48 protein-coding genes and 1 pseudogene (1 of these 49 running past the window's edge) are annotated in these 57,671 nt (G+C 36.3%); 36 read left to right on the top strand and 13 right to left on the bottom strand.

Annotated features, from left to right (window positions below; genetic code table 11):
- Positions 1–156: 156 nt before the first annotated feature.
- The 11 genes from ptsG to A9178_RS11500 all read left to right on the top strand — a co-directional run bounded on the left by ptsG (position 157) and on the right by A9178_RS11500 (position 16,755).
- Positions 157–2,208 (top strand): glucose-specific PTS transporter subunit IIBC, encoded by a 2,052-nt coding sequence (gene ptsG / locus A9178_RS11450; RefSeq protein WP_068675415.1) that lies wholly within the window; start codon positions 157–159, stop codon positions 2,206–2,208.
- Between the two features lie 255 nt (positions 2,209–2,463).
- Positions 2,464–3,903, top strand: coding sequence for a PTS mannitol transporter subunit IIBC (locus A9178_RS11455; protein WP_068675417.1), 1,440 nt, complete (start codon positions 2,464–2,466; stop codon positions 3,901–3,903).
- A 48-nt stretch (positions 3,904–3,951) separates the two neighbouring features.
- Complete coding sequence (locus A9178_RS11460) at positions 3,952–6,000, top strand: BglG family transcription antiterminator (protein WP_231889840.1); 2,049 nt, start codon at positions 3,952–3,954, stop codon at positions 5,998–6,000.
- A 19-nt stretch (positions 6,001–6,019) separates the two neighbouring features.
- Positions 6,020–6,457, top strand: coding sequence for a PTS mannitol transporter subunit IIA (locus A9178_RS11465; RefSeq protein WP_068675420.1), 438 nt, complete (start codon positions 6,020–6,022; stop codon positions 6,455–6,457).
- The gene (locus A9178_RS11470) at positions 6,458–7,618 is read left to right on the top strand and encodes a mannitol-1-phosphate 5-dehydrogenase (RefSeq protein WP_068675422.1); all 1,161 of its coding nucleotides are present in this window, start codon (positions 6,458–6,460) and stop codon (positions 7,616–7,618) included. It abuts the gene before it with no gap.
- Between the two features lie 223 nt (positions 7,619–7,841).
- Entirely contained in the window at positions 7,842–8,843 is a 1,002-nt protein-coding gene (locus A9178_RS11475) for a formylglycine-generating enzyme family protein (protein ID WP_068675424.1), read from the top strand.
- Between the two features lie 45 nt (positions 8,844–8,888).
- Positions 8,889–11,201 carry an arylsulfatase gene (locus A9178_RS11480; protein WP_231889842.1) on the top strand — a complete coding sequence of 771 codons (2,313 nt, stop codon included), beginning with the start codon at positions 8,889–8,891 and terminating at the stop codon, positions 11,199–11,201.
- A gap of 208 nt (positions 11,202–11,409) precedes the next feature.
- The gene (locus A9178_RS11485) at positions 11,410–13,299 is read left to right on the top strand and encodes a XylR N-terminal domain-containing protein (protein ID WP_068675751.1); all 1,890 of its coding nucleotides are present in this window, start codon (positions 11,410–11,412) and stop codon (positions 13,297–13,299) included.
- A gap of 203 nt (positions 13,300–13,502) precedes the next feature.
- The gene (locus A9178_RS11490; protein WP_068675426.1) at positions 13,503–15,017 is read left to right on the top strand and encodes a 4-hydroxyphenylacetate 3-hydroxylase family protein; all 1,515 of its coding nucleotides are present in this window, start codon (positions 13,503–13,505) and stop codon (positions 15,015–15,017) included.
- Positions 15,018–15,048: 31 nt separating this feature from the next.
- Positions 15,049–15,531: a flavin reductase family protein gene (locus A9178_RS11495; RefSeq protein WP_068675428.1), complete on the top strand. Its 483-nt coding sequence runs from the start codon at positions 15,049–15,051 to the stop codon at positions 15,529–15,531.
- Positions 15,532–15,771: 240 nt separating this feature from the next.
- Positions 15,772–16,755 (top strand): catechol 2,3-dioxygenase, encoded by a 984-nt coding sequence (locus tag A9178_RS11500; RefSeq protein ID WP_068675430.1) that lies wholly within the window; start codon positions 15,772–15,774, stop codon positions 16,753–16,755.
- A gap of 59 nt (positions 16,756–16,814) precedes the next feature.
- Here A9178_RS11500 and A9178_RS11505 read toward each other — a convergent pair whose 3' ends face one another.
- Positions 16,815–17,591 carry an IclR family transcriptional regulator gene (locus A9178_RS11505; protein ID WP_068675432.1) on the bottom strand — a complete coding sequence of 259 codons (777 nt, stop codon included), beginning with the start codon at positions 17,589–17,591 and terminating at the stop codon, positions 16,815–16,817.
- A 233-nt stretch (positions 17,592–17,824) separates the two neighbouring features.
- Between A9178_RS11505 and A9178_RS11510 the strand changes: the two genes are divergently transcribed.
- The 6 genes and pseudogenes from A9178_RS11510 to A9178_RS11535 all read left to right on the top strand — a co-directional run bounded on the left by A9178_RS11510 (position 17,825) and on the right by A9178_RS11535 (position 23,181).
- Positions 17,825–18,733, top strand: coding sequence for an acetaldehyde dehydrogenase (acetylating) (locus A9178_RS11510; RefSeq protein WP_068675434.1), 909 nt, complete (start codon positions 17,825–17,827; stop codon positions 18,731–18,733).
- 121 nt (positions 18,734–18,854) lie between these two features.
- The gene (dmpG, locus tag A9178_RS11515) at positions 18,855–19,868 is read left to right on the top strand and encodes a 4-hydroxy-2-oxovalerate aldolase (protein ID WP_068675436.1); all 1,014 of its coding nucleotides are present in this window, start codon (positions 18,855–18,857) and stop codon (positions 19,866–19,868) included.
- A gap of 32 nt (positions 19,869–19,900) precedes the next feature.
- The gene (locus tag A9178_RS11520; RefSeq protein WP_068675438.1) at positions 19,901–20,677 is read left to right on the top strand and encodes a 2-keto-4-pentenoate hydratase; all 777 of its coding nucleotides are present in this window, start codon (positions 19,901–19,903) and stop codon (positions 20,675–20,677) included.
- A gap of 18 nt (positions 20,678–20,695) precedes the next feature.
- Positions 20,696–21,487: pseudogene (locus A9178_RS11525) on the top strand (2-keto-4-pentenoate hydratase).
- A 25-nt stretch (positions 21,488–21,512) separates the two neighbouring features.
- Entirely contained in the window at positions 21,513–21,707 is a 195-nt protein-coding gene (locus tag A9178_RS11530) for a 2-hydroxymuconate tautomerase (RefSeq protein ID WP_068675439.1), read from the top strand.
- Position 21,708: 1 nt separating this feature from the next.
- Entirely contained in the window at positions 21,709–23,181 is a 1,473-nt protein-coding gene (locus A9178_RS11535) for an aldehyde dehydrogenase (protein WP_068675441.1), read from the top strand.
- A gap of 76 nt (positions 23,182–23,257) precedes the next feature.
- Here A9178_RS11535 and A9178_RS11540 read toward each other — a convergent pair whose 3' ends face one another.
- The 7 genes from A9178_RS11540 to A9178_RS11570 form a co-directional block, all read right to left on the bottom strand.
- Positions 23,258–24,454: an MFS transporter gene (locus A9178_RS11540; RefSeq protein ID WP_068675443.1), complete on the bottom strand. Its 1,197-nt coding sequence runs from the start codon at positions 24,452–24,454 to the stop codon at positions 23,258–23,260.
- Positions 24,455–24,468: 14 nt separating this feature from the next.
- Entirely contained in the window at positions 24,469–24,897 is a 429-nt protein-coding gene (locus tag A9178_RS11545) for a MarR family winged helix-turn-helix transcriptional regulator (protein ID WP_369801977.1), read from the bottom strand.
- A 130-nt stretch (positions 24,898–25,027) separates the two neighbouring features.
- Positions 25,028–25,783, bottom strand: coding sequence for an amino acid ABC transporter ATP-binding protein (locus A9178_RS11550; RefSeq protein WP_068675445.1), 756 nt, complete (start codon positions 25,781–25,783; stop codon positions 25,028–25,030).
- 70 nt (positions 25,784–25,853) lie between these two features.
- Entirely contained in the window at positions 25,854–26,570 is a 717-nt protein-coding gene (locus tag A9178_RS11555; RefSeq protein ID WP_231889844.1) for an amino acid ABC transporter permease, read from the bottom strand.
- Between the two features lie 12 nt (positions 26,571–26,582).
- Positions 26,583–27,290 carry an amino acid ABC transporter permease gene (locus tag A9178_RS11560; RefSeq protein ID WP_068675447.1) on the bottom strand — a complete coding sequence of 236 codons (708 nt, stop codon included), beginning with the start codon at positions 27,288–27,290 and terminating at the stop codon, positions 26,583–26,585.
- Between the two features lie 15 nt (positions 27,291–27,305).
- Entirely contained in the window at positions 27,306–28,178 is an 873-nt protein-coding gene (locus A9178_RS11565; RefSeq protein ID WP_068675449.1) for a transporter substrate-binding domain-containing protein, read from the bottom strand.
- A gap of 157 nt (positions 28,179–28,335) precedes the next feature.
- Positions 28,336–29,487 carry an acyl-CoA dehydrogenase family protein gene (locus A9178_RS11570; protein ID WP_068675451.1) on the bottom strand — a complete coding sequence of 384 codons (1,152 nt, stop codon included), beginning with the start codon at positions 29,485–29,487 and terminating at the stop codon, positions 28,336–28,338.
- A gap of 234 nt (positions 29,488–29,721) precedes the next feature.
- On the opposite strand from A9178_RS11570, the gene A9178_RS11575 reads away from it, so the two are divergent.
- Positions 29,722–30,186, top strand: coding sequence for a flavin reductase family protein (locus A9178_RS11575; protein ID WP_068675453.1), 465 nt, complete (start codon positions 29,722–29,724; stop codon positions 30,184–30,186).
- 109 nt (positions 30,187–30,295) lie between these two features.
- Positions 30,296–30,838, top strand: coding sequence for an NADPH-dependent FMN reductase (locus A9178_RS11580; RefSeq protein WP_068675455.1), 543 nt, complete (start codon positions 30,296–30,298; stop codon positions 30,836–30,838).
- Between the two features lie 140 nt (positions 30,839–30,978).
- Here A9178_RS11580 and A9178_RS11585 read toward each other — a convergent pair whose 3' ends face one another.
- Positions 30,979–31,305, bottom strand: coding sequence for a hypothetical protein (locus tag A9178_RS11585; RefSeq protein ID WP_068675457.1), 327 nt, complete (start codon positions 31,303–31,305; stop codon positions 30,979–30,981).
- Between the two features lie 135 nt (positions 31,306–31,440).
- Here A9178_RS11585 and A9178_RS11590 point away from each other — a divergent pair, with 135 nt between their 5' ends.
- The 16 genes from A9178_RS11590 to A9178_RS11665 all read left to right on the top strand — a co-directional run bounded on the left by A9178_RS11590 (position 31,441) and on the right by A9178_RS11665 (position 51,826).
- Positions 31,441–33,144, top strand: coding sequence for a sulfate adenylyltransferase (locus A9178_RS11590; RefSeq protein WP_068675459.1), 1,704 nt, complete (start codon positions 31,441–31,443; stop codon positions 33,142–33,144).
- Between the two features lie 219 nt (positions 33,145–33,363).
- Positions 33,364–34,833: a response regulator transcription factor gene (locus A9178_RS11595; protein WP_068675461.1), complete on the top strand. Its 1,470-nt coding sequence runs from the start codon at positions 33,364–33,366 to the stop codon at positions 34,831–34,833.
- A gap of 210 nt (positions 34,834–35,043) precedes the next feature.
- Positions 35,044–36,339, top strand: coding sequence for an imidazolonepropionase (gene hutI, locus A9178_RS11600; RefSeq protein ID WP_068675463.1), 1,296 nt, complete (start codon positions 35,044–35,046; stop codon positions 36,337–36,339).
- Positions 36,314–37,303 carry an agmatinase family protein gene (locus tag A9178_RS11605; RefSeq protein ID WP_068675466.1) on the top strand — a complete coding sequence of 330 codons (990 nt, stop codon included), beginning with the start codon at positions 36,314–36,316 and terminating at the stop codon, positions 37,301–37,303. Before hutI ends, A9178_RS11605 begins: the two co-directional genes overlap by 26 nt.
- A gap of 133 nt (positions 37,304–37,436) precedes the next feature.
- On the top strand, positions 37,437–37,874 hold the full coding sequence (gene hutP / locus A9178_RS11610) for a histidine utilization transcription antiterminator HutP (RefSeq protein WP_068675468.1): 438 nt from the start codon (positions 37,437–37,439) through the stop codon (positions 37,872–37,874).
- A gap of 127 nt (positions 37,875–38,001) precedes the next feature.
- Complete coding sequence (hutH, locus tag A9178_RS11615) at positions 38,002–39,513, top strand: histidine ammonia-lyase (RefSeq protein ID WP_068675470.1); 1,512 nt, start codon at positions 38,002–38,004, stop codon at positions 39,511–39,513.
- Between the two features lie 165 nt (positions 39,514–39,678).
- Entirely contained in the window at positions 39,679–40,824 is a 1,146-nt protein-coding gene (locus tag A9178_RS11620; RefSeq protein ID WP_068675472.1) for a CaiB/BaiF CoA transferase family protein, read from the top strand.
- Positions 40,825–40,839: 15 nt separating this feature from the next.
- Positions 40,840–41,979 carry an acyl-CoA dehydrogenase family protein gene (locus A9178_RS11625; RefSeq protein WP_068675473.1) on the top strand — a complete coding sequence of 380 codons (1,140 nt, stop codon included), beginning with the start codon at positions 40,840–40,842 and terminating at the stop codon, positions 41,977–41,979.
- Between the two features lie 36 nt (positions 41,980–42,015).
- On the top strand, positions 42,016–43,686 hold the full coding sequence (hutU, locus tag A9178_RS11630; RefSeq protein ID WP_068675476.1) for a urocanate hydratase: 1,671 nt from the start codon (positions 42,016–42,018) through the stop codon (positions 43,684–43,686).
- A 47-nt stretch (positions 43,687–43,733) separates the two neighbouring features.
- A complete protein-coding gene (gene hutU, locus A9178_RS11635) occupies positions 43,734–45,395 on the top strand; it encodes a urocanate hydratase (RefSeq protein ID WP_068675478.1) in 1,662 nt (553 codons plus the stop codon).
- Positions 45,396–45,432: 37 nt separating this feature from the next.
- Complete coding sequence (locus tag A9178_RS11640) at positions 45,433–47,052, top strand: helix-turn-helix domain-containing protein (protein WP_068675480.1); 1,620 nt, start codon at positions 45,433–45,435, stop codon at positions 47,050–47,052.
- Between the two features lie 150 nt (positions 47,053–47,202).
- Positions 47,203–48,312: a histidinol-phosphate transaminase gene (hisC, locus tag A9178_RS11645; protein WP_068675482.1), complete on the top strand. Its 1,110-nt coding sequence runs from the start codon at positions 47,203–47,205 to the stop codon at positions 48,310–48,312.
- A gap of 41 nt (positions 48,313–48,353) precedes the next feature.
- Positions 48,354–49,355: a C-terminal binding protein gene (locus A9178_RS11650; protein ID WP_068675484.1), complete on the top strand. Its 1,002-nt coding sequence runs from the start codon at positions 48,354–48,356 to the stop codon at positions 49,353–49,355.
- A 13-nt stretch (positions 49,356–49,368) separates the two neighbouring features.
- Positions 49,369–50,805: a sodium:solute symporter family protein gene (locus tag A9178_RS11655; protein WP_068675486.1), complete on the top strand. Its 1,437-nt coding sequence runs from the start codon at positions 49,369–49,371 to the stop codon at positions 50,803–50,805.
- A 302-nt stretch (positions 50,806–51,107) separates the two neighbouring features.
- A complete protein-coding gene (locus A9178_RS11660; protein ID WP_068675488.1) occupies positions 51,108–51,383 on the top strand; it encodes a hypothetical protein in 276 nt (91 codons plus the stop codon).
- Positions 51,384–51,424: 41 nt separating this feature from the next.
- The gene (locus A9178_RS11665; RefSeq protein ID WP_068675489.1) at positions 51,425–51,826 is read left to right on the top strand and encodes a hypothetical protein; all 402 of its coding nucleotides are present in this window, start codon (positions 51,425–51,427) and stop codon (positions 51,824–51,826) included.
- A gap of 32 nt (positions 51,827–51,858) precedes the next feature.
- Here A9178_RS11665 and A9178_RS11670 read toward each other — a convergent pair whose 3' ends face one another.
- Entirely contained in the window at positions 51,859–52,422 is a 564-nt protein-coding gene (locus A9178_RS11670) for a CBO0543 family protein (protein ID WP_068675492.1), read from the bottom strand.
- 364 nt (positions 52,423–52,786) lie between these two features.
- On the opposite strand from A9178_RS11670, the gene A9178_RS11675 reads away from it, so the two are divergent.
- Positions 52,787–54,007, top strand: a complete 1,221-nt coding sequence (locus A9178_RS11675; protein ID WP_068675493.1) for a dicarboxylate/amino acid:cation symporter — start codon at positions 52,787–52,789, stop codon at positions 54,005–54,007.
- Positions 54,008–54,048: 41 nt separating this feature from the next.
- On the opposite strand, the gene A9178_RS11680 is transcribed toward A9178_RS11675, so the two are convergent.
- From A9178_RS11680 to A9178_RS11690, 3 genes are all read right to left on the bottom strand, one after another.
- Positions 54,049–54,468: a VWA-like domain-containing protein gene (locus tag A9178_RS11680; RefSeq protein ID WP_231889845.1), complete on the bottom strand. Its 420-nt coding sequence runs from the start codon at positions 54,466–54,468 to the stop codon at positions 54,049–54,051.
- Between the two features lie 548 nt (positions 54,469–55,016).
- Positions 55,017–56,831 carry a coiled-coil domain-containing protein gene (locus tag A9178_RS11685; protein WP_068675497.1) on the bottom strand — a complete coding sequence of 605 codons (1,815 nt, stop codon included), beginning with the start codon at positions 56,829–56,831 and terminating at the stop codon, positions 55,017–55,019.
- 2 nt (positions 56,832–56,833) lie between these two features.
- Positions 56,834–57,671 carry the 3' portion of an efflux RND transporter permease subunit gene (locus A9178_RS11690; protein ID WP_082918193.1) on the bottom strand. The gene runs 1,211 nt beyond the window's last position, so the window shows 838 of its 2,049 coding nt (coding positions 1,212–2,049); its start codon lies off the right edge, out of view; the stop codon is at positions 56,834–56,836.

Below are 57,671 nucleotides of genomic sequence, written 5' to 3' on the forward strand. Positions count from 1 at the left end.
AAAACCGCCGCTTTGCGCGGCAACATCGGACCACCTGGCATGGCCAGGCGCAGTCTATACGTCACTAAACGGGCGCTTGCGCCTTTGTTCTTTTATTTAAACAATTCGGTTGCTGCTATAGATAGTAAGTTCAAACGAAAAAGAGGAGGATTTTATATGTTTAAAAAGGCTTTTGGTGTCTTGCAACAGATTGGTAAGGCACTTATGCTTCCAGTTGCGTTACTGCCAGCTGCAGGTCTATTGCTTGGTTTAGGTAATGCAGCGCAACAAGAAACAATGCTTGAATTATTGCCGTTCTTACATGCAGATTGGCTTCAACTGATTGCATCGGTTATGGAGGATGCAGGTAATATTATCTTTAGTAACCTTGCCTTGATTTTTGCGGTAGGGGTAGCGATTGGTCTTGCAAGCGATGGTGCTGCTGGGCTTGCTGCTTTAGTTGGGTACTTAGTATTAAACCAGGTAATGGGATCTTGGATGGGTGTAACACCCGAGATGATTGAAGCAGATCCTAGTTTTGCTAGTGTTTTAGGTATATCGACATTGCAAACCGGGGTATTCGGCGGTATTATTGTTGGTTTAATTGCAGCATTTTCTTATAACAAGTACCACGATATTGAAATGCCGTCGTTCTTAGGATTTTTTGCAGGAAAACGATTTGTACCAATTGCAACTGCTGTATTTTCATTTATTGCAGGTTTAATTCTTCTATTTGTATGGCCTACCGTGCAAGGTGCTATGAATAGTGCATCATACTGGCTAATTGAGGAAGGAACCTATTTTGCTGTCTTTTTATTTGGTTTTATTAAACGTTTACTCATTCCATTTGGTTTACACCATATTTTCCACGCGCCATTCTGGTATGAATTTGGTTCCTATACAACGGCTATGGGCGATATTGTACGTGGAGATATGACGATTTTCTTCGCACAATTACGTGATAACGTTGAAATAACAGCGGGTAATTTCATGGCTGGGGAATATCCAATCATGATGTTTGGTCTTCCAGCTGCAGCATTGGCGATGTACCATGCAGCAAGACCAGAACGTAAAAAATTAGTTGCGGGATTACTTGCATCTGGTGCGTTAACATCATTTTTAACTGGTATTACAGAGCCGCTTGAATTTTCATTTATGTTTGTATCACCATTATTATTCTTACTTCATGCTTTCTTAGATGGACTTTCATTCATGATTATGACGTTTTTAAGTGTTAACATTGGTTACACCTTCTCTGGTGGATTTATTGATTTTGCTTTATTTGGAATTTTACCAGGAAAAGAGCCATGGTGGCTAGCGATTATTGTAGGTATCGGATTTGCAGTCATTTATTACTTCTTATTCCGATTCTTTATTAAGAAATTCAACCTTATGACACCTGGTCGCGAAGCAGTTGAAGAAGAGAATGCAGAATCAAAAGGAAAAGCTGGAGACTTAGCTTATAATGTCTTAGAAGCGATGGGTGGACAAGAAAATATAGCTCATTTAGATGCGTGTATCACAAGGCTCCGTGTATCTGTTAACGATATACAAGCTGTAGACAAGGATGAATTGAAAAAATTAGGAGCTGCCGGTGTCCTTGAAGTTGGGAATAATATTCAAGCTATCTATGGTCCGCGCTCCGAAATCATTAAAGGACAGATGCAAGATATTATGTCCGGGAAAAAACCTCGTCCTGCCAAAGAAGTGGATCAAGAGTCTGAAATAAAACAGCAGATCGAGGAAGTTAACCCAGAAGCATTACAGAATGAAGTAGTAAATGAAGAAATAGTAGCGCCGATTAAAGGGGAAATTGTCCCAATTACGGAAGTGCCAGATCAAGTATTTGCCGAGAAAATGATGGGGGATGGGTTTGCGATTAAGCCAGAAGAAGGATTAATTGTATCACCAGTTAATGGAACTATTATTAATGCATTCCCTACAAAACATGCACTTGGAATTAAATCTGAGGGTGGAAGAGAAATTCTCATTCATGTCGGACTAGATACCGTGAATCTTAAAGGGGAAGGATTTGAACTGTTGGTAAGTGAAGGAGATACCGTTAAAGCTGGACAACCTCTATTAAAAGCGGACTTAGAGTATATTGGCAAAAACGCTAAATCAACCATTACACCAATTGTATTCACAAACCTTAAAGCCGGCGAAAAAGTTATTATTGAAAAACAAGGAACAGTAGAAAGAGAAGAAAAAAATATAATAAAAATTTGAGACGAAGGGACAGGTCCATCGTCCCGATAAATAGGTAAAACAAATAATTCAAGCTGATAGATTTGGAAATTTTCATCATTCCAAATTTATCAGCTTTTTAATTTGGAAATTGGGACAAGGAACCTGTCCCCATGTCCCAAATTCAATGTTGTCAACATGAGGTTTGTCAAAATTATATTTAGATGTTGTTGAATACGAAAATGAAGCGGAGTTACAATAATATATATGTTTTGATTATGAAAGGAGAGCTATTTTATGGCTGAAAATAAAGGAGCACGCGCCAAGATTCAACGCTTTGGAAGCTATTTAAGCGGTATGATTATGCCGAATATTGGTGCGTTTATTGCTTGGGGGATTATCACTGCCCTCTTTATACCAGATGGTTGGTTCCCAAATGAATCGATCGCAACTTTAGTTGATCCGATGATTAAATATTTACTACCACTGTTAATTGGTTTTACTGGTGGAAGAATGATTTATGATTTACGTGGTGGTGTAGTTGGTGCTACAGCAACTATGGGTGTCATTGTTGGTGCAGATATACCGATGTTCCTAGGAGCCATGGTTATGGGTCCACTAGCGGGATATCTAATGAAGAAAATTGATGAAGTGTTTCAGGGGAAAGTTAGACAAGGTTTTGAAATGCTTTATAATAACTTCTCTTCTGGTATTTTAGGAGCATTGCTTGCTATCGCTGCAGTACTTGGTATTGGGCCATTAGTGGAAGGTCTAAACCACGCTTTAGCTTCTGGTGTTGAAGTGATTGTCGGTGCCGGTTTATTGCCGCTTGCCAATATTATTATTGAACCAGCGAAAATTCTATTCTTAAACAATGCGATCAACCATGGAATATTGAGTCCTATTGGGGTTGAACAGGCAGCGGATGTAGGTAAATCTATTCTGTTCCTATTGGAATCTAACCCAGGACCTGGTTTAGGTATTTTGCTTGCATTTGCAATTTTTGGAAAAGGCGCATCAAAGAGTTCCGCACCTGGCGCAGCAATCATTCATTTTTTAGGTGGAATTCATGAAATCTATTTCCCTTATGTCATGATGAAGCCAATGTTATTCCTTGCCGTGATTGCTGGTGGGGTAAGTGGTGTATTTACGTTCCAATTATTTGATGCTGGGCTTGTTGCAGCTGCATCACCGGGTAGTATCTTTGCATTACTCGCTATGGCTGAAAAACATAGTTATTTAGGTATTATTTTAGGTGTTCTAGTTGCAGCCGCGGTAACCTTTATTGTTGCAGCAATTATTCTTAAATCAGGTAAACAAGGGGAAGAAGATTTAAGTGCAGCAGCTGACAAGATGGAAGCAATGAAAGGGAAGAAGAGTACAGTTACCAATGTCTTAAATCAAGACCAAGTAGAGGCTAATCGACCACAAGAAGAAGTAGAAAAAGAAAAACAAGCTGAAGAAGTCAACAAAATTATCTTTGCATGTGACGCTGGAATGGGTTCAAGTGCGATGGGGGCTTCCCTACTTAAAAATAAATTTAAAAAGAATGAGATTAACATCGATGTAACAAATAAGGCAATCAATGACATTCCAAATGATGCAGATATTGTTATCACTCAGAAGGAATTAACTGATCGTGCCAAAGCGAAACTTCCGGATGCTGAACATATTTCTGTGGATAATTTCTTAAATAGTCCAAGATATGATGAGTTAATAGAACGACTTAAAAAATAATAAATTTTTGAGGTGAGTGGTTTGTATATATCTGGTCGAGAGCGGAAAATGCTTTTACATTTGTTAACTGCCGTAGAGGAAGTAAAGGTAAAGGATTTAGCCGAAATTCTTGAAGTTAGTGAAAGAACCATTCACCGTGATTTAAAAAAGATTGAGCATACTTTGGCTGACTATCATTTAAAGTTAGAAAAGAAAATGGGACTAGGTTTGCGAATTGAAGGAAAAAGTAAAGATAAAGAGCAGCTTCACTCTCTCATTATAGGTGAAGCTGCTACAGATTTTACCCCAGAAGAACGAAAAGCAATCATATTGACGATGCTCCTCGAAAAAAAAGAACCAATTAAGTTATTTACACTTGCTCATGAACTTGGGGTAACAAGTGCAACAATCAGCAGTGATTTAAATCAATTAGAAGATGAAGTTGAATCTTTTGATCTTTCTATTGTCCGACAAAAAGGATTAGGGATTAGGATTGAAGGAAATGAAGCAAAAAAGCGTTCTGCGCTTAGTCACTTGATTTCACAAAATATTCACCCGATAGGACTTGCTAATCAGTTAAAAAAACAAATCCAACAAAACTCAAAACGACGAAACCATATTACAAATCGATTAATGGATTATGTGAATCCAAAAGATTTGGAAATAATCGAAAAGCGAGTAGAACAAGCTTGTAAGAATCTACCTTATGAACTTGCTGAAAGTGGCTATGTTGGATTGGTTGTTCATCTTACATTGGCAATCCAAAGGTTACAAAATGGGGATGTCATTCATTTTGATGAGGATTATTTACAAAAAATAGAAGGAACGGAAGAATATAAGACTGCCAAGAAAATTATTCAAGAGCTAGAGTTCGATCTTTCCCTTAACATTCCAGTTGATGAGATTGGTTATATTACGATGCATTTACTTGGTGCAAAATTGCGGACAGACCGCAATAACTTGATGGAAGATAACAGTTTAGACATTGCCCTAAAGGCGAATGAACTTATCCGCAATGTAAGTAAACTGCTGAAGAAGGATCTTGCGGATAATAATAAACTTTTAAATGATCTAACCATTCATTTAAAGCCAGCAGTTTTTCGTTTGAAGCAAGGAATGACCATTAAAAATCCGATGCTAAAGGAAATTAAAAGGGATTATTTTGATTTTTTTCAAATAGTTCAAAAGGGTGTTGTAGAGACATTTCCAGATATTAATTTTCCGGAAGACGAGATTGGGTATCTTGTGCTTCATTTTGCTGCAACTTTACTTCAAGTAGAAGGGAAATCCAATTTAAAAGCACTTGTCATTTGTTCAAGTGGAATTGGTACATCTAAAATCTTGGCTACGAAGCTAATGCAAAAAATTCCGGAAATCCGTGAAGTTGAAAATAAATCTTTATTTGATCTTGAAGACGATGTAATGAGGGAATATGATCTTATCGTTTCAACTATCCCATTAGAAAAGGTTGAAGGTAATTATATTTTAACATCACCAATGCTTACAGAAGCAGAAATTCATAGGATTAAGAAAGAAATTAGAAAAAAGTCTCTTATACCAAAGAGAAAAAGAAGCAAGGAAGAAAAAAACTATCAGTCACTAAATAAATTGGAGACCATTGAAAATTATTCTAGGGCCATTATGAGTTTATTGAGGCATTTTTCAGTCCAATCTATTCCTGAAAATCAGTCAGTAGAAACTATTTTAAAATCTATTTGTATGGAACTAGAGGAATGTAAAATAATAAATAATAAAGAGTCAGTTTTATTAAAATTACTCAGTAGAGAAAAATTAGGTGGTCTTGGTATACCAAATACATACCTATCCCTTTACCATACGCGATCAGTGAATGTAATGATTCCGAGTTTTAGCATCTACTCCTTAAGAAATCCTTTAATTGTTCGAGGAATGGATGGAGAAGAAATGGAGATTCATCGAGTTTTATTGATGCTTGCACCGGATGTCACGAGTAATGAAGTGTTGGAAATATTTAGTTATTTAAGTAGTCTAATCATACAAGAGCAAGAAACCGTACGTTTGTTTACTAACGAAAACGAACAACAATTGAAACAGTTTCTTGCTAATAAACTGTATGATTTTATAAAAGAAAAAATTTAACATAGGAGTGTATGACAACATGGCAAAAGAAATTTTAAGCAAAGACAATATTCATCTTCAAGTGAAACTAAATTCAAAAGAGGAAGCAATTCGCTATACAGGTAAGATCTTAGTGGATGGGGGATATGTTGAAGAATCCTATATTGAAAAAATGTTGGAAAGAGAAGATGTAGCATCAACTTTTATGGGAAATGGACTTGCTATTCCTCATGGTACGGAAGATGCTAAGAAAAATGTATTAGAAACAGGTTTGTCTGTTGTTACCGTACCAGATGGAGTTGACTTTGGTGGAGGAAACATCGTTAAAGTATTGATCGGAATTGCTGGAAAAGGAGACGAGCATTTAGAAATTCTATCTAAAATTGCTATTATCTGTTCTGAAGTTGAGAATATCGATAAAATCGTAAATGCTTCATCTCAACAAGAAATTCTTGACCTATTAGAAGAGGTGAACTAAATGCTAGCCGTACATTTTGGTGCTGGGAATATCGGCCGTGGTTTTATTGGTGCATTACTTTACCAAGCAAATTATCATACCACTTTTGTCGATGTGAATGAAACCATTATTAACGAAATAAATCAAAAACAACAGTACAATGTTGTTTTAGCTTCGGAAAATAGTGAAACATTAACTGTCAAAAATGTTTCTGGTATAAACAGTGTGACAAATCCGGATCAAGTTGTTGATGCAATTACAAAAGCAGATATTATCACAACAGCAGTAGGACCGAATATTCTAGCGATTATCTCTGAATTAATTGCTAAAGGGTTAAAAGAACGAGCGAAAACCAATCCAAAAGAATTAAATTTGATTGCCTGTGAGAATATGATTGGCGGTAGTTCTTTATTAAAGGAAAAAGTCTTTGATCATATTTCAGAAGATGATAAGGCTACATTTAATGAACTTTATGCTTTTCCAAATGCGGCAGTAGATCGGATTGTACCAAATCAGAAGAATGATGATCTTCTTCAAGTTTCCGTAGAGCCTTATTATGAATGGGTAGTAGAAGAAACAGCTATAAAAGGTGAAAAACCGGAAATTAATGGAGTTACCTTTGTGAAAGACTTAAAACCATATATTGAGCGGAAATTATTTACCGTAAATACGGGACATTCCGTACCAGCGTATTTAGGTCGTTATATGGGATATGCAACTATTAATGAAGCAATGAAGGATAAAAACATTCAGGAGATTATTGAAGGGGCATTAAATGAATCTGGTGAAGCATTGATACAAACCTATCAATTTGATCGTACACAGCATCAAGAGTATATTCATAAAATTATTGACCGTTTCAAAAATCCATATATATCTGATGAAGTAACAAGAGTTGCTAGAGGACCAATCCGTAAACTTGGCCCACAAGATCGCTTAGTTAAACCAGCAACCATGTACCTCAATGTAACTGGAAAAGAGCCAATTTACCTTGCTAAAGTTATCGCAACAGTCCTTGAATATAAAAATGAACAAGATGATGAAGCTCAAAAACTTCAACAAATGATTTCCGAAAATGGGCATGAAAAAACGTTTCAAACGATAGCTGAACTAGAACCTGACCATCCATTGGTTAAGTTAGTATTAAAGGAATTAGAGGAAATTGAGGTATTAAGAAAATAATTAAGGAAAAGAGGCGATCAACATTGATCGCCTCTTTTCCTTATATCTATAACTAATTAGTATGAAGTAAGTTTTATCTAATCCGCTAAGAATTCAATATGTTTCTTATATCGGGACAAAGCTCTTCCAAAGAATATTAAATTTTTGTAATATTTGATAAAGAAACAGATTAGGAGGTGCTAAATGAAAGTGTTTTATTAAATGCAAATAGTGAAAAAAAGTAATGCATGAAAAACAAGGGGGGATTCTGTTGAACCAGACTAAGACATCGCATTGCTGTAGCATGAGTCGGAATGACATTATTGAGGTGAAAAATGATTCAGAATTAATAAAAGAAGACTTAAACGAAAGTTCGGTTCCAAACATAAAAGAAGGTTTCCTAGGTAAAAAGGTTTATATTCCAGGTGGTAGCTTCTTTATGGGAACAAAAGATAAAGAAGGTTATCCAGAAGATGGGGAAGGCCCTGTTAGAAAGGTTACGGTAGATTCATTCCATATGGATGCGCATACTGTTACTAATGCGGAATTTAAAGAGTTTGTTCAAAGCACTGGTTATATTACAGATGCCGAGCGATTTGGATGGTCATTTGTTTTCTATCAATTAGTTAGTGAGAAAACGAAACGAAAAGTAAAACAAGTTGCTCAGCAAACACCATGGTGGCTTGTGGTGCAGGGCGCATCTTGGAAACATCCAGAGGGACTGGATTCTAACATAGAAAATAGATTAGAACACCCCGTTGTCCATGTGTCATGGAATGATTGCCAAGCTTATTGTGAATGGGCGGGTAAAAGACTACCAACAGAAGCGGAATGGGAATTTGCAGCTCGTGGTGGTTTAGAACATAAGAAATTTCCATGGGGCGATGAATTGAATGAACATCTTTGCAATGTTTGGCAGGGGGAGTTTCCAAAGACAAATACAGAGGAAGATGGATACATAGGTACTGCGCCTGTTTCTTCTTTTCCGGCAAATGGATACGGCCTATACAATATGGTCGGAAACGTTTGGGAATGGTGTTTAGATTGGTTTGCTAAGAGTGTACGAGACCGGGGTGGAAGAACAAATCCACAAGGTCCAAAAACAGGCGAGTCTCGAGTAATGCGTGGTGGTTCATACCTATGCCATGCCTCATATTGTAATCGATATCGGGTAGCAGCTCGGTCGAGGAATACCCCTAATAGTTCGTCAGGGAACATCGGTTTTCGTTGTGTGACAGACGTTTAAATTAATCACGTTATGAATCTATCATTAAAAAGGAGGAAATTGATCTTGGAATATAAAAAAAGAGATGAAAAGCCTTGGTCGAAGTACGTCAGGAAGGTGTCTATGTTCGGCACGGCGGCTTTGGCAGCGACTATTTTCTTAGGGGGGTGTCAAACGCAGACGGAGGAGGCGGATGCTGATGTGGCTCCTCAAGAAGACGCAGAAAATCAAGCAAAAGTAGAAGAAAAAACAAATGTCATGTATATCGTATTAGATGATATGGGCTTCTCTGATTTCGGTAGCTTTGGATCTGAAATCAGTACACCAAACATAGATGAGCTAGCCGAAAATGGTTTAAAGTATAATAATTTTCATGCAGCGCCAGTTTGTTCTCCATCACGAGCTTCCTTATTAACAGGAAGAAATAATCATGCCGTTGGAATGGGAAATGTAGCAAACTTTGATTTTGGAGAAGACAATCCAAGCCGTAGAGCCGAAATTACCGAAGAAGCCGGTTTTGTAACAGAGGTATTAGGCGAAAATGGGTATACAAATTATGGACTTGGAAAATGGCATATTACGCCAACAGTAGAGCTTTCTCCTGCTGGTCCATATGATAGATGGCCGCTTGGAAGAGGGTTTGATAGGTACTATGGAAACTTAGAAGATTCTTCTGATCAGTTCCGACCAGAATTATTTAGGGATAATAGTCCAGTACCTTTACCTGATACAGAAAGTTATCATTACTCTGAAGATATTGTTGCAAATGCTATACAATATGTTACAGATCAAGTATCGGTTCGTCCGGATGATCCATTCTTTATGTATCTTGGATTTGGTGCACAACATATGCCACATCAGGTGCCAGAGGAATATATTAAAATGTATGAAGGCAAGTATGATGACGGCTGGGATGTTATACGGGAGCAGCGATTTAAGAAACAGAAAGAACTTGGGATTATCCCTGAAGATGCAGAAGTTGCTCCACGTGAGGAAGGCGTACAAGAGTGGGATAGTTTAAGTGATGAGCAAAAGAAAGTGTATGCAAGATTTATGGAGACATATGCAGGATTTTTAACACATACGGATGAACAAGTTGGTAAGTTGATGGATACGCTTGAGGAAACGGGAGAACTAGATAATACAATGATTGTGTTAATTTCTGATAATGGTGCTAGCTTTTCCGGTGGACCTAATGGAGCAACGAACCAAGCTGTTGCTTATAATAAGATAGTTGCAGATTTCGATTCTGTAAAGGAAGAATACGATGAAATTGGCGGAGAATCGACAAATAGTGATTACCCTGCTGGTTGGTCCCAAGTAAGTAATACACCTTTTCCAAAATTTAAAGGTACAACACATGCTGGTGGAATACGTACACCTATGATTGTACATTGGCCGAACGGGATAGAGGCGAAAGGTGAAGTTAGAACACAATTTACGCATGTTAGTGATATCACGGCAACTGTATATGATGTACTAGGTATTGAGCCGCCACAAGAATTAAACGGCGTGGACCAAATGGAAGTCACAGGAGTTAGTTTTGCTGAAACGTTTGACAATTCAGATGCCGAAACAGGGAAGGACACACAGTACTTCGAACATAGTGGAAAACGTACGATTTATCATGATGGATGGAAGGCGATTTCCGTTCATGAACCTGGTACTGATTTTGATGGTGATACATGGGAACTTTACAATGTAACAGAAGATTTCTCGGAATTAAATAATATAGCGGACGAAAACCCGGAAAAAGTAGAAGAACTTGTTAAGATTTGGAATGAAGAAGCAGAAAAAAATAATGTCTTACCGTTGTCAGAGAATTTCTTGGAAGGTCTAGCTAATTTACCGGCGGATAACATACGGGCAAAAAAATCGTTTACGTATTATCCTGCAATGTCTCATTTAAGTGAATCTGCTACACCACTGACATTGGATCGTAACCATGAGATTACCATTCCAATACATTTTGAAAAAGGTGACGAAGGAGTCCTCTTAGCCTTAGGTAATGATAAGAGTGGATATACGTTCTATGTAAAAGATAACATTCTTCATTATGAGTATCATAATGGGGCGGAAAGATTTACCATGACCTCAGAAGAGAATTTAAGTGATGGAGAAAATATCGTAACATTTAGATTTGAAAACACAGGTGAGAACCAAGGTACAGGCACACTAAAGATTAATGATGAGCGTGTTGCTGAAACTGAAATAAAAACACTCCCACTAAAAACGGCTTTCGAAGGGTTGGATATTGGAAAAGATTTACTATATCCTGTAAGCCCAGAATATGCGGAAGAGGGAAGCTTCCCATTCACTGGTGAAATTGAAAAGGTTCAATATGATTTTGAAGAGGCCGAACGAGTACTATTTGAATAAAAATAATGGAGGAGCGGTTATTGATCTGCTCCTTCTTACATTCCAACAAAAACCTTCAGTTTCTATGTGAAAATTAGTGTTTCCATGTCAATTGATTAATTATGTAATATTCTTTATAATTTAAATATTACTGCACTTGAATTATGTAAACGTTTACAAAAGTCGTAGTCTAAAGTTACTACTAATAAGGAGTGAAGAATGTTTGGAAGTGAAAAAATACCTGCAGCTTGAGCGTGATATAAGTTTTAAAGACGATGGTTTAATTTATACAGAAGGTAGCAGAGCGATTTTAGTCCCAACATCTTCATTTGGTATTTTAAGAAAAGATTTATACTTGAACATAGGAAAGGAAAGGGTAAAAGGTTTCTTGATTCGTTATGGGGCTGACCTTGGACGGAAAGATGCCAAGACCATACTAAAAAAGTTTAAAAGTGAACCAATCGAAACAATTATCCAAAAAGGTCCTGTTTATCATCAGTTACAAGGACATGTTATTCCAACCATAACAAATTTGAGGGCAGAAAAGCACGGGAATAAAATCTCTACTTATTTGGAAGGTACATGGGAACATTCATATGAAGTAGAGGAGCATATTGATCAATTTGGAATAGCTGACGAGCCGGTTTGCCATACATTGGCTGGATATGCTAGTGGATTTCTTACTGAGGTTTGTAATCAAACTGTGTTATTTAAGGAAGTATCATGTGTTGGAAAAGGGGATAAAATCTGTAAATATGTTGGTAGAACGATTGATTACTGGACAGAGGATATGAATGAAGAACTGAAATATTACAATGAGGAACCTATTGTAAAAGAACTGGAACTAACGTTTGAAAAGTTGTTAGAAGAACGGAATCATTTACAAAAAGTTTCTTCTATATATAATAAATTAACGGAAGAAATCTTAAAAGGAAAAGATTTGGATTCTATCACGGATTTCGTATTTAATTTAACACAAACTCCGATTTTAATCGAAAATTCAGATTTACATCCCATTGCATCAGGGGGAATTTCAGCTGAACAATTGAATGGACTAAATGAATCATTTAAAGAGTATGTTCAGTGTAAAGAAACAATGAAAAAATCATTTCAACGAACGAAAATAATAAAAATGGAAGATTATTTTAGAATAACTACTCCAATTGTTTTACAAGGGAAAACAATTGGATATTGTTCTTTCGTGTATGAAGGATCTGAGGAAGAGAATTCAACATTTCTTCAAATGATTATTGAACGAATTTCCTCAATTTGTGCTTTATATATATTAAATAAGAGAACGGAAACGGAAGCAGAAAATCGAATGAAAGGTCGATTTTTAGAACAAATTGTTAACAATGAATATACAAAAGAAGAGATTTTAAGAAGAAGTACCTTTGTAGGATTAGATTTATTACAACCATATTACATCATGGTCATCCGCTTTGATTTATTTAAAAAGAATTATAAGGAAGAATTAACCTTTCTTGAAGAAATGATAAAAGGTACATCAACTTATTTTCAAAAACTGGATATTCATATTTTGATGGGGCAACAAGCAAATGATTTAGTACTATTAGTTCTAAAAAGTGAAATAAAGGATAAAGGAATTAAATATCTATGTTCAAGTTATTTAGAAAACCTATCAAATATGTATCCGTCTGTAACGTTTCGAGCGGGAATTAGTATGGAGTCTGAAGAAATTGAAAAAGCCTCTGCCAGTTATAATGAAGCTCTTACTTCTATGAGAATGACTACAGAAGAAAATAACATAATGGAATTTGAATCTTTAGGAATTATTGGATCTTTAATCAGTACGAATAACCAAATAGAAGTTGAAAGAACTGCAATAAACACTCTAAAACCTCTTTGTGATGATTTGGAAGACCACAAAAAAATGGAATTAATTAAAACATTATACGTCTATTTACAAAATGGTGGAAATTTAGAACAAACCGCTTCTGATTTAGCGTTATCATTAAGTGGACTCAGGTATCGAGTTGGAAAAATTGAAAAATTATTAGAACAAGACTTAAGAAACCCAGAAGTATCGTACAAATTATTGTTATCCATACAAACATTAATATCAATTGGAAAAATTAATCATCTTGAAAAATATTAATACCAAAGTCTCCAAAGATGGGGGCTTTTTAATTTTGTATATTTTAAGTTTAGAATGGTAATTTGCATATACTAACATTTTATGTTTAAAAATTATGTATATTCAAACATCTGGTGTTGTTGTTTATGTAAGCGCTTTTAAATAAAATAAACATAAGAACTGTAGCAATAGTAAAAACATAAAAAGCATTGGAGGATGAATGAATGTTAACAGGTAAAGAGTATTTGGAAAGTTTAAGAGACGGTAGAGAAGTTTATTTAAACGGTGAAAAAGTAGAGGATGTAACAACTCATCCAGCATTTCGAAATGCGGCACGTTCCTATGCAAGAATGTATGATGCGCTACATGATCCCGAAACAAGCAAAAAGTTAGTTACCGAAAATGAATATGGAGATAAAACACATTGGTTCTTTAAAACACCAAGAAGTTCTGAGGATTTACTTAAAACTAGGGATGCGATTGCTGAATGGGCTAAGTTGAGTTATGGATTTATGGGGCGTACTCCTGATTATAAAGCTTCTTTTCTTGGTCATTTAAATGGATTTGCAGACTATTATGTAGGTTTTGAGGATAATGCAAAGGCATGGTACAGAAAAGCATCCAAAGATGTACCATTCGTTAACCATACCATCATTAATCCACAAGTTGATCGTTCCAAACCACTTCATGAAAACAAAGATGTATTTGTACGTGCGCTTGAAGAGAGAGATGATGGGATTATTGTAAGCGGTGCTAAAATGGTAGGTACCTCTGCGCCATTAACGAACTATAATTTCGTAGCGAACTACGGGCCGAGAGATTTAGGAGGAGGGGACCAAAGTCATGCACTTATCTTTATAGTGCCAATGAATGCACCTGGTTTGAAGATGATTAGTCGCACATCCTTTGAGTTAAATGCTGCAACAAATGGAACACCATTTGATTATCCACTTTCAAGCCGCTTTGATGAAAATGATTCAGTTATCGTATTGGATAATGTATTCATTCCATGGGAAGATGTTTTGGCTTATAAAAATGTGGATGTATCAAATAATTTTGTACCTGAGACGGGTTTTGTAAATAGATTCAGTTTCCACGGTGCGTCTCGGTTAGCTGTAAAACTAGATTTCATGGCAGGATTACTGCTAAAAGCTACAGAGGGAGCAGGTACAAAGCAATTTAGAGGAGTGCAGGTCAATATTGGGGAAGTATTAGCGCTTCGTAATATGATATGGAGTCTAACAACAGCCATGGCTAGTGATCCAGATGAAGGAATGAATGGTGTAGCAGTTCCGAATGGGTTCGCTGCAAATGCTTATCGTGTACTTGCGCCAAATACTTGGGTGAGGGTTAAAAATATTTTTGAACAAGTGGTTGCCGGTGGCCTGATTCAATTACCTTCCAGTTCAAAAGATTTTTTAAATCCAGATACAAGACCATTTATTGACAAATATTACCGTGGTACTGGAATTTCTGCAGAAGAACGAGTTAAATTACTAAAAATGATTTGGGATGCTATTGGTTCTGAATTTGGAGGACGTCATGAGCTTTATGAAGTAAACTATGCAGGTAATACAGAAAATATTCGTTTAGAGGCATTGAAACATGCGGAAGCAGTAGGTGCAGCAGAATCGTATAAAGCATTTGCGGATTTAGCAATGAGTGATTATGACTTAAATGGATGGACGAATAAAACATGGATTAATCCATCTGAAGTTGATAATTTGGTAAAACAATAAATTGATAAATTTCTAAAGGGGAGGATTTAGTATGGATGATCGTCAATTTAGAAATGCTATGGGGAAATTCGCTACTGGAGTAAATGTGATTACAACAGAATTTAATGGGGATGTTCATGGAATGACAGCTAATGCATTTATGTCTGTTTCTTTGGATCCAAAACTGGTTGTTATTTCTATTGGAGAAAATGCAAGCATGCTAGAAAAAATCCGTAAAAGTAAAAAGTATGCTGTAAACATTCTGTCTAATAATCAAAAGGACTTATCGATGATATTTGCAGGTCAAATCAAAGAGGAAAGACATGTTGATTTTGAATGGTTAGCGGATCTACCGGTTATCAAAGGAGCTTCAACACAAATTTCGTGTGAAGTTGTAAATGAGCATGTAGAAGGGGACCATACGCTTTTTATTGGAAAAGTAGTTGATCTGAAGCTTCAGGAATGTTCGGATCCGTTACTTTTTTATAAAGGTCAATATTCTTCTTTAGAAAAAACAAGTAATCTAGTTATGTAATCTTGCAGCTAACAATTTGTTTGTACAATTCAAACAAATTGTTAGCTCACGTTAAATATTAAATCTATTTAAAAAATTTAGTAAAATAATATAATTTGTCCGTTATAGAGGGACAAAGGGATTTGAAAACGCTTTAAAACTGATTATTATATAGTTAATAGCAAAGACATCTAGGTTGAAGCTGGAAATGAAAGCGTTTCCTAAAAAATAAAACTATTTAATTACAGGGAGGAATTTGTAATGAGTCAGTTTAAAGAACCAATTTTTGATGTAGCACAATTAGCACATGTTGAGCTTTTATCTCCAAAGCCACAAGAGTCTGTAGAATTTTTTACTAGATTTTTGGGGATGGATGTAACGGCTCGTGAAGGTCAATCTGTATATTTAAAAGCTTATGAGGATACGTATCAAAACACGCTGAAAATTACTGAATCTAATGATGCTGGTTTGGGTCACATAGGATGGCGAACACAATCACCACAAGCACTAGAACGTCGTGTGGAAGCGGTTAAGGCAACTGGATTAGGTCAAGGTTGGATTAATGGAGATATCGGACATGGCCCAGCATATCAGTTTGCAACACCTGATGGTCACAATATGGAGTTGCTATTTGACGTTGAATACTATCAACCAAAAGAAGAAGAAAAAACAAGACTTTTAAACCGTAATGTAAAGCGTCCTGATCGCGGTGTACCTGTGCGTCGCTTGGATCATATTAATCTTATGACTGCAAATCCAGCTAAAAATACAGATTTTTTAGTGGATGCACTTGGATTTAGAGTCAGAGAGCAAATCCAGGATAATGGTAATGTTCTTGCTAGTTGGATGAGTGTTTCTAACTTGGTGCATGAAATTGCATTTATGCCAGAACCAAATCAAATTCCGGGTAAACTGCATCACCTATGCTACTGGTATGGAATTCCACAAAACCTATATGATGTTGCAGATCTGTTAAAAGATAATGATATCTTTATTGAAGTACCGCCAAACAAACATGGTATTAGTCAAGCGTTCTGTATGTATGTATACGAGCCAGGTGGAAACCGTATTGAGCTATTTGGTGACGCAGGATATTTAATAACTGACCCAACTTGGGAACCTGTCATTTGGGAAATGAAAGATACACCTGGATATGGGGATACTTGGATTGGTACTGCTTTTCCTGATTCATGGTGGAACCAAGGTACTCCTGTAACGTTACAAGAAGCTGTAAAGTCTAAATAATGGGAAAAAGGTTTCTTTAAATAGTATTTAAAGAAACCTTCCCATTTTACATATTAAATTTATCTGCTCCAGTAACCAAGTCTTTCAGATATCAATTCCCCAGCACGGATTAGTTCACGTGCAAAGAATTGTATTCTTGGTAAAGTAAAGCGGTTACTTGGGCCAACTAGATTGATAGCGGAAATAACTTTACCTGAATGGTCACGAATTGGTGCGGAAACGGAGGTAACATCACGTCTAAATTCCCCCCTACTTACAGAATATCCTTGTTTACGAATTTTGTTTAGTTCGTTATGAAACTCATTTCTATCTGTAATAGTGGTGGTCGTGAATTTTATAAGACCATTACGTAAAAAAGAGTCGACAAGATATGATTCACTATGTGCAAGTAAAAGCTTTCCTGAGCTTGTACAATGTGTATGATTATGCAATCCAGAATGGGATCGTAATTCAATGGAGTTGTCACTCTCAACTTTGCATAAGTAAACAACCTCGAGTTTATCCAAGATTGCCAGATGAGATGTTTCTTTATGGGTATGTGCGAGTTTCGCTACAATGGGAAATGCTTCATGATGAAGGTCAATATTTCCTAAGAAGATAGAACTTAACTCTAGTACGGATAGACCAAGTTCATATTTATTCGTTTCCTCATTCTTACGTACAAAACCTTGCGATGCGAGTGTGACTAGAATTCGTTGTACACTGCTTTTTCCTATTCCGAGTTCAGATGCAAGTTCACGAACTCCTTTTTGTGGTTGTTCCATAGTAAAGGCGTGTAATATCCGAAGGGCATTGTTCACTGATGATAGTAGATTTTTAGATTCGGTTTGTTTCATAGCGATTGTCCTCCTTTTAGGCAGGTAGGAAAGTATAAAATCTTTCCCGTCTGCATAAGTGCAACTAAGGCATCCACCCAAAGGCTTGGTGGATGCCAAGTTTTCTAAGGATAATTATAATTAAAAATTCAGAAAACGTCTACTATAAAGGGACATTGGCATTGTTATGGGATGTATAGATTACTATACTTAGATTAAATATTGATTGCTTATTGAGGAAGGTGGAAGGTCAAATGTCAAAAGTAAAAGTAGCGATATTAGGTTCTGGAAATATTGGTACAGATCTCATGTACAAAATTTTAAAGAATGATGGAGCTATGGAAGTATCATTAGTGGCTGGTATTGACCCAGAATCTGAAGGGTTACGAAGGGCGAGGGAAGCTGGGATTGGATCCAGTCATGAAGGAATTAATGATATTTTAGCTGATCCAGAAATCAAGATTGTTTTTGATGCAACTAGTGCAAAAGCTCACATTCAAGCTGCTGAGCAGTTAAGAGCAGCGGGTAAAATGGCAATTGATTTAACCCCTGCAGCAGTAGGACCTTATTTGGTACCACCTGTAAATTTAAATGAACATATCGAAGCGAGAAATGTAAACATGGTATCCTGTGCAGGGCAAGCAACTACACCACTTGTTCATGCCGTCTCTAGAGTTGTTCCTGTTCACTATGCCGAAATGATTGCAACAGTTGCAAGTAAAGCGATTGGTCCTGGAACAAGACAAAATGTCGATGAATTTACTAGAACAACTGCAAACTCTCTAGTGAAAGTGGGTGGTGCTAAAACGGCTAGAGCGATACCTGTATTTAATCCAGCTGAACCTCCAATTACCATGACGAATACGGTTTATGCTGCGATTAAAGAGAAAGATTTTGACACAGATGAAATTAAGAAGTCTATTTATGGAATGATTGAAGACGTTTCAGAATATGTACCAGGTTACCGTTTAAAAGGAGAACCAATTATTGACTATCGTGATACTCCATGGGGGCGTTTACCTGTTGTAGTCATGATGAATGAAGTGGAAGGTGCTGGAGACTTTTTCCCTAAATATGCTGGAAATTTAGATATTATGACTGCATCGGCAAGAAAAGTCGGTGAATTGTATGCTAGTCATTTCTTAGCAAATATGAAAGTATAAACATTCTTATCTGGGGCTCCGATTACTCACCCCACCATAAAGATTTGTATAAGTGCAACTAAGATATTCGTCAAAGGGCATGCGAATACCAAGTTTTCTAACAAAAAGAGGAGGTACGAAAGTGAAGATTCCTAGACTTACGGATACAACATTAAGAGACGGTTCACATGCGATTAGTTATAGCTTTACGGAAGATCAAGTAAGAGATATTGTACGTGGCTTAGATGAGGCTGGAGTTCCGGTGATAGAAGTAAGTCATGGCGCTGGACTAAATGGTTCTACGATTCAACAAGGATTTTCTAAAACACCTGAATTTGATCTTATCAAAGTCGCTGTTGAAACAGCAAAACAAGCAAAAATTGCTTCCCTATTTGTTCCTGGAATTGGTACGAGTGAAGAATTAAAAGAAGCGGTGAAGATTGGAATCAAGGCGGTACGAGTTGCTGTTCATTGTACGGAAGCGGATGTAACAGAACAATATATTCGTTTGGCAAAAGAGTTAGGTATTGAAGCTGTAGGATTTTTAATGATGTCTCACACTCAACCAGCTGAAGTGCTTGTCCGTCAAGCGGAATTAATGGAATCTTATGGGGCGGATTGTGTGTATGTAGTGGACTCTGCAGGGGCGCTTGTTCCTCAAGGTGTGAGGGATAGGGTTTCCGCGCTGAAAGACGCATTGTCTATTGAAGTTGGATTTCATGCTCATAATAACTTAGGTTTGGCCATTGGTAATACAGTTGCTGCACTTGAAGCTGGGGCAGATCAAATTGATGGCACAGTAAGAGCATTAGGTGCTGGTGCTGGTAACGCTCCAACCGAAGTAATTGTAGCAACATTAAATAAAATGGAACTTGATACAGGTATTAATCTTACAGGTTTGATGGATTTATCTGAGGAGGTAGTAGCACCAATCATGCCAGTTCCGATTGTTATCGACCGGGATAATTTATCTAGTGGCTATGCTGGTGTATACAATAGTTTCTTAATGCATGTTAGACATGCAGCAGAGAAATTTGATTTAAATCCTACTGAAATTATGGAAGAACTAGGCAAGCGCCAGGCTATAGCCGGTCAAGAGGACTGGATCTTGGATGTAGCTCTTGAACTAGCAGAGAAGAAAAAATTAGGAGTATAAAAATAGATTAAAAACAAAAAGGAGGGGTATACATGACAATACAAGAAGCAGCAACAAGATTATTAGAAGCAGAAAAAACGAAAAATGTTATTCAACCTTTAACAGAAACATATCCAGGTATTACTGTAGATGAAGCTTATCACACCCAATTAGAATTAATTCGTCGTAAAGTCGATGAGGGCGCTATCATTGTTGGTAAGAAAATTGGAGCTACTAGTAAGGCTATCCAAAATATGTTTGGTGTTCAACAACCGGATTATGGTCATTTACTTGCTGATATGATGTATGTGGAAGGAGAGGTTATTCCGTTAGAGAACTACATTCAGCCAAAAGTAGAGTTTGAGATTGCTTTCAAATTGAAGAAAGATTTGAAAGGACCGAATGTGACGGTAATAGATGTTATCGAAGCAACAGATTATATTGCTCCAGCCATCGAAATTATAGATAGCAGAATAGAGGATTGGAAGATTAATTTTGAAGACACCGTAGCAGATAACGGATCTTCCAAAGGGGCTGTTATCGGCGGAAAACCGACCAAATTAGACGGTGTTGATCTAACCCATATCGGAATGGTTGCTTATAAAAATGGCGAAATGATAGATTCTGGTGCAGGGGCTGCAGTATTGGGGAATCCATTACGTTCAGTGGCTTGGTTAGCTAACTCTTTAGGGAAGTACGATGTTTCGCTTAAAGCTGGCGAAGTCGTATTATCTGGCGCATTAACTAGTGCGGTAGAAATTGAGGATCAAGATACTTTCACAGCGGAATTTGACCATATTGGTGCGATAAGCGTTACATTTAAACGATAGAAGGAGAGAGGTGAGACCATGATTAAAACGGATGTAGTGGATGTCATTGCACAGGAATTATTTAATGCCGAAAAGAATAAAACGGCGGTGGACAAATTTGTTGATAAATACCCTGAATTAGATGAGGTATTAGCATATGAAATTCAAGATAGATTAGTAGAAATGAAAGAGGAAGCAGAAAATACAAAACGGGTCGGATGGAAATTGGGTTTAACGAGTAAAGCAAAGCAACAAATGATAGGTGTTCACGAGCCCTCATATGGAGTATTGCTTGAAAGTATGCAATTAAATGAAGGAGAAGCCATTTCGATTGCTCCATTTATTCACGCGAAGGCAGAGCCAGAAATTGCGTTTGTTTTAAATAAAGAATTAAAAGGCCCACATGTTTCTATTGTAGACGTATTAGATGCAACAGAATATGTAGCACCAGCTATCGAAATTATTGACAGTAGATTCTATGGATTTAAGTTTACTTTAGCAGATGCGGTAAGTGATAATTCCTCCTCATCAAAATTTATTATTGGGGAACGTTTCTTCAGTCCGAAAAACTTAGATTTAAAATTGATGGGATTTGTTTATAGACAAAATGGAGAGGTTGCAGCAACTGGTGCTGGAGCTGCGGTAATGGGACATCCAGCAAGAGCGATTGCTTGGCTTGCCAATAAACTTTATAAAGTTGGTAAGGGTTTAAAACCGGGTGAGGTGATTTTAAGCGGATCTTAATCAGCTGCTTTAGAAATTAAACCGGGAGATCAATTTACAGCTAGTTTTGATGGAATTGGTTCCGTTACTGCAGTCTTTACTGAATAAAATAGTCAATAGAGGGGGAAAAAATATGCCGTTTATCCAAGTTAATATTTTGGAAGGAAGATCTCCAGAGAAAAAAGAGCGCTTCATACGTGAAGTGACAGATTTGGCTTCGGAAATCTTTGATGCACCTGAAGAAAATGTTCGGGTAATGATTACGGAATTAAAACCCGAACATTGGGGGATTGCTGGTGAATCAGTAAAGAAACGGAGGGAAAAATAAAATGACTAGTGTAAAAACAGAAGTAAAGGAAATTGGACTATATATCAATGGTGAATATGTACCATCAAGTGATAATAATACGTTTGATGTCATGAACCCAGCTAACCAAGAACTTATTGCGCGTGTTAGTGAGGCTACGGAAGACGATGTAGATCGTGCTTGTCGTGTTGCAAGAGATGCATTTGAAAATGGCCCATGGAGACAAATGTCTGTAGAAGAGCGTGCTGTCAAACTTAGAAAAATGGCAGACATTATTTTAGAAAGAAAAGAAGAAATTGCTCGTTACGATGCAATGGACGTTGGTAAACCATATGAAGCAACCGTTAGCCATGAAGTTGCACGTGCAGCGAATAATATCCGATTTTTTGCAGATTTTGCTGAAAAACAAGGGGCAGAAGCATACCCAATGGGGGAAGAATACATTAACTATACAAGATATGAGCCAGTTGGTGTTGCTGCATTGATTACGCCTTGGAACGTTCCTTTCATGTTAACCACTTGGAAGCTTGGACCATGTCTAGCAGCAGGAAACACAGCTGTTATTAAACCGGCTGAAAACACACCTTTATCTGTTTCGCTACTTGGTGAAATTGCAAAAGAAGCAGGAATTCCTGATGGTGTGGTAAACGTAGTTCAGGGTCAAGGTGGCGTGGTAGGTAACGCATTAACTACTCATCCAGAAGTAGATTTAGTTTCCTTCACTGGTTCCACTGCTACTGGTAAACGTATTTTAAAGAGTGGTGCGGATACACTGAAGAAAGTATCTTTTGAACTTGGTGGAAAAGCAGCAAACATTATTTTCGAAGATGCAGATCTTGAAAAAGCTGTTCTAGGTTCTATCCGTGCAGCATTCTTTAACTCAGGTCAAGTATGTCTTGCTGGATCGAGAATTCTAGTTCAACGTTCTATCTTAGACGAATTCCTAGAGAAATTTAAACAAGCTGCACAAGCTCTAAAAGTAGGAGACCCACAAGAAAAAGGTACAGATATGGGACCTTTAGTTAGTGAAGTTCACTATAATAAGGTAACAAGCTACCTTGAAATTGCGAAAGAAGAGGGTGCCAAGCTAATTACTGGTGGAAAACGCCCAGACCTTCCAGAGCATTTAAACAATGGCTTCTATCTGGAACCTACTATTTATGTACATGATAATCCAAAAGCGCGTATTTGTCAGGAAGAGATTTTTGGACCAGTTGTAACGATTATTCCTTTTGACGCGGAAGAAGAAGCTCTTCAAATTGCAAATGACACAGAGTATGGATTAAACGGTGTTGTTTGGACAGAAAATCTACAAAGAGCACATCGTATTTCACATGGTGTTCGTGCTGGTACGATATGGGTTAATTGCTGGTTCGTACGCGACCTTCGTGCACCATTCGGCGGATTTAAGAAGAGTGGTATGGGTAGAGAGGGTGGCGAACATAGTATGTCCTTTTTTACCGAAGCGAAAAATATTTGTATTGCATTGAATTGAAATGAAGGACGGCTATTCTGAAATAAATAAGGAAAGCCGTCCTTTTTTAATTTTCAACAGTTACTCTTGCCACTGCTTAGTTATTGCGCAATAAAATAGAACTCTCTTTTCTTCCATGCATAAAATAATAAAGAATGGTAGTTACGAGAACTAATACTCCCATTACCATATATAAATGGCGATAACCAGTTAATGGAATAATGAATCCTAGAAGATATGGTCCAAAACCAAGCCCCGCATCAAGTGCGATGTAGTATGTTGATGTTGCTAGACCCACACGGTGAGGAGGGGTCATCTTAACGGAAATCGCTTGAGTGGTTGACTGCATATTTCCAAATCCGAGTCCCATTAAGGCGCCAGCTAACAGTAAGGGAATACTTGTTGCTACTCCGCTTAAAAGCAGTAATCCTGCCCCAAATAGAATAAAAGCTGGATACATGACCGAATTTGCGCCTCTTTTATCCATTAATCTTCCGGTAAAAGGTCGTGATGCTAATATAGCGACAGCATAGACAACAAAAAATAGACTTGCCACATCGACCAAGTCAATCTCAATTGCATAGAAATTAATAAATGATAAAACACTAGAATAGGCAAGGGATAGAATAACAACAACTAACCCAATTGGTAAGGCCTTTGGTTCAATAAAATTAGAAATCTTAAACCCATGCTTTTGCTTCTTATCATCCTCATGCTTTTCTATGATGGGGATTTTTACAAAGAGTGCGATGATAAAACTAATAATCCCTAATGCAAGACAAAAACCAAAAATTGTCTGATAACCTGTATGTTGCCCCATATACAGTCCAAAGAAGGGGCCGATTGCTGTAGCAAGTGTGATGCTCATGCTGTAATATCCTATTCCTTCACCTTTTCGTGCTGCTGGAATAACTTCAGCTACAATGGTTCCTGTTGCAGTACTGGCCATACCAAGTGCAATCCCATGTAGAAAACGGGTTAAAAGTAAGAAAGTTATTCCGAATTCTATTAAATATAAGAGAGAAGTGAGTATAAAAAAGATAAGTCCAAAATATAGCATTTTCTTATTACCAATAGTGGTAATCAAACGGCCGAGAAAAAGTCGACCAATTAATGTTCCAATAATAAAAATACCTGTTACTAGTCCGGCTTGACTTTCGGACGCGTTTAATTGATCGACTGCATAGACAGCCATGGTTACTAATAATAAATAAAAAACCAAATACAAGAAAAAGTTTGCGGCTGAAACAATGATAAAGTCTTTCGCCCATAATTTTGATTCTGATCGATCCACTGAAACCTAACTCCTTATTTCAAGATATTATTTCTAATTACATCCATTATTTGAATGGCCTCCAATTGTTCTTTCTCAGAAATTCCTTTTAAAATTTCTTCTTCAAATTGATCAATGGTGACACGTATTTCTTCATAAATATTTACGCCAAGTTCTGTAAGTTGCATTCGCTTTTCGCGTTTATCTTTACTGGGAACACGTTCGATATACCCTAACTGCTCTAGGCGATTAACTGCTCTTGTTATAGTAGGTTTTTCTACACTTTGATAATGGGAGATTTCGACATTTGTTGCCTCGCCGTTATTATATAAATAATACAAAATAGTCCACCCGGCCCGATGAAGTTGATGTTCGTTAAGCAACAGATTCAGCTGATTTTCAAAAGGACGATATAACAAGATGAGTTGATGAAAAAATCTTTGTGCGGATTTCAGAGTATCCACCTCCTCTTAATTAGTTACCGAAGCTAACCTTATTTATTGTAGCAAATTGGACAAATTGTTGTCTAGGGATAAATAAAATCCCCCTCACAAATGTTGCCATAAAACATTTGTGAGGGGGTTATCATTCGATTTAAATGTTATAGATATAATCCTCTGGTAAAACCCTTCTTAAAAAGCGTTGTGTTCGTTCTTCTTTCGGATTTTCAAAAAATTCTTTCGGTGCTCCTTCTTCTACTACTACACCGCCATCCATAAAGATAACTCTATTCGCTACATCTTTCGCAAAAGACATTTCATGGGTAACAACCAACATCGTCGTTCCCTCTTTAGCGATTGTTTTCATCACCTCTAAAACTTCACCAACTAATTCTGGGTCTAATGCTGACGTCGGCTCGTCAAAAAGAATAATGTCTGGGTTTAAGACAACGGCACGTGCGATTCCAACACGTTGCTGCTGTCCGCCAGATAATTCACTGGGATACGCATTGTATTTTTCGGATAGACCAACTTTATCCAACGCCTCTTTACCCATTTTATTAGCCTTTTCTTTAGGAATACCTCTTCCTATAATTAGTCCTTCTGTTACATTTTCTAACGCTGTTTTATTGTTAAAAAGATTATAGTTTTGAAAGACAAAGGCAGTTCTTTTTCTAATGGTACTAATTTGTTTTTTAGATGCTTTATGAAGGTCGACTTGAATATCTCCAAAAATGGCTTTACCTTCATCCGCTTTTTCCAAAAAGTTGATGCATCGTAGCAAGGTAGTTTTTCCAGACCCACTTGGTCCAAGGACGACTACGACATCACCTTTCTTAATCTTTAAATTTACCCCATCTAAAACTGTGTTTTTACCGAATGATTTTTTTATTGTTTGAATCTCTAACATGTTTTCACCACCAAATTAGATTTATCCCGCATTAACTGGCTGTAAGACCCCCACTGATTGAAGTTTCACTTTACGCAGCAGGAGCAATTTTATATTTTCTTAATCGTTTTTCCATTCGTTTAAATAAAAATTCTACTAAACTACAAATAATGAGGTAGATAATAAAAATGTCAATGTAAGCTTCGATATAATTGTAACTAGCATTTGCTGCTACTTGGGCTTTTAATGTAATTTCTGGTAGGGACATGGCATATCCTAAAGAAGTTGCTTTAATAAGATTCACGGTTGCATTACATAGGTTGGGTAGCGCGACAACTAATGTCTGTGGAATGATAATTCTAGTAAATGCCTGAACAGTGGTTAGTCCAACTGAATAAGCGGCTTCAAGTTGTCCTTTACTAACGGTATTTATTGCTGAGCGGAATACCTCGATTAATGTAGCTGTTGTATTTAATGAAAACACAATCAATGCATACCAAATAGGGTTAACATCATAAACGTCCATTTGTATATTATATTTTTCAAATATGGACGCCAGTAGAAGGGGAACACTATTATAAATGATAAAAATCTGAACGATGACAGGCGTCCCTCTAACAAATGAAACGTAAACCCGGGAAAATTGATTTAAAATCGGCATTTTGTTGATACGTGTTAATGCTAATAAAAATCCAAGGGGCAAAGCAATAACTAAAGAAACAATGGTAATAATCATGGCTACAGGAACCCCTGATAGTGCTATGAAGAAGGTATCTATTAGAAACCCGAAATCTAATCCGTTTGACACACTGTCACCTCCTTAAACTGTGTTCAGATTTTTCTTTCCTTTACTAAAAACCTTTTCTAGTTTTAAGAAAAACTGTTCTATTAGAATGGAAAGGATCCAGTAAATAATAGAGAGTCCGATATAAATTTCCAATGCATGTGAATTATAGTTTCCTGCTATAATAAGATTTGCTTTACCCATAACGTCAATAAGTCCGATAGTGTAGGCGAGAGCTCCTTCCTTCATTAATTCCAACAAGCTATTTCCGAAATTTGGTAAGGCCACTACAAAAGCCTGTGGGAAAATGATGCGCCAATATGCTTGAGTATTGCTTAATCCTACTGAAACTGCTGCTTCATATTGTCCCTTATCAATAGATTCATAGGCTGATCGAATGACTTCCGACATGAGCGCACCAAATTGAAGGGTAAAGGTAATGACAACAAAAAAGGCTGAGCTCATATCGTTAAGATTGATACCAAAGTTCATAGCAATTGCTGGAACACCGTAATAGATTAAAAATAGTAGAACAATAGATGGGGTACATCTTAAAACGGTTGTATAACCATGGGCAATATTCTGGGCAATCTTATTTTTTCCTAGTTTCATCACTGCTAAAATTAATCCCAGCAAGCTTCCGAATAAGACGGAGAGACCTGCTATGATAAAGGTTACTTTTAAATAGGGAATGAGCGCTGGGATGGATTCCCAAATATATGCTGCATCAAAATATTTCTCCATTTTTGCACCTCTGTTTTATCTGTCGACAGATTCAAGTACTTCGAATAAGTCTCTGCCATAAAATTCTTCACTAAGTTCACTTAATTTCTTTTCTTCTTTAAGTTGTTTGATTGCTTCATCATATGCTGCTGCAAAATCTACTTCATTTAAATTAAACAATGGCCATGTTTTAATGACATCGAACTCATTGTAAACAACGTCTTCTACCAAATTATGGTATGGGCCATCTTCGGCGATAACTTGTTTCTTATAGGGGCCTTCAATAATAACTCCACCATCAACTCGCCCTTCATTCACCCATTGCACTACATCAACAGAGAATTGATCTCCTGCATCTAAATCAACCGGATTGTCTGGATTTTTTTGGTTATATTCATCTATTACAGTGTACTGGGCATTATTAGCAGCAATAGGAGCTAAAGTCATACCATTGGAAGCAAAGTCTGATAATGATTGGATATGTTCATTTTCCTTCTTCAACACAAGACCAATACTGCTTAAACCAAGAAATTCTTCAGGATAGATAAAGTTTTTTGTCCTTTCTTCTGTCCAAAATGCATTTTTAACTCCTACGTGATATTTTCCTTGTTGAACACCGATTAATAGGTCATCGCTAGTTGTGCCGATATATTCAAATTCATACTCTGGTAGCAGCTCATCAACCAATTTCATAACTTCCACATCATAACCAGTAGGATTTCCATTATCATCCAACCAAGAAATAGGTTTGGAAGACTGGTCATATGCTACTTTCACTGTTCTAACACCTGAATCCATTGAACCGTCCGAATCATCACTAGATGCAGTATCTGTTCCACCGCAGCCTGTTAAGAAGGTGATTAAAGCAATTCCTGTTAAAATACCTTTTAGAAACTTCCTATTCTTCATCTTTTCATTCTCCTCATCCACTTTTTATTTAATAAATAAAATTGTACTAATCACATAATTAATACCGTTTTAGTAAGGATTAGGCCGTGGGGACGGGTCCCTCGTCCCAATATTGGTCTTTAATGTGATTGGGGACAAGGGACCTGTCCCTTCGTCCCTAAAGCTCAGCAATAGATTTGCCTGCTAATTGCATGATGGTCATATCATCCATTGGTGGGTTATGAAGCCCTGCTCGAACATCACGGTAGTAGAGTTGAAGATTACTTTTCTCTGAAAGACTTCTCGCACCTACAATTCTCATAGCCAAATCGACTACGTCCACGGCCTTGTTTACTACGGATAACTTCACTGCACCAAGTTCTGGTCCCATTGTTGATTTTGTTTCTTCATTGCTTTGATCCCATTTCTTAGCAATCGAGTATAGAAAATGCTTCGATTCCAATATACCTAGTTCTATTTCCCCTAGTTTTTGTTTGACATTTGGTAATTCTGAAATAGTTCCTTTAATACTGTTTGGTGAGTAAGTAGTTGCAAATTCTAATGCTGCCTTTTGTGCAGCTTGTGCAATCCCTAAATAGCATGCAGGAATGTGTAAAAGCCAACCGGCTGGAGTTTTTTTACCTGGTGTCATGATTTCAACAAGATCGTCTTTTTCTATATAAACATCTTCTAATACAAGATCATGGCTTCCAGTTCCACGCATTGCAATGGAATCCCATGTTTCATCCACACTTACTCCATTTCTATCACGTTTTATTAAGAAATTACCAACATTATCTGTGCCGTCTATAGAAGCACTAACAATAAAATAACTAAGAATGGGGGATAGCGTTGTGAACGTTTTTCTTCCGTTTATAATCCATCCGGTATCTACTTCTTTAGCAAACGTTTCTGGTTTACCTCCACGGGTAGGACTTCCCGTCGCTGGTTCAGATGCTGCACTATTCAGTAATGCCCCTGTTCTAACGACATCACGAATAACAGATTCGTATTTTTCTTTTTTCCAGTTCTTTTTTTCCCCAAGTTGTTTCATAAGTCCCATATGCCATCCAATAGAAAGGGCAGTTGATCCATCTGCTTTTCCAATCACCTCTTGATAACGAAGCATTTCGTAAAGAGATATTCCTAATCCGCCATATTCCTCTGGTACAGCTAATGCGGGGTATCCAATTGCTTTTAATTCCTTAAAGTTTTCAAAAGGGAATGTTCCGTTTTTATCATGGCCTGTAGCCCGTTCGGTAAAAGGTTTTACTGTTTTTGTTAAAAGTTCAATCCGTTCCTCCATTGTATTTAGTTCTAATAAATTCATTTGTATTCCCTCCAATGGTAATATAGTAAATCTAATGAGAATAATAAGAATTATTGCATTAGTAATTAAAAACTTCAATAGTACTTTTTAATCATTAACCATAGTTTATAACTCGGAATAGTATGTTATGTGATATGATACTATATATGCAATAGGTTTGTATAGTGGGAATATTATAAATGTTTTTATATAATAAAAGTAATTAACAAGAGGAAAGTGGAGGGGTATTTATTTATGGATGACAATCAATTTCGAAATACAATGGGGAAGTTTGCAACAGGGGTTACAGTGGTTTTAACCGGTGTGAATGGGGAAGTTCATGGAATGACAGTAAACGCTTTTATGTCCGTTTCTTTAAATCCAAAATTAGTAACCATTTCAATTGGAGAGAATGCTCGTTTTTTAAATAAAATTAAAAGTAGTAAAGTATTCTCGGTTAATATATTAGCTTCTGATCAAGAAGAATATTCAAGAGTCTTTTCAGGAAAATTGAAAGATGATTTTCAAATAGAATTTGACTATCTAGACGAAAAACCAGTCTTACCAGGGGCTTTAGCACAAATAACGTGTGAAGTCGTTGCAGAGCATGCAGAAGGGGATCACATCCTCTTTATAGGAAAAGTGACTGACATTCATGTGGAAGAAAAGACCCCGCTTATTTTCTACGGTGGGAAATATCATTCTTTAGCTGATAAGTAATAAACGGTCAACCATCATTTTTAATCAATTTAGTTGACAGAAAAAAATAATTTAGATATACATGTAGATATTAAATATACCAATAATTGGAAAAGTAGGGGATGTAATAGTGAACATTGTCGCACTCGTTGGGAGTATTAGAAAAGAGTCTTACAACATGCAAGTCGCAAAAATGATGCAAAAACGCTATAAAGATAAGATGAATATAAAGATTGCAGATATTCGTTCTTTACCTCATTTTGATCAAGACGAAGAATTAGATCCGCCACCCGTCGTGAAAGACTTTAAACAAGAAATTTTAGCTGCTGATGGGATTATTATTGTAACTCCAGAATATAATTGGTCTGTACCAGGAGTTTTAAAAAATGCTCTCGATTGGACCTCTCGTGGGGAAAGGGTGTTTATTGGGAAACCGGTCATGCCGTTAGGGGCTAGCATGGGAATGATTGGTACGCTTCGTGCCCAAGCACATTTACGCCAAATTTTATCTGCACCTGGAATTCAGGCAAAAGTTCTTTCACCAGGTGGAAATGAAGTTCTTATTAATTTTGTTCAACAGAAAATAGATAAAAATGGCCAGTTAGATGAAGCGACATTAACATTTTTAGATAGTGTTGTTGAGAAGTTCGTTGATTTAGTCAGACTTAAATAATTGAAACTATCAAGTTCGGAACAATCTTCCCAGGGCACTGATTACGCGCTCTATCGTAAGGATGATTTGCATAAGTGAAAATTTGGCATTCGCCTATCCTGCATGTGAATGCCAAGTTTTCCGATATTGTGCAGTGCTATTTAATCCAAATGTTCTACTAAATACTTTTTATCTTCTTTAGATAAAGATTGTCCATTAATTTTCAAATCCTCAAGCAGTACTTTTCCATCTATAATAGCCTTTTCCAATAGAATACATGGAATTTCTCGCTTTATTAATTTCCCTTCTAAATCATAAAATGAGTAACCTTCTTTTTCATCATGAATAAATGAATTGATTTTCATATTTGGCGTAATGAATAACGTTAATTTTTCATTTTCATTCCACATCATTTTAACCATTATTTTTTTCTTTGTTTTCTTTTCAATTAATGCTTTCAATGTTGTTACTGAAGTTGTTTCTACCATTATAAACCTCCAAAGTAGGACGAATCTATCTTAATTGTTAAGTAATAAATAAAACTAAGAACTTGTCCATTAGCTCCCATTTTTAGAATATAACAGTTTTTGTTTGAATATACAAAATAGTAGGGAGGGGATATAATGTCTGAAATAAATTTTGCAAGTTTTCCTCAAAAGCCTCATGGTGGAAAATTAGTAAATGGTGTTTTAATAGGGAAAGAACAAGAGCAGGCTATGGAGAAAGCACAGAAACTGCCAATGATTATGGTGGACTTGGAGGCAGTTATTACATTAGAAATGATTGCAACTGGTGTCTTATCTCCAAACGAGGGATTCATGGTTGAGGAGGATTACATTTCAGTCCTCACAAAAGGTCGTTTAAAAAATGGGGTTGTTTGGCCAGTTCCTTTAAGCTTTGCCCCAATTGGAGATCGGAATAAAGAAGTAATCAAAACGTTATCCGTTGGAGATGAAGTAGCGTTGGCAGATGAAACAAAGGAACCCGTCGCCATTCTTAAATTAGATGATATTTTTCATTATGACAGGGATTTTCGGGCTACACATCTATTCGGTACGAAAGATCGGAACCACCCGGGTGTTGATTCTATTTATAGAAGGATGGGAGATACGGCTTTAGGTGGGCCGATTCAATTACTTAGAAGAGTACATTGGGGCCCATTTGAAAATCTTAGAATGGAACCAAAAGATACGTGGAAATTGTTTTATGAAGATAAAGAATTTCGTTCAGTCGGTGGATTTATAACTGGAGCAAATCCACTGCATCGAGGCCATGAATATATTCATAGAAATGCACTTGAAGAATTAGATGGTTTATTTGTTCAGCCTTTAGTAGAAATGGCAAAACGTGAGTACACAAGGCATGAGTTTCGTATGTTATCCTATCGTAGTGTATTAGATACTTATTATCCAAAAGAGAGAACCATGCTTGCCCCGTTACGTGTTACGTATATTTTCGCCGGTCCCCGTGAAGCGGTACTTCATGCGTTAATCATGAAAAATTATGGATGTACGCATGCGCTAATTGGTCGGGATCATGCTGGTATTGGTGATTTTTATGATAAATATGCGAGTCATTCCATCTTTGATGAATTCACTGCTGATGAATTAGGAATAGATATTCGATTGTTCCATGAAGTGTTTTATTGTACCCGTTGTGATAACCCGGCAACCGATCTTACTTGTCCACATGGTAAACAGTATCGGATAAATATTTCTGGAACTGGAATTAGGGAGTTGCTGCGTTATGGAGTACTTCCACCAAAGGAGATCGTTCGTCCAGAATCAGCTCGAATTGCAATGCAAGGGGTGCAACCTAAAGGGGTGGACGAGAACAATCAGGCGATTAATCCAGTCGGAAAAACAATTAAAAGCATTTTCCCTTATTATTTAGAATCATCACGGATTGGTGGGCCGAAGAGAAGAAATCCACTTCAAGTAGAAGAATTAACGATTGAAGATTTGGAAAATGCGATTCGCGATGTTCGTTCCAATGCAGATCAAGTGTATAAAGGAATTTTTGATGAATTTAGTTATGTAACCGATACATTACGTTCCACTCAAGATGATTGGGTTTCAGAAGCTCGCGAGTCTATCCATAAGCAACAGGAAATGGTTGTGGAATATTTGGAAGAAAAGGTCAATAAAGCACCAGAGGAAGCATCAGATGAATTTATGTATCAAGATAGGGGAGAAGCACAGCAAGAACTAGAAGTAGCACAGAAAATTTTTGATGATATTCCAGCTGCATTACGTGAAAAAGATTTAGAGTACCGGGTTTGGAATCCGCTGCCGTATAAGCGTTATCGTGGTAGTGATGAGAAATAGAGAATAGAATGAATGCATAGTTTATGGGGCAAGTTGCTCAAAACTATGCATCTTTTGTTGATAGCATCTTTTACTGCTGTAAGGCCTACCATCTGTCATGGGATTACCTCTCAGACCATGTTTATAAATCCTTTTATATCTTGGTGTATAACAGCCTACTAGATTAGCACATCATTTTTGTTATAATAAAAATAATATAAACTTAGTTTGATGGATGGAGTGATTTTTATCTATAAACTATTAATCTCTGATCGTGATAGGGATGAATTACAAGGCGTCCATTGGTTGCTTTCAAAATATTCTTTTCCAATAGAAAGGGTAAGACTGAAAGAACGAATATCAGATGTATTAACAACATTAGAAAATGAACTTCCAGATATTTTAATCATTGAATTAGATATGATACCTGAAAATAAGTGGGAGGTAGTTAAATCATTTATTCATCGATACTCTAAACAAGTTATTGCAATAACCGCGGAAGCTACTTTTGAGAGAGCGATGCAAGCAATGTCTATAAAAGCAGTTGACTTATGGGTGAAACCATTATCACCATCCCGTGTCAAATTTTCCATTCAACAAGCGATTCGTAATCTGTTAGATGTTGACAAACAAGAAACGGAAATAAAGGTGGAGCATGTTATTCGATATGAAGCAATATTTATTGATGATCACGTTCCTTTCCCATACCCGGTTTATTTATTAGAAGCGGAGTATCATGATACCTTGAATGATTTACGTTCCTTTATAGATAAATTTGATTTTGATTATAAGCCATCAGTATTCTCTACAATGGACCATATTATTTTAGTGTTTGATCATGATTTTCCAAATCCAATTAAACTAGCACAGCGATTCTTTCGGGAATGGGGATTGATTGGGAAAAGTTCAATTGCAATTATTGTCCACTCAGGAGGCAGGGAATCTTTAAATCATATTTATATGAAACTACTACGGATGATGGAAACAACATTTTTTACAGGATATAAACAAGTATTACACTCAGAGCAAATTCAGGAATGGACAGATATTGACCCTTTTTTAACTGTGGAAGAACAAAGAAATTGGATATATATGCTGGATACAGGCCAGGTAGATAAATTGAAAACATGGTTATATGAGGAGTTTTTTAACATGGAACCCCCATATCCCGAGCCAGGTTTACTTCGTACACGTCTAACTAGTATTTTAGCACAAGTACGACGGTTTATGTTTCGAAAGGGATTAAAAAGTAGTGAATGTGAAGATTATTATAAAAAAATATTTGAAAGAATTTTATATAGTCCTGTACTTTATCGTATTGTTCAAGAGCTAATTTTGTTTATAAATTATGTATTTCATATGGCAAAAGACGGAAATTTGTATGAAAAGGTTAATGTGACGGAAACAGCAATTACTTTTATGGAAAATAAATATATGGATTCAAAACTATCATTAACTGAGGTGGCAAAGCATGTGAATCGAAGCCCATCTTACCTAAGCCATTTACTTACTAAAAAATATAACCAATCTTTTCGTGAAATGTTAATTCATTTACGAATTCAAAAAGCAAAAGAAATGCTTGGAACAACGGATGAATCCATTTATAATATTGCAAACTCAGTTGGTTTTCATAATCCAAACTATTTTAGCCGTGTATTTAAACTACATACAGGAAAGACTCCGCGAGATTGGAGATTAAGAGGATTTTAGAAATTCGAAATTCAAACTTTATAATCATATATTTTTTTCATTATCTATATATTGTGCTATAAAATGAGAGCGTTTTTAATAAAATACGTTCTTTTATCAACAATATTTATAGATTATCGTAAGTTGGTTACCTACTATCTCATATTCTTTGTTGTTAAAATTAGAATAATCGGTAAAAAGTGAATGTTGAAGTAATAGGGAGGGATTACCATGTCGAAAAATATGCTTATTTCTAATGCAAATCAAGTAGTTACAATGGCTGGACATTCAGTTAATCCGGCTAAAAAAGAAGCAATGTCACATCTCAATGTAATAGAGAATGGAAGTATTTGGATTGAAAATGGGAGAATTGTTGAAGTAGGTCCGGATGATGTAATTCGAGAAAAATATAAAATACAAATAAGTTCAGCTGAACAAGTTGATGCAACAAATAAAACAGTAACTCCAGGTCTAGTTGATCCGCATACACATATTGTTCATGCGGGCACTCGTGAGAATGAATATGCTATGCGCCTTCAGGGGAAAACGTATATGGAAATTATGGAAGCTGGTGGAGGAATCCATGCAACAACTCGTGCTACTCAGGAAGCAAGCTTTGATGAACTATATAAGGAATCAAAAAAACGTTTGGACAAATTTCTATTACATGGTGTCACTACCGTAGAGGCAAAAAGTGGTTATGGACTTACATTAGAGCATGAGATCAAGCAACTTGAAGTGGCTGAGCAGCTACAAAAGGATCACCCGATTGATCTTGTTTCTACATTTATGGGTGCACATGCCGTGCCGCTAGGTGACAAGAAAGACCCAGAACGATTTGTTGATCGAGTTATTAATGAAATGATTCCCGAGGTTGCTAAGAGAAATTTGGCTAAATTTAATGATGTATTTTGCGAACGCGGTGTATTTACACCTGAACAATCTAGAAAAATATTAGAAGCTGGCAAAAAGCACGGACTTATTCCAAAAATTCATGCAGATGAGATTGAACCATATGCTGGTGCAGAATTAGCAGCAGAAGTTGGAGCCATTTCAGCTGATCACCTTCTTAAAGCATCAGATGAAGGGATACAAGCCATGGCTAAAGCGGAAGTTGTTGGAGTGTTATTACCTGGAACGGCCTTCTTCTTGATGGCTGAATTTGCCAAGGCTAGAAGGATGATTGATGCTGGTGTTGCTGTGGCACTTTCTACTGACCAAAATCCAGGATCGTCGCCAACTATTTCACTTCCTTTCATAATGAATCTTGGATGTCTGAAAATGGGGATGACGCCGGAGGAAGTATTGACTGCTACTACAATAAATGCAGCACATGCTATTGGATTTGCGAATGAAGTTGGAAGTCTAGAAGCTGGTAAAAAGGCGGACATTACCATTTTTGATGTTCCAAATTACTTAACACTATCTTATCAATATGGAATGAATCATGTGGATACAGTTATAAAGAATGGTAAACCACTTGTTGTTGGGGGTAGGTTGCATGAGTTATCCTTATCCGATGCTTAAGATGCCAAACATGATTTGGTCAAAGCAAACAGATAAAATGAGTGATTTAAAAGTACATGAATGGATTGAAACAGTTGGAGACTTACCAATAGATTGGTCGCATTATGATGTGACGATACTTGGTATTCCTCTTTCTAAATCTTCCATTAGTACATCGGCAGCAAGTGAGAATCCAGACGCAATGAGGCAAGCATGGAAGTCGTTTGGAACGTATAATTTGGATGAAGATATTGATTTAGCAGATTTAAACGTAATTGATCTAGGTGATGTTAAACAACATGTTACAAATATAGAGTATACACATGAACAGATTAGAAAGGCAATGGTTGCTATGCGTACCCATCATCCTCATACCTTGCCTATCTCAATTGGTGGTGACCATTCCGTAACTGCCGAGTTAGTAAAAGGATGGAAAGTGGCTCACCCAAACGAAACAATTGGTATTTTACAATTAGATTCTCATTTTGATTTACGAGATTTGGAAAGTTTGGGGCCTGCAAATGGTACACCAATTCGAAATTTAATCGAAAGTAAAACAGTAGAGGGAAATCAAGTGCATAATATTGGTCTTCATGGATTTTTCAATGCAAAAGAACTAAAAGTATATGCAGACCAGGTTGGTGTTCATTATACGACGATGAAGCTTGCCCGGAAAGAAGGGGTTTGTAACACGATTAAAAAGGCGCTTGAAGAGTTAAATAAACAAGTAGACAGCATATATTTAACAGTAGATATGGATGTATTAGACATTATCCATGGACCTGGAACACCTGCTGGGGCACCAGGGGGCATGTACACAGAAGAATTATTTGATGCGGTACAAATTGCTGGAGAACACCCGAAAGTAAATGCAATGGATATAGTTTGCCTTGATCCAAGGAAAGATGTGGAACAAATAACAGTGAAAACAGCGGTGCATGTGATGTTATCCTTTTTAACAGGATTTTGCAAGAGGGAAAAATGATTAATTATTATTATTATTAATATTATGTTTTTCGATATTTCTGAAACAATATATTGACTATTTTTATTATTTTGACATATAATGGTATTAGTTATTAGTGGATAGTTATATGTATATCTTAAGGAGTACCTGTATGACCCAAAAAATTAGAATAGGTAAGATAGCAACGATGCTTGCTATGTTAGATGACAAGGAACGAAGTCATTTTGAAGATGCATTTAATGATGTAGATATTTGCCTTGGTAAAGTAGGGACAATGAATATACAGAAAGTAATCTCATCGGTTGAGACCGCCGTTAAAAGATTGAATCTAATTGAGGACGGAATTTATAGAGAAACACATGCGTTATACCATACCATTGTAGAAGCTCTTGAAGGAATAACAAGAGGGCAATTAACCCTAGGTGAAACAATGCGTACAGTAGGCTTACGGTTTGCGGTTGTACGTGGTAAACCGTATACAAATCCACAAGAAGGCGAATGGATTGCTGTAGCCTTTTATGGAACAATTGGTGCGCCGATAAAGGGTTTAGAACATGAAGCGATAGGACTTGGGATTAATCATATATAATTGAATAGAATAGTAAAATCATGACCTATAGTGATTAGTTAATAGGAGGTGATGATGGCTTATTTAAGTATGCCATTATCTCCTCCTTTAATTTTGGACTTTTAATGAAAAAAAGGGGGAATTTCCAATGATAGAGTTAAATGGAAATACGCTAACAATAGAACAATTAAAAAAGATCCTTATTAATCAAGAGGGAGTAACCATCTCTGAGGAAAGTAAGAATAAGGTTTATGAAAGTAGAAGTGCAGTAGAGCGGATAGTGGCTGAAAAAGAAATTGTTTATGGAATAAATACTGGTTTTGGAAAATTAAGTGATGTCATGGTTCATGAAGAAGACGTGGAAGACTTACAATTGAATTTAATTCGATCTCATGCTTGTAGTGTAGGGGAGCCATTCCCTGAAATCGTTTCACGAGCAATGATGGTGTTACGGTTAAATGCATTATTAAAAGGATATTCTGGTGTACGGCCAGTTTTAGTAGAATTACTAGCCGAATTTATCAATAAAAGAATCCATCCAGTTATTCCGCAACAGGGATCACTTGGTGCTTCTGGTGATTTAGCTCCTCTCGCTCACTTAGCACTAGCTTTGATAGGTGAGGGGAAAGTATATGATGATTCAGGCCAGATTGTAGAATCTGCAAAAGTGTTAGCTGATAAAGGGGTATACCCAATTGTTCTAAATTCAAAAGAAGGATTAGCACTTATTAATGGAACTCAGGCAATGGTAGCAATTGGAGTAGTAAATTATATTGAGGCTGAACAAATTGCTTATGATAGTGAATGGATTGCAGCAATGACTATGGAAGGCTTGGAAGGTATTATAGACGCATTCCATCCAGCTGTACATGAGGTAAGGGGATATCCTCAACAGTTTGCTGTTGCTAATAGAATGAGAGAATGGTTAGATGGAAGTCAGTTGATTACTCGTCAAGGTGAAAAACGCGTTCAAGATGCCTATTCCTTGCGTTGTATCCCTCAAATCCATGGTGCATCCTGGCAAGCACTTGATTATGTTAAGGAAAAATTAGAGATAGAAATAAATGCAGCGACAGATAATCCACTTATCCTTGATAATGGGAAATTAGTTATTTCAGGTGGAAACTTCCATGGCCAACCAATCGCATTTGCAATGGATTTTTTGAAAATTGCTGTAGCTGAACTTGCCAATATATCTGAACGACGTGTTGAACGATTGGTAAATCCACAATTAAATGACTTACCACCATTTTTAAGTCCACAACCAGGATTACAGTCAGGTGCGATGATTATGCAATATGTAGCAGCATCACTTGTTTCTGAAAATAAAACATTATCCCACCCGGCGAGTGTGGATTCAATTCCTTCATCTGCGAATCAAGAAGATCATGTAAGCATGGGAACAACTGCAGCACGTCATGCAAGTCTCATCATACAAAATACAAGACGTGTACTAGCGATTGAATGTATTTGTGCACTTCAGGCAGCTGAATACAAAGGTGTAAGTAAGTTGTCACCAAAGTTACAAGTGAAGTGGAATACGTTTAGAGAAATTGTGCCAAGTATTACAAAGGATAGGGTGTTTTCAGAAAATATTGAAGAAGTTAATAACGCTTTGAACCCTATTAAGAGAACGTTAGTAACAATAAAAAATGTCTAAATAGTTACCTCCCTATTCCGTGAAAAAACACATGTATATTATTTTACTTAATAATCGTAAAATAGTGCACTAAAACATAAAATATCATCCTTGTCATTAACCAAAATTTAGTTGAAAATGGGTATAAGAATAATTAGACAATTTGGAATGGGGGGATTATTCAGCATGAAGCAACCTCTTAGCAACATCAAAGTACTAGACTTTAGTAGAGTTCTAGCAGGACCATACTGCACCATGCTACTCGCTGATATGGGGGCGGAAGTGATTAAAATTGAAAGGCCAAATACGGGAGATGATACAAGGGCATTTGGTCCATTTCAAAATGGTGAAAGTGGATATTTTATGTTCTTAAATCGAGGTAAAAAGAGTATTGAATTAGATTTGAAGAGTCCGGAGTCTATGAAGGTTATCCACGATCTTGTGAAAGAGGCGGATGTCGTGGTGGAAAATTTTAGACCTGGTGTGATGAAAAAACTTGGTTTAGATTATGAAAGTTTAATAGGTATTAATCCTAAAATCATTTATGCCTCTATTTCTGGTTTTGGTCAATATGGACCTTACAGCCAACGTCCGGCATATGATTTGGTAGCACAAGCAATGGGTGGGCTAGCTAGTATTACCGGATTTCCTGATCAACCACCAACAAAAGCCGGAGCATCCTTAGGAGATATGAGTGCTGCTCTTTATGCGGCATATGGAATCATGGTTTCTTTATTTCATCGTGAACGAACAGGAGAAGGGCAGTATATTGATATCGCTATGGTGGATTCAATCTTTTCTTTACTGGAAAGTAATGTCATGAGATATACATCGGAAAATATTGTACCAGAGCGCATTGGTAATCGTCACCCTATAAGTGCGCCGTTTGACTTTTATAAAGCAAATGATGGTTACATAGTTATTGCTGTAGCAAATGATAAATTATTTGAGCGTTTCTGCAGAGTTATGGATTGCATGGATTTAAATAATGATCCAAGATTTTATACGGATTTTGAAAGAGAGAAAAATCAAGCAGCTTTAAAGGAAATTATAGAAAAATGGTTGAAAGCGTATACGGTGGAAGAGGCTGTAGAACTTATCAATCAAGCAGGGGTCCCTAGTTCACCGATTTTAAATATCGATGAAATTTGTGAAAGTGAACATATGAGAATAAGAGAAATGCTTATTGGAGTAGAACATCCAAAAGCTGGAAAGACAAGAATTCCTGGTAACCCTGTCAAACTATCAAAAACACCACCAATTATAAATAATCCTAGTCCTAATCTGGGAGAACATAATAATCACTATATTAACAAACTACAGAATAAATAAGAGGAGGAATTACTGGTGAATTACGATTTAACAGATGAACAATTGTCTATACGAAAAATGGTTCGAGAGTTTAGTGAAGAAGTGTTAGTCCCACGAGCGGCTGAAATTGACGAAGAAAATCGTTTTCCAACAGAACATATTCCAAGGTTAGCAGAACTTGGATTAATGGGGATTGCTTATCCAGAAGAAGACGGTGGAGTTGGGGCTGACTCTATTACAGAAGCAATCGCTGTAGAAGAGATAACACGAGGATGTGCAGCAACAGGTTCTATTTTAACGGCACATTATTTAGGGATTGATGGATTATACCTTGCTTCTAATCGAGAGCAAAGAGAAAAATATTTAGTTCCTGGTTGTACTGGAGAAAACCTGTTTGCCTTTTGTTTAACAGAACCCAATGGTGGTACAGATGTATCCTCTATGAAAACCAATGCAAGACTTGAAGGTGATGAATATGTTCTAAATGGATCAAAAATCTTCATTACTAATGGTGCTTATGCAGATACACTTGTAGTCTATGCAAAGACTGATACATCAAAAGGTAACAAAGGGATTAGTGCTTTTATCGTTGAAAAGGGAACACCGGGGCTCTCCTATGGTGCTGGTGATGACAAAATGGGAATCCGAGGAGCAAGAACGCATGAAATTATTTTTGAGAACTGTCGTATTCCTAAAGAAAATTTAATTGGAAAAGAAGGAGAAGGTTTTAAAATTGCAATGACTGTAGTTGATCGTGGACGTATTGGTATCGCATCAATGGCTGTTGGACTTGCGCAAGCAGCTTTAGACGAAGCCATTGCTTATTCCAAAGAAAGAATTGCTTTCAATGAATCAATCTCTAAATTCCAAGGGATTCAGTGGATGTTAGCTGAAATGTCCACTGAACTCGAAATAGGGCGTTTATATACGTATTATGCTGCTAGTTTAAAAGATAAAAAAGGCTACCGACTTTCTAAAGAAGCATCCATTGCCAAATTATTCACTTCTGAAGCGTCCAATAGAATTATTCATAAAGCAGTACAAATTCATGGTGGATATGGATTTATGAAAGAATATCCAGTTGAAAGATTCTATAGGGATCAACGTATTTTAGAAATATTTGAAGGAACATCTCAGGTGCAAAAAATGGTGATATCTCATCATCTACTTAAATAATGTATTGAACAATAAAATTATAGGAGGTACTATTAAATGAAGACAGAGAATATAGAAAAGAGGAATATTAAGGCGCCAACAGGAAATCAACTTACATGTAAAGGATGGATACAAGAAGCGGCTATGCGAATGTTGATGAATAACTTAGATCCTGAAGTAGCGGAAAATCCGGATGAACTAGTTGTATATGGTGGTATTGGAAAAGCTGCTCGGAATTGGGAAAGTTATGAGGCAATTGTTGAGTCTTTAAAAAAACTAGAAAATGATGAAACATTACTTGTTCAATCAGGAAAACCTGTAGGAATCTTTAGAACTCATGCTCAATCACCAAGAGTTCTAATTGCAAATTCCAACCTAGTACCTGCATGGGCGAATTGGGACCACTTCTATGAACTTGAACAAAAAGATTTAATGATGTATGGCCAAATGACTGCAGGTAGTTGGATTTATATTGGTGCCCAAGGGATCCTACAGGGAACATATTTAAGTTTTGTTGAAGCAGGGAAAAAAGTATTTGGTACACCAGATTTAACTGGTAAATTTATTTTAACTGGTGGAATGGGTGGAATGAGTGGAGCCCAGCCACTTGCTGGAAAAATGGCTAAAGGTGTTATTCTAGTTGTTGAAGTGGACCGTAAGAGAATTGAAAGAAAAATAAAAGAAGGTTACTGTGATTATATTTGCGAAAATCTTGATGAAGCACTTGAGATGGTTCAAACGCTTACGGCTAAAGGTGAACCGGCATCAATTGGTTTGGTTGGTAACTGTGCCGACGTTTATCCAGAAATCTTGAAACGTGGACTTATTCCGGATATTGTTACGGACCAAACAAGTGCGCATGATCCAATTAATGGATACGTTCCTCATGGCATTAGTTATAATGAAGCACTAGAACTGCGTAAAAACAATCCTAAATCCTATGAACAAAAGGCAAAAGAATCAATGGCTGTACATGTTCAGGCAATGCTAGATCTGCAAAAAGCTGGAGCAGAAACATTTGACTATGGAAATAATATTCGTGCATACGCAAAAGAAGCAGGAGTGGAGAATGCATTTGATTTTCCTGGATTTGTTCCTGCTTACTTAAGACCACTTTTCTGTGAAGGAAAAGGACCATTCCGTTGGGCTGCATTATCAGGTGATCCAGAAGACATCTACAAGACAGATCAAGTAGCAAAAGAAATGTTTTCTGAGGATGAAGCATTAGTGAATTGGATTGAGATGGCTCAGAAAATGGTGAAATGGCAAGGATTACCGTCCCGAATCTGTTGGTTAGGATATGGGGACCGTCACCGCTTTGCATTGAAGATAAATGAAATGGTTGCTAGTGGAGAAATTAATGCACCAGTTGTATTTGGTAGAGACCATTTGGATTGTGGATCTGTTGCATCACCAAACCGTGAAACAGAATCAATGAAAGATGGAAGCGATGCAGTAGCAGATTGGCCAATCCTTAATGCTTTAGTAAATGCAACTGGAGGAGCAGGATGGGTAAGTGTCCACCAAGGTGGAGGAGTTGGCATGGGCTACTCAATCCATGCAGGACAGGTACTTGTTGCAGATGGATCAAAAGAGGCCGCAGAACGCATTGAGCGTGTACTTATTTCTGATCCAGGGATGGGAGTTATTCGTCATGCGGATGCTGGTTATGAAAAAGCAATTAAAGTAGCTAAGGAAAAGAACGTTAAAATTCCTATGCAGAAATAGTAGTAAGCGTATCCTTCGGTTTTGTAGGGAAGGAAACGCGAATATGAATGAGAGGAGGAAACCATGTGGGGCAAACAATACTTTCGCCAATAGGTACTGATATATCTTGTAAAAATTGGGAAACTGAGGCATTATTACGTTTATTTTTAAATAGTTTAGACCCTCGTGTTGCTGAGAATAGACAAGAATTAATTGTGTATGGTGGAAGGGGAAAGGCAGCAAGAAATATAGAATCGATGAAGGCAATTATCGATGAACTACGACAACTTGAATCAGATCAAACGTTACTTATTCAATCCGGAAAACCAGTAGGGATTTTTCGTACTTTTCCATTTTCCCCACGGGTTATTTCCTCCTCCACTATGCTTGTGCCTAAATATGCAACGGATGAAGTTTTTTCTAAGTTAGAATCAAAAGGATTAATGATGTACGGCCAATCTACAGCGGCATCTTGGGCATACATTGGTGTTCAAGGTATTCTTCAAGCCACTTTTGAAACAATGAGTGAGATTGCAAATCGAAATTTCAATGGTTCTTTAAAGGGGAAAGTTATTTTAACTTCTGGTTTAGGTGGAATGGGGTCTGCCCAACCACTGTCAGTTACGATGAATGGCGGAGTTTGTATTGTAGTAGAAATTGATGGTTCCAAAATAGATAAAAGACTTAAAAACAATTACTGTGATATTAAAGTGGATTCATTAGAAGAAGCTATTCAATTAGCAAAAGAGGCAGCGGAACAGGGTCAGTCATTGTCCATTGCTTTGGAGGGTAATGCAGCAGATGTTTATGCTAAAGTTGCTGAAGGTGAATTCACTCCTGATATTGCAACAGACCAGACGGCGGCTCATGATATCTTAAATGGATACATACCAAGCGGTGTTACATTAGAACAGGCGATCTATCTACGTAGAAAAAGGCAAAAAAAATATTTAGAATTAGCAGGAAAGTCATTAGTAGCTCACGTTGATGCGCTCGTTCAAATAAGGAAAAAGGGTGCGATTGTTTTTGAATATGGAAATAACCTTAGGGGTCAAGCACACAATGCTGGATATAAAAATGCATTTTCTTATCCCGGCTTTGTCTCAGAATATTTACGTCCATTATACTGTGATGGAAGGGGACCTTGCCGCTGGATAGCCTTATCTGGAAATCCCGGTGATATTTATAAAATTGATGATGTCCTTTTAACCAAATTTAATCATGATAAACGAGTAAGCCGTTGGATTCAATTTGTTCAAGAAAAAATATATTTTTACGGTCTTCCAGCCAGAACTTGTTGGTTAGACTTTAATGAAAGAAGGCAGCTAGGAAATATCATCAATAATATGGTAGCCAATGGCGAGTTATCAGCCCCTGTAGCTATTACACGAGATCATTCAGAAGGAAGTACAATGGCATCTCCTTACAGAGAAACAGAGGGAATGCTAGATGGAAGTGATGCTGTTGCCGATTGGCCAATATTAAATGGTTTACTAAATGCTAGTGCAGGTTCATCTATGGTATCCATACAGCATGGTGGTGGTGTAGGGATTGGAAATTCAATTCATTCAGGAATGACCGTGGTAGCGGATGGTAGTATCGATGCTGCTAAGAAATTAAGTAACTTATTAACAATAGATCCTGGCTTAAATATCATAAGGCATGCGGATGCTGGGTATGAAAAGGCAAATCAAACATTGCATCGTCTTCAACTAAATAAACCTTTATAATATTTATCTTTAGTATTTGCTGAAAGGCTGGTCACCTATGAGTGTAAATATATTAGTATACAGCAATGGGAATTTTGCAAAAAGAATGGATAAGTTAAATAAGGATTGTAACTTAAAACTTGAAATTTACTCTGTGACAAATTTGAAAAAACTAGAGAAAATTATTTATCAATGTGACTTTGCTTTTATAGACATTAATCAATTAACCCATCATGACTACTCATCTATATCAAGCATATTACAATCGGAGAAGTGGAATAAAAATTATGTTATTTTAAATGAAAGGTTTAGTAAAGCGGAATTCCGGAAGTATTTTAAACTTGGGGCATATGATTGTATTACAAATCAAGTAGGCGAGGATGAGCTTTATTCTATCATTCTTGAAATTTGTAATTATGTGGAAAGAAAAAAGAATTACCATAGGGATACAAATAGTAGTGTGTATTATCGATCATCAGTAAGAGAGAGTTTAGCATATGATTTAATCTTCGGAAACATTCAAAATGCTAGAGAAATATGGGATAGAAGCCAACTTGCAGGATTATCAGTGGTTCCAAATACTGCAATGGTTGTTAGTGTTGATGATTTCCATATACTAACAAAGGATAAAGGAGAATCATGGAAACAGTATTTAAGAGAAGAAATTATAAAATCCTTTGAACAATATGCTTCGGTAAATGAAATTCTACATATTATTGTTGGACCAGAAAAAATCGTGATCCTTTTAGCTTTATCGGTTCAACAAGAGTTTTCCACATACAAGGTATTGGCACTTCAAAGGGCTGAACAAATTAAGAAATTTATAAACGAGCAAACCAATTACTCCGTTACTATTGGAATTGGCCATTATTATGAAGATGCAAGAAATCTTCATCTTTCTTACCAAGAAGGATTATATGCACTATCCTATCGTCTTTTTTCAGGGAAAAATACAATGATTCATATTGATGAAGTGGAAGAGACTAGTCAGGAAATAGTGTTTTTATATAGTGAAGAGATAAAAGTTATGGCTAATAGATTATCTATCGGTGATGTTAATGGTGTAAAAGATAGTTGGAGGACGATTATGAAAGATGTCTCCATATTATCCAGTATTTCACCAAAATCATTTCGATTTCAGATTTTAGATATTTTGTTTTCACTAACAAAATCTGCTATTGACGGAGGAGCAAAATCCCAAGAAATGATAGCGCTTCAATTGGAGTTTGCAAAAGAATTACTTGTAGCAGGGACATTAGAGGAAATTAATTTATTAATTGATCACATTGTAGATTGTTATTCCAAGAAGATTCATGAGGGACATAACGAACAAATGTTAAAGTCCGTACAAAAGGCTTTGAAGTATATGTATGCACATTATATGGAGGATGTTAGTTTAGAGACGGTTGCTCAACACGTTAATTTAAGTGTCAATTATTTTAGTACAATCTTTAAAGAGACGACAGGGTTATCTTTCATTGATTACATCACATATCTACGTATCGAAAAAGCTAAGATACTTCTTATGAAATTAGATTATACTATTTACAAAATAGCAGATGAGATAGGTTATAAGTCTTCTCGTTATTTTAGTAGGGTTTTTAAATCAATTACAGGGGTCACTCCAACACAATATAGAAATTCAATACTTGTCCCTAATGTATCTAATATAAAGTAAATTTTTAATTATTTTCGTAAAATTGTGCACACATTCTTATAAAACTACACTTTGTATTTTCTAAGGCGTCATGTAAAATTTAATTATCAGTAAATTCTAACTTGTCGAAGGGCAAGAAGGGAACTTAAATTCGATGAAAAGGTGAGATGTGTGAATAAAACATTATGGAGAAATGCCTTAGATTATATTAATCCATATATACCTGGTAAATCCATTGAAGACGTAAAAAAAGAATACCAGCTAGATAAGGTGGTGCGGCTTGCATCAAACGAAAATCCTCAAGGACCTTCCAGAGACGTGGTGAAAGCAATACAAAAATCCTTAAATCAATTAAACCTCTATCCTGATTCTACAGCAAAGAACTTACGTGAAAAACTAGCCATTTTTTATAACATTTCACGTGAAGAAATTATGACAACAAATGGTGCCGATAATGCCATTACTTTATTAATCAGTTCTTATGTTAATGAAGGGGATGAAGTAGTTTACAGTACTCCAACATTTCCGGCTTACAGGTCAACAACGATTTTAATGGGTGGTATACCTGTAGAGGTACCAGTAACAGAAGACTGGTGTTTTGATTTAAATGCGATGTATGAGCGGATAACAGATAAAACAAAATTAGTAATTATTTGTAACCCGAATAATCCAACCGGAACGATTGTTTCCAAGGAAAATTTAGTAGATTTTTTGGATAAAGTTCCAAATCATGTACAAGTTATTGTTGATGAAGCTTACGCAGAATATATTGATGATAAGGACTATCTAACAGGTATCCAATTGTTTAAAGAAAATTATCCTCTTATAACCGTTCGCACATTTTCTAAATTTTATGGTCTAGCGGGTTTGAGAGTTGGGTATGTGGTGGCCAAAAGAGATATTTTAGAACCTGTATTACGTATTCGTGAACCATTTGCAACAAATAGAATCGCAATTGATGCAGCAATTGCTGCACTTGATGATAGGGAATATGGTAAAACACATTTAAAGGAGACGAGAGAAGGAAAAAATTATCTTAGTAAAGAGCTAGGAAGTTTAGGATTTGAGGTTTTTCCATCTCATACAAACTTTTTATTTGTTCATTTAAAAATGGATTCATTAAAGCTATTTAAAAAGTTACTACCTTATGGGTTGATTATAAGACCGTGTGCTCCATGGGGACTTTCAGAGTATGCCCGGATTACGATTGGGATAAAGAAGGAAAATGAACTTTTTATAAAGACACTACAAAAGGAAATTCCAAATCACATTAAAATTTAGAATAGTAATGTTAACGCTTACTTTAAAATGGAGGTATTCATATGTCAAACAAACGTCCTTTAGTATGGATTTTAGATGATGAGTGGGAAAATCATGAAGTAGAAATGCAACGTTATGATGATGCGGGGTATGATGTCAAAATTACTAGAATCCAAGAGTTAGAAAAGGATTTACCTGTTTATGGACCAATAGCAAATGGTGTTGTAGCTCAAATAGGGTTTCCATGTGGGAAAAAGGTAATAGATGTCTTAGATAATTGCCGTGTTATTGCAATTTCCGGGGTAGGATTTAATCATGTAGATATAGAAGCTGCAGCGGATAAAGGAATCTATGTTTCTAACGTTCCTGATTACTGTATGGATGAGGTTTCCGACCATACTGTTGCATTACTTTTACATTGGATGCGCCGCTTAACGCCGTTCCATAAGGATGTTAGGGAAAACAGAAAATGGGACCCTTTAAATATAACAAACATCCGCAGAACACGTAATGTAACGGTAGGTTTATTAGGTTTTGGTCGCATTGCACGAAAAGTTGCAGAAAAATTGCAAGCCTTTGGGTGCCGTATTATTGCTCATGATAAATATGTTGATGTAGAAACTTTTCGTAAACTGAATGTAGAGTGTGTATCCTTTGATACTTTATTGGAAGAATCCGAGTTTTTAAGTTTACATGTTCCATTAACTCCGGAGACAAAACACATTATAAATGAGGAAAGCTTTAAGAAACTACCTAAAGGTGCATATATTGTTAATACATGCCGTGGTGGGATAATTAATGAAAACGATTTAGTTCAAGCTATTAGATTAGGCTATATTAGTGGAGCAGGACTTGATGTGTTAGAGCAAGAACCGCCTAATTTTGATAATCCACTTATTCATATGGATGAAGTTTTAATCACACCTCACTCCTCTTATAATTCAGTGGAATCAATACTGGAACTGAGAAATCGCACTTGTGATTTAATTATAGAGGGGGTTGAAACGGGGGAATTACAGCAGTCATTAAACGGTAAGGAAATTGAAAATAAAATAACAAGGTAAAGGGAGTGAAACGATGGTATTAGCGATACTCATTATTTATCTCTTGATTATTTTTCTCGTTGGTATTTGGGGTAATAAATTTAATAATGGAGTAGATGATTATCTTTTAGCTGGTAGAAGATTAGGAACATGGTTTGCTTCATTTGCATTAGTGGCCACATTATACGGTGGTGGAAAAGTAGTAGGTCTGTCTGAACAGGGGTTTGAAAGTGGTTTAGTATCTTGGTGGAACGGTATTGGAGGTGGGATTGGATTTATATTAATTAGTCTTATCGCCTATAGAATGCGTAAGCTAGCACTATTTACTGTTCCCGATTATGTTATGAAGCGTTATAACAGTAATGGTTTAAGAATAATGTGTTGCTTACTATCTTTAATTGCATTACTTGGAATTTTAGCATCACAAGTATTTGCGGCAAGTAGTATACTTGAAATGTTTGGTGTAGGATCCATGACAGGAGCAGTTATTGTTTCCGTTGTCTTTGTTCTTTATACAGCAATTGGTGGCTTATGGGGTGCAACGATTACTGACTTTATTCATATTATTATTGCTGCAGTTGGAACCATCGTCACTTCTATTATAGTGCTAGTAAAAGCTGGGGGATTCGGTGGCTTAGGACAGGGAATTGCTTCCGTTGATACTGCAGAATATTTAAGTATTACTGGTAACTGGAATGTTAGTTTTATGGTTTGGCTTGCATTACCACTTATTCTTTATAATATGATCGGTCAGGATGTTTACCAACGTCTATTCGCTTCAAAAGATGGAAAAACAGCGAAACATTCGGCATTTATTGCAGGTATTATATTAATCGCTATTACTCTTTTCCCGGTTATTATTGGGATGGGAGCACGTACACTGTTTCCAGAAGAAACCAATTCGGCGTTAGCTTTACCGCTAGTAGTAGGCGAGGTTTTACCAGATTTCTTAGCAGGTTTAGTTCTAGCGGCTGTTATGGCAGCAATAATGTCTACCGCAAACTCTATTTTAACAGCAGGTACATCCCATATTGTAAACGACTTATACTTAAACGGTGTGAAGAAGAAGGAATTAGCAAACGGTAAAACATTAGATGAGAAATTTCTTGTGAAATTATCTCGTACATGGACTCTAATTTTAGGTGCCATCGCCATTTTGGTTGCAACCATTCTTCCATCTATTGTTGATGGTTTACTAATCTCTTATACTTTGTATACTGCTGGTGTTTTTACTCCTGTTATTATTGGGTTTTTGTGGAAAAAGGGTACCAAGCAAGGTGCTTATGCCTCTTTTATAATAGGCCTTTTTGTCGCTATTTTAGGTATTGCTGGTGTAAGTACTTTCGGGATTCCAATTGAAGTATTATCAGTAGTTGTTGCGTTAATTGTTTATTTTGTTGTATCCCTAATAACATATAAAGGATCGCAAGAAGTAGAAGAGAGTCTTGAAAAAGTAGTCGGAGATAAATAATGGCTCTAAAACAATAAAAGGGAGAGGACTAATTCCCTCTTATTGTTATTTATGGAGAAAAGGTTTTTTAAAAGTGTGCACCCTAAATATCCTACAACTTTGAAAAGAATAGTAAGGATATGGAATGAAAAAGATTGTAATGAAAAAACAAGACCAAAGGAGTAAGCTTTACTCCTGGGTCTTTTTTCTTTTATAAATAGTGTGCTCCCTAGAAACTTGAATAGGTCAATTCTGAGTTTATATTTAATCCAAATGGATAAAATGATTAAAAAACTAATTGTGAATTGAAGGAGGCATTATCCATGGAAGAAACCATAGTAAAGCTACTTGGTTTAGAGGATGAGTATAAGCAGACAAATGATAATTCAGAAGAAGTATTTGCCACCTATATAGGAGAAAACAATAGGAATCACTTAGTTTTTTTACATAACGAACGGACAGAAGACCCTATTAAGATGCTAGCTCTAATACCAAATATAAAACGCAAATATTTGTATCATCGACTAAATAATGAAATAGGACTAAGCGTTGAAATTAGTCAACGACCTGATAAGAGTATGGACTATAAGTTTCTATAAGAGGATGCTCAAATAACAACAATGATAAGGATGAAACATTTATGAGGCTAACAGGACTAAAAGATGATTTACTTTTACTATCGAAACAGCCAAACGGACTATCAATATACTCAGGAAAAAAAAACAGTAACATTCTTATTTTTCATCCTATTGAAGAACTAAGAAAACCAAATGAAATATTAGATGATATTAATGATGAGGAAAGAAATTATTTATTTGATAAATTAAATAATGAACATGAGTTGGTTGTATATATTCGTAAATTACCAATTATAAAAAGTTGCTATACGTTGTTTTATCATATTTTTGATGATGTACTTCGTTTTGTGTTTCATGCAATGCATGATGAATTGTTAGAATATATAAAGGAAAAAGCAAAACTACCTAATTTTAAGTATACCGTAGTGAAAGATGGTGTTATGAAAGAAGTGCCCTATTTTTAGTAAATGAAAGACGCTTGGGAAAATCCCAAGCGTTACTTTCTTTTTCGTAACCATATAAAAATATTGGTAATAAATATGGATATGAGAAAGAACATATAATAGGTTACGAACAAAAAGATATAATTGATCCCATTATACATTTGGAAAAAATCAAAAGCCACTATGATTGGCTTAAAGACAAATCCGAGGAACGCGGATAAAAGTAATGCGTAAAGATATATATTTTTTTTGTGATTGATTGTCCATTGATATAGCAGCATATAACATATTGGTATTAAGGAAGCATCTACGGAAAAGCCCGGTATAAAAGGAAAAGGTTCGTAGGGATAATCCCATAACCCTAATCTGACACCAATAACATTTGTATAAGCAAACCATAAATGATAGTTTAATCCAAAGAATCCGAGTAGGAAGATGTTCTTTCGGTCGATATTGATAAATAATACAATTAGTGGAATAAGTAACACGAGTAAAATGACCCAAAATTGCCAAGTATCGTAAAAACTATACGCTTGAAAGTAATCTTTTTCTAGTTGCCCTAACTTTTCATTAGTGGATCTAATTTTATTTAAAAATTCAACTTGATTTTCTTCCATTGTTTATCTCACCCTATTTATTGATTTCTGAGTTATTATAGCCAAAATCAATTCGATTATACTTTTTCAAATGGTTGAAGTAAGAAAAGAATAATTAAAATGAATTAAAGGGTTCTATATTGTCGCAACCGCTCGTATCCATATATAAATAGAAAACATAGCAAATGTGCACACCACTTAATCGTAACCACTGAAATGTAAACGTTTAACATGCGGTATTTAAGATTCAGTGAATGAAAGGGAGGGTGCGTATTTTTTTGGCGAATACCAAGTTTTCTAAGGAAGATGTTTGGGAGAACGTATCATTTCAACTGCCATATTGGAAATCTTCAAGGAAGATGAAAAGGAAAGGTGTGGTAGCTAAATGAGTTTAACCAAAAAGATCTTAATTGCCCTTGTTCTTGGTGTGTTAGTAGGTATTATTTTAACATTTGTGCCGGAAGCTATTTTTTCTAAATTAGATACGTATATCTTAACTCCAGTTGGTCAAATATTTATTAATCTAATCATGATGCTTGTCATTCCGATTGTTTTTGTCTCCATTGTCCTTGGAACAGCTGGTTTAGGGGAACCAGCCAAATTAGGGAAAATTGGCATACAAACAATTATTTATTTCCTCGTAACCACTGCAATTGCCTTATGTATTAGTCTTGCTTTAGCATTTGCTATCAAACCGGGAGCTGAAGGAGTTTTTGATGTAAGCATCGCGGATTATGAAGCAAATGAAGCCCCTCCGATTATGGAGACGCTCGTGAATATCATTCCAACCAATCCAGTATTTTCTATGTCGGCCGGAGATATGTTACAAATTATTGCTTTTGCTGTCTTTATTGGGATTGCCCTTGCCGTTTTAGGGGATAGAACAAGGGGGATTCATCGTTTATTTGACCAGGCAAATGAAATATTAATGTATCTAGTAAACGTCATAATGAAAGTGGCTCCATATGGTGCGTTTGCGTTAATTGCTTCTGCGATTGGGGGAGCTGGTTTAGATGCTATTGGGTCAATGGGTGCGTACATGGGAACTGTTATTTTAGGTCTGTTTATTCATGCAGCCATAACGTACTCGCTAGCTATTTGGTTTATTGGGAGGGGAAATCCGTTAACATTTTATAAAGGATTTTTCCCGGCAATGTCTGTTGCGTTTAGTACGGCTAGTTCAAGTGCAACTTTACCAATTTCTATGAAAGCGGCACAGGAGAATCTTGGGGTAAGTAAAAGCATTAGCAGTTTCGTCCAACCATTAGGAGCTACTATCAATATGGATGGAACGGCTATCATGCAGGCAACAGCTGCAGTATTTATTTCCCAGGTCTATGCGATTCCCCTTGATTTTACCGATATAATTTTGATTATTATTACTGCTACTTTAGCTAGCATTGGAACTGCTGGAGTACCTGGAGTGGGATTGATTATGCTTGCCATGGTTCTCACTCAAGTAGGTCTTCCAGTAGAAGGGATTGCGCTCATTATTGGTATCGATCGTTTATTGGATATGCTTAGAACCGCTTTAAATATAACAGGGGATGCCGCTTGTGCGTATATCATTTCAGAAAGTGAAAAGCGTAAAGGAAAAGTTGGTTAACTTAATGAAGCCGCCTTTTTTTAAGGGCGGCTATGAATGTCTTAGACTAAATTTAATGTTTTTCCAAACGGAACTTGGGGTTTAAACTTGTCTGGAATTAACCAGATTACTTCATAGTCAATTTTTAACTCATCCCAAAAATACCCAGTTACATCAGTAATGTAGAAGAAAATGTCAATTTCATTTTCTTGTCCCCATTCTAATGCCTCAGTATATGAAGCTCTGCCGTGAGTATGGAAAGTTATGTTTTTTGCCTGTTTTGTATCAGTGACTTCTCTCAATTTAAAATCAGCTAATACAAGAGGGGTCCCCTCTTTTACTTGCTCAAATAATTCAATGATTTGACGTATTGTTTCAATTGGATATTCATCTGTGGATACATCAACACCTAGAGCAATTTTTTTATCCTTTGACTTGTTGATTAATTCTAATAATTGCTTTTGCCATTTCAAAATTTCCACCGTCCCTGTTCATGATGTAAACAATTGTATTATATGGAGTAATTTAATTGTTAAAAGTGGAAAAAATATCTAGTAAGTTTAATTTAAACAATGTAATCTCAACAAACAAATACTTGGATTTCTCCAAGTATTTGTTTATTCATAAAATAGATATAAAACATTGCTGTATGCCCTAGAAAGTACCTATAATTATTGGGCGGTAATTCCATCATCCATCACAAATTCCGACCCAGTACTATTTATTTTGTTGTAATTTATCCCGCATTAACTGGCTGTAAGACCCCCACTTCAAGATTTCGAGTTTAACCAAGAAATCTAAGTGGGGGACCAACAGCCAGTAAAAGCTCGATTCGTTCAACTAACAATCAGTGGGGGATGAGATGAAAACCCCACTGATTGAAGTTTCACTTTACCTAATTAAATAATCTCCCTTACCGATAGTTTAATGGTTAACTACCTAAATATAGTTTAGCACTAAACTACTTTGAATGTATAGAAAAAGCAAGGGACTTCATCTTAATTTGAATGAAGATCCTTGCCTTTATTCTTTAAGAAAATAAATCAATAAATTTTTCCCAGAAGCTCTTTTCTTTTTCTGCTGGTTCTTCTTCTGTTTCTTGTTCTTCTATCTCTATACTTTCAGTTTTTATAATAAATTGTACTGTGTTGATTTTTTCATTGTTTTTAGGGGAGACATAGGATTTAGCTTCAAAGTCTGTATTTTCAAAGTCAGAAATCATTTCGTCCACTTCTGATTTTATTTGATCAGGTAAATCATTTGTTGCTTCATATAATTCCGATGTTCCATTGTGGAGATCACTTACACCATTTTCTAATTCATTTGTTCCGGTAGAAAGTTCCACGATCCCTTCATGCAATTCTCCATAAGAGTTGGATAATTGATTGACGCCCCCAGTATATTCCACTAAACCAGAATGGAATTCCTTATAATTAGTGGAGAGCGTTGTTAATCCTTCTTCTAATTTTGTGATGGATTCTGTTATATCCATCTTTTTAAGAGAAGTGGTAAGCTCTTTAGCTGTTGTATTTAGCTGAGTTCCCATTTCTTTCATTCCGTTAGCGGTATTTTCTAGGGTTGTATCGACTGCATCAAAACCTTCTTTTACAGCGATATAGGTTCCTTTTGCAGTTTGAGCAGCGGAGTATGTTTCCTTCAATTTATCCAATACTTCATGAACTGCACCGCTAGCATATAAATCTTGAAATTCCTTTTCTGAAATTTCATATGCAGGAATAGCTTCCATAGCTTGGTCCAATGCACCATATGCTTGTACATAACTTTCTTGTAGGGTTGTTAGGCCGTCTGCTGTAGTATTTAGGTTTTCCCCAAGTACTGATAATCCTTCAGGTAGTTTACTTAGTGCAGTAAGATCGATTTCATCAGAATCTTCACCACTTAAAGAGTTACTGATTGTAGCAAGCGCATCGTTAATCGACTTCGATGCCCCAACTAATTCAGATGAGGCTCCTTTGACTTCAGTCATCCCATTTTTGTATTGTTCCGAACCGTTACGAAGGTCCTTAACCCCACCGTTTAATTCTGAAACGCCTCGTTTAAGCTCTGCTACACCATTATTTACTTTTTGAATAGCGTTTGTTAAGGATTGCATATCTCCTGTCATATCTTCTAAATTAGGTGAATCTATGGACATGGAAGATGGTACACCATTAATGTCAATACCGCTTAGTTCGAAATCTTGAACATCTGCAGAAAGTGTAAGTTCCGTTTCTTTTTCCGGCATTACAGTAAATGTTACTTGCTTATTCTTCCCAGCATTTGCGATCATTCCATCGTCTGCCTTGATATTTGTATAGATGCTAGGATCGAGAGTAAGGGATATTTGTAATAAATAGTTTTTGAAAAATACTTCATCTACTTGCTCGTTTTTAGAAGTAACAATCTGAATTTCGACATGGCCATCTTTTCCGGCAAGTTCTTCAGGGGATATTTTTTTACCATTTAAAAAATAGGAAATGGAAATATTCCACGGTAAGGCTTGCTTGTCCATATTCCCTTGGTAGTAAAATTTTCCCTTTGGAGCAGTGATTTCAATTGTTTCATTTTTTTGTTCTAAATCAGATAAATCTGTTAGGTTTTTAACTTGTGTATATGGACCATAATCTGTAATTTTTCCTGTTTTTGTTACATCTAATGTGTTCACAACATAAATTTCTTGTTTATTTCCAGATGGACTAAGCGTTGCATATATGACTTCATCTTTTACGGAAATCTTACCTTCATCTTCTGCCGCATCTAAATTCGAAGCAGCCATTACTAGATTGGATGGAAATAAAAGTACGACTGCTGTAAATACGAGTAGTATTTGTTTCATTCTCCTCATCATCATTTCTCCTTGTAAAAATTTGCCTTCCACGTTGTTTTATCAACCCATTTATCAAATACTAAGAGCATCGCTGGAAGGAAACAAACGACCATAATAAAGGCTAGTAACGCTCCTCTTCCTAGAAGTAAGCCAATGGAACCGACGATAGGATTACTAGACGTCATCCATAAAATAAACCCTACACTTGATAGGATAGAGGCTGAAATCGCAATGGAGAAAATTTTCTCATTGATTGTTTTCTTAATCGCTTCAAGTGCTGTCATATTTTTTCGGTTTTTCGTATATTCTTCCGTCAGTAGGATTCCGTAATCGACAGTAGCAGCGAGCTGAACGGTGCTGATAATTAAGTAGCCTACAAATACTAAGGAGGTATCTGTAAAGTATGGTATAGATAAATTAATCCATACTGCTGATTGAATAGTAAGTAGTAGGACCACTGGAATCGAAATTGATTTAAACGTTACAAATAAAACGATAGCAATGGTGATAACAGTAAGTAGATTCACTACCGTGTTATCTTTTTCAACCGTATTTTTGATATCATATAGTGTGACACTTTCTCCCAGTATATGTGTATCTTCCTCATAGTAGTTTGCTACGGTATTTTGAACCGTCTCTACTAATCCAAAAGCCTCATCGCCCTCTGTTCCAGCATTTGTTTGCAGAATAATACGACTGTAATTATTCGAATAAAATTGCTCTGTGATGGATTCATCTAGATACTCTGGAGGAATAACAGGATCAACTGTATTTACATAGGAAAGAACACTAGTTACATGATTTAGATTTTCAAGTTCTTGCACTAATTCCTCTTCTTTAGCGACATCTCCGTTTGGT

It is taken from the genome of Oceanobacillus sp. Castelsardo (genome assembly GCF_001659985.1).
Classification (GTDB): domain Bacteria; phylum Bacillota; class Bacilli; order Bacillales; family Amphibacillaceae; genus Oceanobacillus.

Excerpts from the sequence above, each read along its gene's own strand:
- A9178_RS11470 (WP_068675422.1), top strand. The coding sequence starts at position 6,458 with ATGCTAGCCGTACATTTTGGTGCTGGGAATATCGGCCGTGGTTTTATT.
- A9178_RS11585 (WP_068675457.1), bottom strand. The coding sequence starts at position 31,305 with ATGGTAGAAACAACTTCAGTAACAACATTGAAAGCATTAATTGAAAAG.
- hutI (WP_068675463.1), top strand. The coding sequence starts at position 35,044 with ATGTCGAAAAATATGCTTATTTCTAATGCAAATCAAGTAGTTACAATG.
- A9178_RS11660 (WP_068675488.1), top strand. The coding sequence starts at position 51,108 with ATGGAAGAAACCATAGTAAAGCTACTTGGTTTAGAGGATGAGTATAAG.
- A9178_RS11560 (WP_068675447.1), bottom strand. The coding sequence starts at position 27,290 with ATGGAGAAATATTTTGATGCAGCATATATTTGGGAATCCATCCCAGCG.
- A9178_RS11670 (WP_068675492.1), bottom strand. The coding sequence starts at position 52,422 with ATGGAAGAAAATCAAGTTGAATTTTTAAATAAAATTAGATCCACTAAT.
- A9178_RS11510 (WP_068675434.1), top strand. The coding sequence starts at position 17,825 with ATGTCAAAAGTAAAAGTAGCGATATTAGGTTCTGGAAATATTGGTACA.
- A9178_RS11570 (WP_068675451.1), bottom strand. The coding sequence starts at position 29,487 with ATGAATTTATTAGAACTAAATACAATGGAGGAACGGATTGAACTTTTA.
- A9178_RS11490 (WP_068675426.1), top strand. The coding sequence starts at position 13,503 with ATGTTAACAGGTAAAGAGTATTTGGAAAGTTTAAGAGACGGTAGAGAA.
- A9178_RS11575 (WP_068675453.1), top strand. The coding sequence starts at position 29,722 with ATGGATGACAATCAATTTCGAAATACAATGGGGAAGTTTGCAACAGGG.
- A9178_RS11665 (WP_068675489.1), top strand. The coding sequence starts at position 51,425 with ATGAGGCTAACAGGACTAAAAGATGATTTACTTTTACTATCGAAACAG.
- A9178_RS11620 (WP_068675472.1), top strand. The coding sequence starts at position 39,679 with ATGAAGCAACCTCTTAGCAACATCAAAGTACTAGACTTTAGTAGAGTT.
- hutU (WP_068675476.1), top strand. The coding sequence starts at position 42,016 with ATGAAGACAGAGAATATAGAAAAGAGGAATATTAAGGCGCCAACAGGA.
- A9178_RS11605 (WP_068675466.1), top strand. The coding sequence starts at position 36,314 with ATGAGTTATCCTTATCCGATGCTTAAGATGCCAAACATGATTTGGTCA.
- A9178_RS11565 (WP_068675449.1), bottom strand. The coding sequence starts at position 28,178 with ATGAAGAATAGGAAGTTTCTAAAAGGTATTTTAACAGGAATTGCTTTA.
- hutH (WP_068675470.1), top strand. The coding sequence starts at position 38,002 with ATGATAGAGTTAAATGGAAATACGCTAACAATAGAACAATTAAAAAAG.
- A9178_RS11530 (WP_068675439.1), top strand. The coding sequence starts at position 21,513 with ATGCCGTTTATCCAAGTTAATATTTTGGAAGGAAGATCTCCAGAGAAA.
- A9178_RS11500 (WP_068675430.1), top strand. The coding sequence starts at position 15,772 with ATGAGTCAGTTTAAAGAACCAATTTTTGATGTAGCACAATTAGCACAT.
- ptsG (WP_068675415.1), top strand. The coding sequence starts at position 157 with ATGTTTAAAAAGGCTTTTGGTGTCTTGCAACAGATTGGTAAGGCACTT.
- A9178_RS11455 (WP_068675417.1), top strand. The coding sequence starts at position 2,464 with ATGGCTGAAAATAAAGGAGCACGCGCCAAGATTCAACGCTTTGGAAGC.
- A9178_RS11590 (WP_068675459.1), top strand. The coding sequence starts at position 31,441 with ATGTCTGAAATAAATTTTGCAAGTTTTCCTCAAAAGCCTCATGGTGGA.
- A9178_RS11520 (WP_068675438.1), top strand. The coding sequence starts at position 19,901 with ATGACAATACAAGAAGCAGCAACAAGATTATTAGAAGCAGAAAAAACG.
- A9178_RS11675 (WP_068675493.1), top strand. The coding sequence starts at position 52,787 with ATGAGTTTAACCAAAAAGATCTTAATTGCCCTTGTTCTTGGTGTGTTA.
- A9178_RS11475 (WP_068675424.1), top strand. The coding sequence starts at position 7,842 with ATGCATGAAAAACAAGGGGGGATTCTGTTGAACCAGACTAAGACATCG.
- A9178_RS11495 (WP_068675428.1), top strand. The coding sequence starts at position 15,049 with ATGGATGATCGTCAATTTAGAAATGCTATGGGGAAATTCGCTACTGGA.
- A9178_RS11505 (WP_068675432.1), bottom strand. The coding sequence starts at position 17,591 with ATGAAACAAACCGAATCTAAAAATCTACTATCATCAGTGAACAATGCC.
- A9178_RS11465 (WP_068675420.1), top strand. The coding sequence starts at position 6,020 with ATGGCAAAAGAAATTTTAAGCAAAGACAATATTCATCTTCAAGTGAAA.
- A9178_RS11650 (WP_068675484.1), top strand. The coding sequence starts at position 48,354 with ATGTCAAACAAACGTCCTTTAGTATGGATTTTAGATGATGAGTGGGAA.
- hutU (WP_068675478.1), top strand. The coding sequence starts at position 43,734 with ATGAGAGGAGGAAACCATGTGGGGCAAACAATACTTTCGCCAATAGGT.
- A9178_RS11685 (WP_068675497.1), bottom strand. The coding sequence starts at position 56,831 with ATGAGGAGAATGAAACAAATACTACTCGTATTTACAGCAGTCGTACTT.
- A9178_RS11550 (WP_068675445.1), bottom strand. The coding sequence starts at position 25,783 with ATGTTAGAGATTCAAACAATAAAAAAATCATTCGGTAAAAACACAGTT.
- hutP (WP_068675468.1), top strand. The coding sequence starts at position 37,437 with ATGACCCAAAAAATTAGAATAGGTAAGATAGCAACGATGCTTGCTATG.
- A9178_RS11460 (WP_231889840.1), top strand. The coding sequence starts at position 3,952 with ATGCTTTTACATTTGTTAACTGCCGTAGAGGAAGTAAAGGTAAAGGAT.
- A9178_RS11655 (WP_068675486.1), top strand. The coding sequence starts at position 49,369 with ATGGTATTAGCGATACTCATTATTTATCTCTTGATTATTTTTCTCGTT.
- A9178_RS11640 (WP_068675480.1), top strand. The coding sequence starts at position 45,433 with ATGAGTGTAAATATATTAGTATACAGCAATGGGAATTTTGCAAAAAGA.
- A9178_RS11535 (WP_068675441.1), top strand. The coding sequence starts at position 21,709 with ATGACTAGTGTAAAAACAGAAGTAAAGGAAATTGGACTATATATCAAT.